Annotated in this window: 23 protein-coding genes and 3 pseudogenes; 12 read left to right on the plus strand and 14 right to left on the minus strand. The window is 44.6% G+C overall.

What is annotated here, in order from left to right:
- Positions 1 to 146: 146 nt before the first annotated feature.
- The 7 genes and pseudogenes from AB4274_RS13165 to AB4274_RS13195 all read right to left on the minus strand — a co-directional run bounded on the left by AB4274_RS13165 (position 147) and on the right by AB4274_RS13195 (position 13998).
- Entirely contained in the window at positions 147 to 1715 is a 1569-nt protein-coding gene (locus AB4274_RS13165; RefSeq protein WP_372112231.1) for a polysaccharide lyase family 7 protein, read from the minus strand.
- 424 nt (positions 1716 to 2139) lie between these two features.
- Positions 2140 to 3891: pseudogene (locus tag AB4274_RS13170) on the minus strand (polysaccharide lyase family 7 protein).
- A gap of 238 nt (positions 3892 to 4129) precedes the next feature.
- Positions 4130 to 6001 carry a methyl-accepting chemotaxis protein gene (locus AB4274_RS13175; RefSeq protein WP_372112272.1) on the minus strand — a complete coding sequence of 624 codons (1872 nt, stop codon included), beginning with the start codon at positions 5999 to 6001 and terminating at the stop codon, positions 4130 to 4132.
- Between the two features lie 1050 nt (positions 6002 to 7051).
- A complete protein-coding gene (locus AB4274_RS13180) occupies positions 7052 to 7933 on the minus strand; it encodes an NAD(P)-dependent oxidoreductase (RefSeq protein WP_004733521.1) in 882 nt (293 codons plus the stop codon).
- A gap of 541 nt (positions 7934 to 8474) precedes the next feature.
- Positions 8475 to 10553: a DUF4962 domain-containing protein gene (locus AB4274_RS13185; protein ID WP_017061476.1), complete on the minus strand. Its 2079-nt coding sequence runs from the start codon at positions 10551 to 10553 to the stop codon at positions 8475 to 8477.
- A 220-nt stretch (positions 10554 to 10773) separates the two neighbouring features.
- A complete protein-coding gene (locus tag AB4274_RS13190) occupies positions 10774 to 12552 on the minus strand; it encodes a sodium:solute symporter family transporter (RefSeq protein WP_017061477.1) in 1779 nt (592 codons plus the stop codon).
- A 726-nt stretch (positions 12553 to 13278) separates the two neighbouring features.
- A complete protein-coding gene (locus tag AB4274_RS13195; RefSeq protein ID WP_372112233.1) occupies positions 13279 to 13998 on the minus strand; it encodes a FadR/GntR family transcriptional regulator in 720 nt (239 codons plus the stop codon).
- A gap of 266 nt (positions 13999 to 14264) precedes the next feature.
- Between AB4274_RS13195 and phnD the strand changes: the two are divergent.
- The 3 genes and pseudogenes from phnD to phnE (AB4274_RS13210) form a co-directional block, all read left to right on the plus strand.
- Positions 14265 to 14894: pseudogene (gene phnD / locus AB4274_RS13200) on the plus strand (phosphate/phosphite/phosphonate ABC transporter substrate-binding protein); the annotation flags it as partial.
- Positions 14891 to 15547 (plus strand): annotated as a pseudogene (phnE, locus tag AB4274_RS13205) (phosphonate ABC transporter, permease protein PhnE); the annotation flags it as partial. The pseudogenes phnD and phnE (AB4274_RS13205), both read left to right, overlap by 4 nt.
- Before the next feature lie 10 nt (positions 15548 to 15557).
- Positions 15558 to 16388, plus strand: coding sequence for a phosphonate ABC transporter, permease protein PhnE (phnE, locus tag AB4274_RS13210; RefSeq protein ID WP_372112235.1), 831 nt, complete (start codon positions 15558 to 15560; stop codon positions 16386 to 16388).
- Positions 16389 to 16830: 442 nt separating this feature from the next.
- Here phnE (AB4274_RS13210) and AB4274_RS13215 read toward each other — a convergent pair whose 3' ends face one another.
- Together AB4274_RS13215 and AB4274_RS13220 are read right to left on the minus strand one after the other, a co-directional pair.
- Positions 16831 to 18984, minus strand: coding sequence for a heparinase II/III family protein (locus AB4274_RS13215; RefSeq protein WP_372112236.1), 2154 nt, complete (start codon positions 18982 to 18984; stop codon positions 16831 to 16833).
- Positions 18985 to 18986: 2 nt separating this feature from the next.
- Positions 18987 to 21194, minus strand: a complete 2208-nt coding sequence (locus AB4274_RS13220) for a heparinase II/III family protein (RefSeq protein WP_372112238.1) — start codon at positions 21192 to 21194, stop codon at positions 18987 to 18989.
- Between the two features lie 333 nt (positions 21195 to 21527).
- On the opposite strand from AB4274_RS13220, the gene AB4274_RS13225 reads away from it, so the two are divergent.
- The 5 genes from AB4274_RS13225 to AB4274_RS13245 all read left to right on the plus strand — a co-directional run bounded on the left by AB4274_RS13225 (position 21528) and on the right by AB4274_RS13245 (position 27160).
- Entirely contained in the window at positions 21528 to 21863 is a 336-nt protein-coding gene (locus AB4274_RS13225) for a cupin domain-containing protein (RefSeq protein WP_009846518.1), read from the plus strand.
- Positions 21864 to 21897: 34 nt separating this feature from the next.
- Positions 21898 to 22830 (plus strand): sugar kinase, encoded by a 933-nt coding sequence (locus AB4274_RS13230; protein ID WP_017061485.1) that lies wholly within the window; start codon positions 21898 to 21900, stop codon positions 22828 to 22830.
- 73 nt (positions 22831 to 22903) lie between these two features.
- A complete protein-coding gene (locus AB4274_RS13235; RefSeq protein ID WP_017069898.1) occupies positions 22904 to 23530 on the plus strand; it encodes a bifunctional 4-hydroxy-2-oxoglutarate aldolase/2-dehydro-3-deoxy-phosphogluconate aldolase in 627 nt (208 codons plus the stop codon).
- Between the two features lie 851 nt (positions 23531 to 24381).
- Complete coding sequence (locus tag AB4274_RS13240) at positions 24382 to 26148, plus strand: sodium:solute symporter family protein (RefSeq protein ID WP_017061487.1); 1767 nt, start codon at positions 24382 to 24384, stop codon at positions 26146 to 26148.
- Positions 26149 to 26395: 247 nt separating this feature from the next.
- Positions 26396 to 27160, plus strand: coding sequence for a transporter substrate-binding domain-containing protein (locus AB4274_RS13245; RefSeq protein ID WP_017067326.1), 765 nt, complete (start codon positions 26396 to 26398; stop codon positions 27158 to 27160).
- Positions 27161 to 27235: 75 nt separating this feature from the next.
- Here AB4274_RS13245 and AB4274_RS13250 read toward each other — a convergent pair whose 3' ends face one another.
- From AB4274_RS13250 to speA, 3 genes are all read right to left on the minus strand, one after another.
- Complete coding sequence (locus AB4274_RS13250) at positions 27236 to 44809, minus strand: retention module-containing protein (protein WP_372112240.1); 17574 nt, start codon at positions 44807 to 44809, stop codon at positions 27236 to 27238.
- Between the two features lie 661 nt (positions 44810 to 45470).
- Positions 45471 to 46397, minus strand: a complete 927-nt coding sequence (gene speB, locus AB4274_RS13255) for an agmatinase (protein WP_372112242.1) — start codon at positions 46395 to 46397, stop codon at positions 45471 to 45473.
- Positions 46397 to 48304 carry an arginine decarboxylase gene (speA, locus tag AB4274_RS13260; RefSeq protein ID WP_372097727.1) on the minus strand — a complete coding sequence of 636 codons (1908 nt, stop codon included), beginning with the start codon at positions 48302 to 48304 and terminating at the stop codon, positions 46397 to 46399. Before speA ends, speB begins: the two co-directional genes overlap by 1 nt.
- A 561-nt stretch (positions 48305 to 48865) precedes the next feature.
- On the opposite strand from speA, the gene AB4274_RS13265 reads away from it, so the two are divergent.
- From AB4274_RS13265 to AB4274_RS13280, 4 genes are all read left to right on the plus strand, one after another.
- Positions 48866 to 50302 carry a coniferyl aldehyde dehydrogenase gene (locus AB4274_RS13265; protein ID WP_017070227.1) on the plus strand — a complete coding sequence of 479 codons (1437 nt, stop codon included), beginning with the start codon at positions 48866 to 48868 and terminating at the stop codon, positions 50300 to 50302.
- On the plus strand, positions 50299 to 50877 hold the full coding sequence (locus tag AB4274_RS13270) for a TetR/AcrR family transcriptional regulator (RefSeq protein WP_372112243.1): 579 nt from the start codon (positions 50299 to 50301) through the stop codon (positions 50875 to 50877). Before AB4274_RS13265 ends, AB4274_RS13270 begins: the two co-directional genes overlap by 4 nt.
- A 528-nt stretch (positions 50878 to 51405) precedes the next feature.
- Positions 51406 to 52980: an ABC-F family ATP-binding cassette domain-containing protein gene (locus AB4274_RS13275; protein WP_372112245.1), complete on the plus strand. Its 1575-nt coding sequence runs from the start codon at positions 51406 to 51408 to the stop codon at positions 52978 to 52980.
- A 115-nt stretch (positions 52981 to 53095) separates the two neighbouring features.
- On the plus strand, positions 53096 to 54334 hold the full coding sequence (locus AB4274_RS13280; RefSeq protein WP_017063605.1) for a leucine-rich repeat-containing protein kinase family protein: 1239 nt from the start codon (positions 53096 to 53098) through the stop codon (positions 54332 to 54334).
- Positions 54335 to 54415: 81 nt separating this feature from the next.
- Here AB4274_RS13280 and AB4274_RS13285 read toward each other — a convergent pair whose 3' ends face one another.
- Both AB4274_RS13285 and yqfB read right to left on the minus strand, forming a co-directional pair.
- Entirely contained in the window at positions 54416 to 54865 is a 450-nt protein-coding gene (locus tag AB4274_RS13285; protein ID WP_017063604.1) for a hypothetical protein, read from the minus strand.
- Positions 54866 to 54933: 68 nt separating this feature from the next.
- Positions 54934 to 55248 carry a N(4)-acetylcytidine aminohydrolase gene (gene yqfB, locus AB4274_RS13290; protein ID WP_017063603.1) on the minus strand — a complete coding sequence of 105 codons (315 nt, stop codon included), beginning with the start codon at positions 55246 to 55248 and terminating at the stop codon, positions 54934 to 54936.
- Positions 55249 to 55352: the final 104 nt, after the last annotated feature.

The raw sequence follows: 55352 nt of genomic DNA on the forward strand, positions 1-55352 counted from the left end.
GCGATGAACCTTTTTTATTGACGAAGTATCCTAAACCCAAAACTTGTAGAGCGAAGCCTTAGGATTAAATAAAAGTAGTCCTATCGGTAATGAAAAAATGGCAGCTAATAATAGCTGCCATTTTAGTTGTAAATTCAACTTATTCATTATTCCTGATACTGATCGTGCGATACGTCTAGCTGGTAGAAAGTCGCTTGTGAGTAATCGTCTAGGTCGCCGCTGATGTTTTGGTTGTAAACACCGGCTTTGAAGTACATGTACTTGCCGCCAACGTCATAGCCGCTGTTGCTCATATCAACCACTTGTACAACATCGTCTTTGCCTTCACGCATTAGCGTTACCGTCATCGTGTTGCCTTTAACGTCAATACGGTAGCTGAACACTTCACCAAGTGCGATACCATCTTCACCTACTTCAGCCGTCATGTCTCCCACTAGAGGATAGAAGTCCTCTTTGGTCGCGTCTTGGCTTTCGTGTGCAAAGTAAACTGCGCCCGTTGGTTGGTTTGGCAGTTTACGGTAGTACAAACGAATCGGCTCATCGTTTTGATCGTGAATCTGACCAATGATAAAGCGACCTACTTCATTCGCATTACCCGTTGTTGTCGCATGATCGATTTTCAATGTTGCTTCTAGAACGCCATCGATACCAGCCGCAGCTTCTAAATCAGCTTCAGGTGCGCTTGAGAATACCCAGTTGTTCTTATTAACACCTTTCGTACTGATAGACTGGTCACCACGACGCATCATCTCACGAAGCTCGGTACGCGCGTACTTAGTGTTTTTAGATGTACGTACACCTTTCACGTAAGACTTGAACACTAGACCACCGTCGTCCGCGGTATAGAAGATTTCTGGGTGTTGATACCCGTTTGCAAGGTTCCACTCGGATACATCATCTGGCTTACCGTTTTTGTCATGGTCGAATGGTTGAGACAGGTACCAGTGAGTCATGTCGAAGTTTTCGCTCGGTGCATTACCGGCAACGGGTGTCGCTGGTAGGCCTGTCGGAACAGGTAGCGCGCTGCGAGTGTCACATTTAACTGAAGTCTCACAAGGGTAAACTGCTGCTACGCCGAAGTTACCTGAGCGTAGATCTTTGCGTGCTGCTTTACGCGCTTTTTCCGCTGCTTTCATTTCAGCAATAAGCACCGCTTCTGCAGCCACCACGTCTGAAGTGATGATGTGACTCGCTGGACAAGCGTTGATGCTACAGTTAACCGCTGCTAACCCAGTCACACTGTTCCAACCGTTTTTGGTGTTGCCGTGACCAACATATCTTACGTAACGTGCTTTCACCGCAGGCTCAAATTGGAAACGCTCAAGGCCGATAGCTTTACCAGAACTGAGTTGGTTCTCAAGTACCGTCGTCCAGGTTTCACCATCGACACTCACTTGAATATCAAATTTAGATTGGCGCTCATTACCTTTACTGAAGGATGCTTGAACAGCGTCAAACTCTTGTACTGAACCATAATCTAGCATTGCCCACTCACCGTCACCCGCTGACGACCAACGTGTTGTTAGGTCTTGGTCAATGAGGCGATCTGGGCCATTTCCATCGTGACTGCTAGCGGTAGCAGCAACCGGAGTAAGAAGCGCTTCACCCGTTTCTTTGTTGTTAGGGAAGTCTGCGTTGGTTGTGCTTGTAGTCGCGCAACCAACGGCAAGCATAATAGAAGAAGCGAGTAAGGTTTTTAGAGTGATTTGTTTCATATTTAATCCATTATTATAATACAAAGACAGCGTTCGTAAGTGAAAGCATCAATCAGCAAACACGAGCTATAAGGCGATTCCCCTCTCAGTATTTGCGATAACATGAAAATATTACGTAGTCTTATAATACAAATAAAACATTTCGTTGAATAAATGAGACTGAGGACACTTTCCGATCTTTCATACTTTAACTGGATCACACTTCCTATTGATAAAAGACAATATATAGAAATTTAGAATACAAAATAGGCTCGTCATCTACGGCTCTCCTCCACAGAATGTGCGCGCTATAAACTCAATAAGACGAGTTCCCAGCAATCAGAAAACGCCGATTTATCTCTCCCTAAAAACCAAAAAGACCACATTACCAATAGCTAATGTGATCTTTTAATTTAATGTAGGGGCGGCTTAAATCTCGACTCAATCAATAGTGTGCCGCTCTAAGAGAACTAAAGCTGACATCGAACACCTCACCAGCATAGCCGCTATCAGGTTTAAATTGAGGGTAAATGCCCGCTTTGAAATAGAAAGCAATATCTGTCGATGTCCAATCTGACGTCAACGAGGCCGTGTCCCCATTTTTATCTGTGTAATCTTGTCCCCAAGGGATTAAATGAGAAACGGTGTTGGTTCCATCTAAATCATGAGTCGCCAAGTAGATACCTTCTGGATTGGCTCGAATCGTATATCGCCACTCTTCACTTGCCGAATAAGTCCCTAACTCGACACTGAACGGGTCACAATGATCACAGTCTTGGTTGTTGCGCTCAAAATCAGAGTTCAGTATCACTCTTACTGGCTTACTCTCGCCTTCCCATAACAGTTTCACCAATGCTTGATTGATCTTCCAACCATGGATTTGTCCAAGTACCACTTTTGGATCTTGATTGTTGATGTTCGGGTAATCTTCAATTCGCAAGCTTGCGGTTAACTCGTGACTGGTAGCGTTCGTTCTAGTGTCGTCCAAATACCAACTTGTATCTTCATCGCTGGTGCTACAATCCGGTTGAACACTGCTTTGATACAACTCCCTGAGCTCAGAGCGAATATAGCTAGAGTTTTGGGTAGAGGTGCCGTATCCCATATCCGCTCTAAAGTGCATTCTTCCTTCATCAGTATTGAAGTAAGAAAGATCAATATCACTGTCGTACACATCGCTGTCATTTGAAAGAAGATCTTTACTCGATTCACAACGTTCTGGTTCTAACTCAGCAGCACTGTCACCACCGCTTCCATACCAATCATTCTTACTCGGTGGAATAGTCAGCTTCCAATCATTAATGTCCCAATCGTTTGATCCATCGATTTGAGTCGTGGTGTATCTCAACGCCTGATAGTAAGCAATCGCTTCACCATTCTCAAATTGGTTATAGATACCCGCTTTGAAGTAGCTCAATAAATGCTGCCAGTAAGCGATGTCTTGATTCACTTTTACTTCATCATTCACTTTGAGCGACAGTGTGTTCTCATAAACAGAAAGATCAAATTTGGTAAAACTGTCCAATTCCGCCTCACCTAAATCGTAGCGATTGTATGACGTGGCATAACAATCCGAAGAGTCAGCCGCACTGCTACAATCAATCGCATTGCTCTTCATGACCGCCCAATAATGACCGGTAAGGCCGTCCCTCTCCTGCTCCCATACCACACGCAATAATGGATGAGGAATGTAACCGGTGCCACTCTCATCAGTCCCCTTATTGTGTATCTGCAGCAACGTCACTTCATCATGGTCGGCAGGTGAACTCGCCATTGCATGCTCGATATCAGGTAAGCTTATTTCCGCATACAAGCTTCGTCTTACACCCGTTTCATTGATATCGAAGTTTTCTCCCTCACGAACCTCAGAACGCATCTTATAGTTCGCCATTTTAAAAATTAGGTTTTCCGTCTCTTCATCTGCGTAAAAGTAATTACTGATGTAACCATCGAAATCGCCATCTTTCACTTCAGAGGTTTTGTTGCCCTCTGTGCCGTTAGGATCCGATACCTGAAGGTCAGAACTGGAGAGGATGTTTTGATACTTAGCAATATCATAAGGCGCAACAACGCCATAAGACGTTCCTGGACTGGTGTTATCAGAAGGGTCATCGCTATCACTTGAGCTATTTGAACTGCTTCAACCGCAGCCATAGGTGAGTGAAGCGAGAGCGACGATGAGGGTTGGCTTATTCACATTTATCTCACTTATCCATAAGAGTAGAGTGATAAGATATATTTGTACTATTTTATGTCAATTATCTATTTATCATAATGTGAGATGCGACAAATGAGGTGATATGAGGTGGCGCTACCGAGGATTTAGAGACAAAAACAACGCAGAAAGGCCACTCTAAACTCGACAGGTTTGGAGTGGCTCTCAGGCTAAAAGCCACAATTAAAACATTGATTTTTAGTGTTTATTAATAGAAACGTTAGACTTTAAAGCTACTCATTAGCTCGCTAACGCTGCCATTCAGTGTTTTGATTTCAGCCGACTCTGTCAGTTGATCTTGGCTTAGCTTATTGAGTTCCTCAACGAAGCTTTCAATCTTATGCATGTTCTTAGCGATACTATGAATCAAGGCATTTTGCTCGACAGAAGAAGCAGAGATATCGTTGTTGAAACGACTCACGGTTTTCATCTGTTCCGTCAGCTTCGCTAGCATGTTTACCGCTTGCACAACTTGAGCACGAGTCATCTCACAATTGCTCTTCGTTAACTCGATCGATTTAACCAAGCCATCCGATTTAGATTGCAACCCAGATAACGCCTCTTCGATTTCAGAGGTGCTGATTTGAGTTCGGTTTGCTAGCGCACGGACTTCGTCAGCCACGACAGCAAAACCTCGACCATGCTCGCCTGCTCTCGCCGCCTCAATGGATGCATTCAGCGCAAGCAAGTTGGTTTGCTCAGCAATACCACCAATCACAGACACTATCGACTGGATGCTCTGTGTTTCATTGGCCATAGAACGAATATCATCCGACGTCGTACAAACTTGCTTCTCAAGATCACTGATGTACGTTTCGGTCACAGTGTTAATTTGCTTAGTCTCGTCACTGGACACGGCCGCATCTTGCGCTGCTTCTGCCGCAAACTGTGAGTTCTTCTCGACTTCACTTGAAGCCTCGGACAATCCATTAATCGCAGAGACCACCTGAACCGTTTCATCGGTATGAACTTTCAGTACATCGCTGGTTTCCTTGCAGCCTTCTCGAATACTTAATACCTTGGTATCAAGATCTGAGTTCTTGAATTTCACGTCTTTAACCATCTCTTGCAAGCCAATGATGAACAAGTTGATGTCTTTGGCGATGTGTCCTAGGTCGTCATTACTTTTCTCTGCGAGCCTTTGGGTCAGGTCGCCATTACCTTGAGAAAGGTCGTGAACAATCTTACGCAATGACACGATTGGGCGGTAGAAACGATTCAGGAGTAAAGTCATCAATATGACCGACCCCAACACACAGGCAATAATCAGCATTCGAGCATCCGACATCACACCATTCAGCTGATCGAGCGCAAGTTCAGGATCAATACTAGAAATCATGTACCACTCTTTCTGGCTGCCAATATCGACCTTCTTAGCCATCAAGATTCGCTGATTACCATCAATCATACCTTCAATGAATTGGTCAGGTAGTTCAATAGCTTCATTGAGTTTCATTAAGGCGTCAGCAGAAGATATATTGCTCTGTGGAAGCACGTTTTCTATTGTGGATGCAATTACCATCCCTCTCTCATCCACGATGATACCTTTGGCTTCGTAGATGCTATCTAGCTGTTTGAGCTGAGTTTCCAAATCATCAAATCGAATGTCTGCCATGATGACGCGATCTTGATAGGTGTAAGTCACACCAATCATAGGTACTTGAGTACTCTTGGTGAAAAACAGATCACTAAAAGATAAACCTGATTTCAATTTCGCTTGCTGATACCAAGGACGAGTCGTTGGGTTGTATTTTTCTTTGATTCCAACACCGTTTGGGAAAGACTCTGAAGGACGAGAAGTGTAAGAACGACCATCATCAAAACCCACTACAATCTTGTCAATACCACCGAGCTTAGCGGCAAAATGCATCAGCGCTTCGTTTGGTACTTGGTATGGGGATTTCATGAACTCTTGTGCAACGGAATTGACCGTATCGATGGTGCGCTGGACGGTGCTTTCAATCTGATTAATTTCTATCGTTAACGAGTGATCAATCTCGTTATAAATCGTTTGGTTTACTTGATCAGTCGCCAAGTTAAGCGTGAACCAGTTCGTAAATGCCAAGGCACTGGAACTGACGATCGCCACCATTAAAATCAATTTTCCTTTAAACCCTAGAGACAATTTTGAATTCATAAAACTCATAATCCATATCAACCTATGTCTATTATTTTTATCCGAATGAAATGGTCATTTTTTAGATATTCGAAGATACGGGAAGCAAAACTTGTTCATGCCGTTCCATCGTCACAACCATCAATTTAATTAATATTGTATGTTTAATTGACTGCACTTTCTGTGAGCAATCTTGACATATCAAAACTGGTTAAAATCACCCTGTGACATAGGTATCATTTATGAGTTTGAACTTTTAACATGATTAGAAAGGAATAATTAACCAATTAAAAATGATCAACTTTCAGATGATTACCTCACAACTTCGCCGATAATGCCTCCACTCAAATTATTCATATCACTTTCGGTCACCTGACTAGGAAAGTGAGCCTTAGGTCACATTTTCACTAACCAACCATTCACTCAAGGCATTCAATCTTAAAATTTATTTGTAATACAATAAGCCTTAAGTTATGGTGTATTTGAATCATAACTTAAGTTCTTTCTGGATGCTTTTGTTCAGTTCAAAGTGATAATTGAAGCAGCCGCTTTAAGGTCATTGAACTCGTTTAACGTAGAAACTGTCGGGGGATCTCGTTATTCGTTTTTTCACTTTCTATTGATCATTTGTTTTTCCAGACGGCTCGTCCGAACATGCCCATACAGTCACCAGCTGTGTGGGTTTTTTTTACTTTCTTTTCAGACCCGATATACGAGCGGTGTTAAGCCATCGCCAACAATCAGTTAAGTGCACTGGTTTAAGCTTGCGAGGAAAAGTGAGTGAGTTGGTGCTAGAAGGCTTTGAATTTACAAATAGATATAGATATAGATATAGATATAGAAACAAAAATAGGAATTGAGGCAGTAACAAAGTTGAACAGAGTTTTGAGTAGGTGTAGCTGAGGAAGTAGAAGTAGAAGAGTTTAACGAGGGAACAAAGGGTTGGGTATGGCAGATAAAAACGAACCTCGCTGAGGTATCGCCGCCTAAAAAGACAGGCAATACCCTAGCGAGGTCGTACGTCGATTACTTCTCTAGTTTAGCGAAGTAGTCGAAGATTACTGGTACGTCGTTGTTACCCATTCCTGCGTCAACAGCAGCTTGTAGGCTAGTTGCAGTACCTTGAGCAATTAGAGACTCAGTACCTAGCTCTTCACAAAGAGCAAGGAAGTAACCAAGATCTTTGTTAGCGTTAGCAACAGAGAAACCTAGCTTCTCTTCGCCGTCTACTGCGTAGAACTTACAGAATTGCATGAATGGTGAGTTAGATGGACCTGCAGACATGATGTCAAACAGTTGTTGGCCATCAACACCAGCGCGTTGAGCAACAGCGAAAGCTTGAGACATAGTCGCAACAGTCGTCATACCCATGAAGTTGTTTACAAGCTTAGTAACGTGACCAGAACCTAGAGCACCTAGGTGGAATACGTTTTCGCCTTGCTCTTCAAGAACAGGTTTAACTTTGTTGAAAGTTTCCATGTCGCCAGCAGCCATGATGTTCAGAAGACCATCTTTAGCGTGTGCAGGAGTACGGCCTAGAGGTGCGTCGATCATGCCCGCGCCTTTTTCAGCTAGAGCTGCGCCGATTTTCTTAGTAGAAGCAGGGATAGAAGTACCGAAGTCTACTAATACTGCGCCTTCTTTGATGCCAGCTAGAACGCCGTCTTCGCCGTAAACGATTTTTTCAACAACAGCTGAAGTTGTAAGACAAAACTGAACGATGTCACTTGCAGCAGCTAGTTCTTTAGCAGAAGTGAATGCAGTCGCATTGCCGCGATCTGTAACGCGAGCAACAGCTTCAGCGCTTAGATCCATTACGTTTACGTGGTAGCCGCGCTTTTGTAGGTTTTCAACCATGTTGCCGCCCATAAGACCTAGGCCAATGAAACCGATTACAGGTTTAGTCATGTTCAAACTCCAAATATAGTATTGTATGATTATATGGTCATTATAATAACGACGTCTTTTCCGTTACGCAATAGTTTTAGGGTAATCCTTCAATGCTTAGACGCAAGTTGTGACGGGGATTCACTTTACGAGAAAATATGGTCACGCTTTGTACTTACAAGAGCGATATCCCAATCAAAAAATAACCTATTGATGAAATAATGCACTCTAAATGTCATACGATTAATGAGAATAAGCCACTCCAATAACGATTATTAACCTGCCGTCCCTTTTTTCAGACAAGATTAAGGCTGCCCACTGTCAGTAGTTGACAAATTATTGGAAGACAGTCACTGCCCTAGCCTTAGTAAGGTTTACTGAACACGGGTTTTAAACCAAGTTTTGTCGCCACTTACTAAGCCTGGCACTCTTGCTACTTAGCCTCTAACTAACCAACGCAACCTCTTCCCACCTCGTAGGCTACTGCCTGTTCTGTGCAAACAAAAAAACTCCGAGCTTTCACTCGGAGTTTTTAGTATCTAGCTTCTGTTGCTTCAGCGAATTACAGTTCGATTGAAACCGTTTCACCATCAACATTTAGCATTAGCGTGTTGCCTTCAAGCTTGTGAGACACTTCAACTTGCTCGCCTTCGTTCTTATTAGGAACAAGAAGCGTAAGGATGTTGTGCTCTTTTGATGGCTTGAATTCCACTTCAACGTGACGGTGGATTTCAAGATCTTTGAACTCGTATGGGTCAACTTCGCCAAAACCTTCAACGTTCTTAACTGACGTGATGTTATCAGCAGACTCGTTGATGAAGTTTACGTCTAGGTGCGCAACTTCGCCACGGATAGTGAAAGACTTATCTGCCACGTCGTTTGCGAAAGTTGTGTGCATTAGCCAAGTCATGTCTTTCTCTTCAGAAAGCGTTGCCTTGTCTTGCATTACGAATACTTTACCTTGAACAAACCAGACCTTACGCTTGTAAGATTCAATTTCAGGAACGAAGTACTTGTAAGATGCCGTTGCATCACCCTCAACCATCTTCACATCAGATTCAGTGTCGAAATCAGAGATGTTGCCGCCCGCTTCGATACAGAAGCGATCTTGGTGGTTTTCGTAGCCCGTGTTCTTGTTCTCGCCGTACTGACCTTTACCGCCAAATAGTGGAAGGTTCTTAGAGAACGTTTGACGACGCCATTTAGTGTGCATATCAACACCGAAACCACCGTAGTAGCCAGTGATTGACGCTAGCGTTTCACCGAATGCATGCAACGTGAATGCGTTTTGGTCACCGTGAGAGTGGCTGATTGAGCCAAACGGAGAACATTTGAATACCATGTGAATATGGTTATCACGCTCAGTCATCTTGTTGTGGAATGCAGCCCAACCCGTGATTGGGAATACTTTCAACAGTGGGTCATTCGATGGTGCTTTCTCTTCAGGTGCATCCCAAAGGAAGTTAAAGCGAAGATCATCGTAACCGAAGTCCCACCAACCGAAGTTGTAGAATTTGGTGTGTGCTTCAGTATCACGGCCTTTCAGTTGGTTGTAGTACCAAACATACTCAGGCTTCTGGTTAACACCTGCGTAATGCTTGATGTTGTAAGCCAGTTTTAGACCTGGGAAATCACCGATTGAAGACTGGTCACAGAAGCTCGCGCGCTTAGAGTGAACAGGCATGCAGTAAAGCGGGAAATCACCTGTGTTTTCGTAGAATGTTTTGTTGAACATGTCTACGCCACAGTATGCTTTCAATAGGTCGAATGCTTCGCCTAGGAATGCAGTTTGCGTGTTCCAGTAGTCAGGACCTTCAGCCCAACCGCCGTCTACACCGCCCCATGGTGGGTAGTGTACTGCGTAGTATTCTAGTGCGTATGCAATGTACTCGCCTGCTTTCGGGTGATCGTGGTAAAGCGCGATACACGTTGGGATGATAGCAGAAGAGATAGAACGAACACCGTGGCTGTTCAGTGGGTTGTTCAATAGATCAACCGTCACTTTCAGGTGGTGCATGATTTCGTCTAGACGCTCAATCAAAGCATCTTGAACTTGCTGACGTTCTTCATCTGTGAAGTAGCCGTGTAGCCAGTCGTAACCCCAAGCCATAGCCGCGATAACACGGAAAGCCGCTTCATCGTTATAGCCACGAGAAGTCACGCCTTCTGGATCGTACGTAGACAGTTTTAGAGTCCAAGCTTTTGCTTTAGCAATTAGCGCTTCGTCTTCTTTCACAACACCAGCAATTGCTAGGTTACGTGTCGCGTTTAGTGCCATTTGGCAATCAACGTACATTTGACGCCAGTAAGGACGCCATAGAGAAGCTTTGCCTACCGTGTCAGCTGGGTACGCTTGAGGCTCTTCGAAAGGAGCAGTCTCAAGGAACTTAACTGTCGAGTTATTGTAGAAATCATCAAACATGCAGTGAGCTTCATCAGCTTTCACTTTCGCTTTGAATTCTTCTAACTGATCTGCTTGAACAAGAAGACGTGGACGTGCTTCGCTCAAGTTGTCTAGGAATGATAGGTCGAAGTCACGTTTCTGTACTTCGATAGGGAGTAGGTCTACAAGATTACCTGCTGAAGTATCATTCTCCAGCTTCATCTTCCTGATTGCATCAAGAGATTTTTGGTCGCTCATTCTAACTCACTTATTTTTCAAGTTGATTGAAAGGAATTAGCAACAATATACGTCTTATTGTAGGACAATTAAATCTATTTCGGTTCGATTGAACCATTTTGTACAGTTTTCGTGATTTAGGTCAGATATCTTCCACCTGACCGTTTTTCCGTTTCGCAGAGCAAAAAAAATGCGACGCCCTTTCGAGTCGTCGCATTCTATTATAATCGTTTTCTATGTATTAGCTTTCAGTTACTGCTTTCGCTTGCTTGCCGCCGTCATCGACCGCTTTAACCAATAGCACACCAACACCACCAACAATCACACCACAAAGTATGAAGACTAGACGTCCCCACATTGGGTTAGTGAGTAGAGCCATTAGCATGATACCGACACCCGCTACCGCAATCAGTTTACCAAGCATTTCACGCTGTTTGTTATCCAGTACTTTCTGTTCTGCTGACTCCGCAACTAATGGAGTAGACAGGTTACCGAAGAACTTATCAACGTCTGCTTGACGCTTCTCAGTTAATGGCTTGTAGAACAGAGTTGATAGGATGAAGAAACCACCTGTCAGCGTAATGTGAGCAATCAGACCGATAGCAACCTTAACATCAGACCATTCACGGCTTGTTAGCTCTTCTAGACCGAAGATTGAAGACACCATTTCAGCGTTAACAACGAAACCCACGTAGTAAGAAACAAAACCACCAACCACTAGCGTACCCCAACCAGCCCAGTCCGGAGTCTTCTTAATAAAGAAGCCAAGGAATGCAGGAATTGTCATTGGGAAGCCGATCAGTGCGCCTACATACATCATGGTATCGAACAGGCTCAAACCTTTAAGCGAGTTGATGAACTGTGCAATAAGGATGATAGCAATACCAAACACGGCAGAAGTAATCTTAGAAACCGTTACTAGTTCTTTTTCGCTAGCCGTACCTTTACGAACGATTGGTTCATAGAAGTTCTTAACAAAGATACCCGAGTTACGGTTTAGACCAGAATCCATTGAAGACATTGTCGCTGCAAACATCGCCGCAACTAGAAGACCAACCATACCTGCTGGCATGTACTCTTGTACGAAGTATAGGTAGGCAAAGTCACCCGCTTTCTTACCTGCTTCTGGGTAAGCTGCTGCTAGGTCGACACCTTGACCTGCAATGTACCAAGAAGGCATGAACCAGATAAATACACCACAAAGCATTAGCACACACGCTAGTAGCGCCGCTTTCTTCGCGTTCTTTGAGTCTTTAGCCGCTAGGTAACGGTAAGAGTTAAGCATGTTGTTAGTAATAGAGAACTGCTTCACGAAGATGAAGAATGCCCAAATGCTGAAGATGCTTAAGTAGTTAATGTTGTTACCAGAAAGGAAAGAACCGCCTTCCGCTACAGGGAAGTTATTCACGATTTCACCAACACCGCCACCTTGAACAACAGCAACAACAGCACATGTCACGGTTACTGCCATGATGATAACCATCTGCATAAAGTCAGATGCAATTACCGCCCATGAACCACCCGTTACAGACATTGCCAATACAACCAAACCGGTAATCCAGATAGTTGCTGTCATGTCGAAACCGAAGATACCAGAAGCGATGATTGCTAGTGCGTTTAACCATACACCGGCAGAAACAACACTGTTTGGCATTGAAGACCAAGTGAACACTTGTTCGTTAGTCGCACCGAAACGCATACGAATTGCTTCGATTACCGTTACTACACGTAGTTGACGGAACTTTGGAGCAAAATATGCGAAGTTCATGAAGTAACCAAATGCGTTGGCTACGAAGATGACCGCTACTGCAAAACCATCGTTATACGCTTTACCTGCCGCACCGGTGAATGTCCATGCACTAAACTGGGTCATAAAGGCGGTTGCACCAACCATCCACCACAACATGTTACCGCCCCCGCGGAAGTAGTCACTGGTGGTACTTGTAAATGTTCTAAACATCCAACCTATCGCAATCAAGAATAGGAAATAAATGCCGACAATAATCGTGTTGAGTTCCATCGTGTATCCTTTGTCCGTTGTATTTTGTTACGAGGACTATAGGAAATCTCAAACTTTATTTGTAGTACAATAATCCAAATAAGTGATGGCGATCTTATTTTGATTGATTAAGTTAATTATATATATGACATAGGATGGAATATGGCCAATCCATCAAGGCAATTACTGGTGTTTGAGGTAAAAACTCAAAAAACAAGGCCAAAGAACATCACACCCATTAAAATCAAAGACTTATGAGAAAGTGAGACTTTGCACACTTATTAACAAATACAACCAAACACATATAAATATAAAATCCTCAAAAATAATAAAAGCCAAATCAGAGCTAAATCACCCTCATTTATCACACAATAAACCAGCGTTTTTTATCTATTGAGAGTGGATAATTTCATTAGAATTCTACTTAAATTAATCAATATAGAAGAGGCATATCCAGTTCAAACGATGGTAGATTCAAAATATACAAAAATGAAAAATCATGGATGACGCATAATTATTTGGGGGTCGAGAGTGTCTAAAAACGAATATCGAGCGTAATATTATTTTTATTATGATGGTAAAGAGAACGACCGCTAGGCGTATACAAGAAGGAACTGGCTTAAGAAGGAGTTAAGCGAGGATGAACCAAAACAGTGCCACACATGGTGCAACACGCTTTCTAAAAACAAAAAAGGCATGCACTTGGCATACCTTTTTGACTGGTTCAAATGAAGTTGAAAACCGTGTTTAGCTTGCAGTGGCTAAACGGTGGTTAATATCTTGCAAGTGAGCCGCTGACATTGTACGAGCTTTTTCACTGTCGCCAGCCATAATCGCTTCATAGATTCTACGGTGTTCATTGATACATGTGCTGCCCTCTTCAGAAGAGTGCACGATGAAGTTAACGAACATGGTCGTCAGAATATTGCCGAATGGCAGGTAGAAATCGTTACCTGTCGCATTAAAGATCAAGCTATGGAAACGAGTATCGATGTCTGTCCAACGTTCTTGGTCAAACACTTCTGCGTCATCCACTTCAACCATCTTCTGGAAGATCTCTGAAAGCTCGATACGTTGCTCAGCAGTCGCAAATTTTGCAGCTAATGCACACGCTTCAGGTTCAATCGCACGGCGAAGGCCTAAAAACTGAGAACAGAATTGGTCTATGTCGGTTAGACCATCCATCCATTCAATCAGTTGAGGATCAAGAAAGTTCCAGTATGCGCGATCTACTACACGAGTACCGATTTTCGGGCGGGACTCTAATAAACCTTTAGAGGTCAATAACTTAACTGCTTCACGAAGTGCCGTACGGCTGATACCAAACTGTTCACACAGCGCCATTTCACCAGGAATAATAGAACCTTGTGGCAGTTCACCAGACAAGATTCCACGAGCGATTTCACGCGCTACTTGCACGTGCAGGCTGCGCTTCGAGCCCGAGATTGAATTAAAAGTGCTAACCATAAGTTCACTTATTTTATATGTTATGTTTATGTATTACTTAAGGATCACTATAACAGGATTTCAACCTAGCGCCAATTGAGTAAAATAGCAACGAGTCGCTCTCTATTAATTTACTCAATGAATCAAATACTTATAACTCATCTAATTCCATACAGCTAGAAACATTATGTTACACCATTCATAAATCCGTCATCAAAACGCATCGGTTCTGTCATCCTCGATTTCTATACTCCCTTCCCAAGAAATCACTCAATTGGACTGAAATAATGAAACCGACAAAAACAAATCTCACGCTTAAGAGCGCTATTACTGCTGCGCTGATTTTTTCTGGTTCTGCATTAGCAATGGATACACGATACGAAGATCGCTCTGGCAACTTGGTTGCTGATGTTCCTCAAGATGAATCACAATGGGTTGACCCAAACACGCTAATTTTTGCTTATACGCCAGTTGAAGATCCTGCAGTATACGCTGATGTGTGGAGCGAGTTTTTGAGCCACCTTGAAAAAACAACGGAAAAGACGGTTCGTTTCTTCCCTGTTCAAAATAACGCTGCTCAAATTGAAGCAATGCGTTCAGGTCGCCTACATATCGCAGGTTTCAACACAGGTTCTACACCACTGGCGGTTAACTGTGCAGGCTTTGCCCCATTCACAATGATGGCAGCGGAAGATGGTTCTTTCGGTTACGAAATGGAAATCATCACGCACCCAGGTTCAGGCATCGAAAAGGTTGAAGACCTAAAAGGCAAAAACCTAGCATTCACATCGCAAACGTCAAACTCTGGTTTCAAAGCCCCTTCTGCGATTCTGGATGCTGAATACCAGCTTCAACCTGAACGTGATTTCAAACCGGCTTTCTCTGGCGCGCACGACAACTCTATTTTGGGTGTGGCAGCGAACGCGGCTGGCAGTTCATTTTGGCTTTCATGAACCCAGATTTTGGTGGCCGTTGGAACAACATCTCACAAGGTTTGATTGAGAGTTTAACCATGACCCTCACATCGACCGTGGCGGGTGTCCTTCTTTCAATTCCATTCGGGTTAGGCGCAGCGAAAAACCTTGCCCCTACGCCTGTTTACTTGTTCTGTCGTGCGTTTATTTCGGTTGCGCGTAGCTTACAAGAAATCATCGTAGCGATTCTGTGTGTTGCTCTATTTGGCTTTGGTACGTTTGCGGGGTTTGTCACGCTCACCTTCGCGACCATCGGCTTTCTCGCAAAATTGTTTGCCGATGAAATTGAAGCCATTGACCCAGCACCACTGACCGCAATGCGTGCAACGGGCGCAAGTTGGTTACAACAAGTGAATTACGCGATTCAAGCGCAGGTAATGCCGCGCTTCATCGGACTTTCGATGTACCGACTCGACATCAACTTTCGTGAGTCAGCCGTGATTGGCATTGTTGGCGCAGGTGGTATCGGCGCAACGTTAAACACAGCAATGGACCGTTACGAATACAGCGCAGCAGCCGCTATTCTATTGATTATTATAGTGATTGTGATGTTGTGTGAATACCTATCAACCATCATCCGTAAGCATGTGCAGTAAGGAACGACCAATGAGCACGTTAAATGAAACACCGACAAGCGCCATCAATCGTACCCAATGGCAGCGTTACGACAGTAAACAGAGCCTCATGCTTTGGCTAGGCTGGCTTTGCTTTGTTGCTTTGACAGTATTCGCATGGCAAGTCATGAACAAGGATACGATTTGGTACTTTGTGACTGACTCACCCAACCAATTTACTGATATCTCTTCACGTATGTGGCCACCAAGATGGAGCTACTTAGAGTCTCTTTGGAGTCCGTTGTGGGACACCATTAACATCGCGACACTTGGCACACTGTTAGGGATCGTACTCGCGTTTCCAGTAGCGTTCTTAGCTGCACGTAATACAACGCCAAGCATGACGTTTATCAGACCTATCGCGCTGTTCATCATCGCGGCAAGCCGTTCAATTAACTCGTTAATTTGGGCATTGTTATTGGTAGCAATCATCGGCCCAGGCTTGTTGGCCGGTATCATTGCGATAGCGCTACGTTCAATTGGCTTCGTGGCGAAGTTAATGTATGAAGCGATTGAAGAAGTGAATGCAACACAGATGTCTGCAATCCAATCGACCGGAGCTTCTCCGCTGCAGGTATTGAACTACGGCATTCTTCCGCAAGTGATGCCAAGTTTCATCGGCACGAGCTTGTTCCGTTGGGATATCAATATTCGTGAGTCTACGGTTTTAGGCTTGGTCGGCGCTGGCGGTATCGGCTTGAAATTGCAAGAATCGATGGCGATGCTGGCATGGCCTCAAGTGACTGTGATTTTCTGTGCGATTCTAGTGACGGTCATCTTCTCCGAATGGGTGGCAACCAAAGCAAGAAAAGCCCTTATCTAAATACTAAAAACAACGTCAAATAGACGGTTAGCTAAGATCAAAGCCTACTCACTGAGTAGGCTTTTCGTTTGTTGAAACGTTCTATTCTGTTTCCTACACGCATAAAAAAACCGAGCAACTCGCAATGAGTTACTCGGTTTGACTTATTCCCGATGTATTCAGTCGTTGTTGGTATCAACGAACGATTTTGCAATCACGACTGAATTCAATGTGACGCTTCGTTCCCGCAAAGCACCACATCAACACAAGCCATCGTTAAATAACTTGCATGTGATACCAATCGTAGTAAATAACTGATCACCCTAGCTTGTTAAAAAGCTCGATAACTTCGTTAGAATTTTTGATTGTAGAATAACTACTTATCGAAAAATTCTGCCTTGTTCTCAAGCTTTTTTCCTGCGCTATTTCTGCTCACTTACTTACTGTGATTAGTATTAATCATTTACAGTTGAGCAAATGATCCTTCCCACGAGTATGTCTCACCAGCAAACTCAACAGTGTGAGTTGCTTGCTGCGTGTCTTCAGCTTGGTTTGAGATACCGTAGTGGTAAGTGTTACCAGAAGTAGTCTGAATGCGAACAACAGTCCCGACACTGTTATGGCCCACAACAGATACTGATTTAACTAGACCACGAGCGCCTACAGAGGCTTCGATAGACTCGTTAAAGTAACCATGCGTTTCTAGTACAGAAGCAAACACGTGGTTTTGACCAGACTGACGTAAGATGAACGCAGGCTCACTCTTAAGGTTGAAGTCTGGATCGTTAGCACCAGTGCGAGCAAAAATCACTTCGCTGCCCGCATTCGCGCTAGTTACTAGGCTGTAGTAGCTGCTGTCATGTAGCCAGCTTACTAAAGAACCTTCTTCGTTTACTTTGCCTGAAGCAACGTTCCATAAATGTTGGTAACCGTTGTCTTCACCTAATGGCTTAAGCGTTGTTTCCATGTTGTAATCGAAGTCAGTGCGAATGATTTGACCCGAGTGGTGAACTGGTAAGTCGTACTGGTGCTCAGCGTCAGCTTCGATGCGGTACACATCAATTACTAGCGGTTTTTCGAACTCAGGTAGTTCAGCAAGAATCACGCTGCGTTGCATGTCTACGCCAGTGTAGTACTCAGAAATTGTGCCGCTCATACCTTGTAGCGACTGGTCGTCTGCTACGAAGAAGTGCTTCTGACCAAACTTAGACTCAGCCAATGCTGTGTTGAAATTGTTCTGCGTTTTCTGATCAACCGTTACTGTGTTGTGAGCAACCGTCTGCTTACAGTAAGACTTGTTCTCCGGGATGTAACGACCGCCAAACTTAGGCTCAACGTTTACCCAACGACCGAAGCCGTAATCGTGCAGCACTTCGTGGCCACGGTTGAATACGCTTAGGTGCAAGCCATCGTAGTGACCATGGTCTAGCGCAGAATGGTACTGGTGATCGCTGCCGTGTTGACCAAACCAGATCAACGCCATGGTATCGTCGTCTTGCTCATCACGGTGACGAAGAATGCTAACGCCGCCTTTCTCACCTTCAGGGCCGTCGGTAACGAACAGGCTACCCCAGTTGAATGGTTTGATTTCATCAGCTGCTTTAACAGCATCAGACAATGTTTTACCTGAAGCATGAACCCAAACGTTTTGTTGGTGGTTAGCCATACCAAGCAGAGTTTCAGTCTGCTCGTAACGGTGGTAACACACAGACGTTGCCATGATAACGCCTTCATCGTTGATAGAGATTGTCTTCGATGAATCGTTCAGCGCTGGCAATGTACCGTCTGGGAATGCGGTTTTGAATACAGAGTACGACGTTGTCTTGATCACTGAATCGTTGAATTCATAGATACCAACTTCAGGCTGACGACGTTCAATCGCTTCTGCGAACAGGTAGATTGGACGTAGAGAGAAACGGTGGTAGTAAGGACCTTCCATGTAGTAGCCGTCTGGCGAAAACAGTTGGTCAAGTTGCGCTAAGAAACCGCCGCTTACTTTGTCTAGTTTCAGGCCGTAAAGCGCTTTGTCTACAGACTCTTGATCGTTGATTGCGTAACCACAGATACCTACCGCTGCTACAGCCCATAAGCCGTGGTTGTGTACGATATCGAAGTCGTGTGCGTAAGTCACAACGAACATTTCGATCATTTGCTTAAGAAGATCGTCTTCGATAAGGCGCTTCTGCTCTTCAGAGATCGTGTGGTAAATACAGCTGTACGCACAAGAAGCGTAAAGCATCCACATGTTCTCGTTCAACGTTTGGTGGAACAACTTACCCGGAGGGTTAGAGTCACGGCTTACGTTGCTTTCAAGCGTTGGGTATACCGTCGCGTACGCAGTTAACATATCAACGATGTAGTCACGGTATTTTGTTTCCTCAGTGATAAGGAACAAACGGCCGGCTAGATCCATGTGGATGTAGTTTTGCTTGTGACGGTTATGTTCGTAACCGCCGCCTTCACCGTGACCTGGAACTTCAATGCCAACTTCAACCATGTAAGCGTCAGTTTGTTTAATGTCACGAGTCAGTGCGTTACCTAAAAGGCTATCCTTGCCAAGTTCTTTACGAAGCTCTGCTGCTTCATCAAAGTTAAGTAAAAGTGGTTGATAGCTCATTATTATTTCCCCTGCTTTGCAGTGCTAAGTTCTTCTGAATTTGTTTCTTGTAAAGTTGTCTCTACTGAGTAGAAGCCTGTCCAGCTGTATACTTTGCCGTTCAGTTCTACCTTGTGTTCAGTGTTGTCAGTCGCACCAAGTTGGTTGCTGATCATGACGGTCACATTTGATTTTTCTGTGCTGATTTCGACGACTGAACCTACATTTGTATGCGCGACAACCTTGATGTCTTTCACAACGCCGCGAGCATTGACTGATTGCTCGAACTCTTCGTTGAAGTAACCGTGCGTTTCAAGAACAGAAGCGAACAGTGTTGTTTCGCCCTTGCTACGTAGAATGAAAGCAGGCTCTGAGCGTAGGTTGAAGCTTGGGTCATTCGCGCCAGTGCGAGTAAAGATAACTTCAGCATTGTCGTTAGACGTTGCACCTAACCATGTGTAGTAGGTGTTGTTTTGTAGCCAGCTCACAAGTGCCGTGCCATTCACATCACCGCTTGCTACGTTCCATAGGTGTTGGTAACCGAAGTCACTACCCAGCGTGTTCAACTCTTTATTCGCTTGGTATTCAAAGTTAGTACGAACAATCTGACCGGCATATTGGTGCGAGTAATCGTATTGGTGTTCGCCTTCGCCACCTTTCTCAGAATCTAAGCGGTAAAGACCCAATAGTAGCGGAGATTCTAATTCTTCAAGGTTTAGCATGAACACGCTGCGTTGCATGTCAAAACCTTCGTAATGATCGTTAGCAAATGCGCTCATGCCATTGATTTGCTCGTCTTCTACTTTGAAGAAGTGCGGCAAGCCGTGTACTGCATCTGCACGTTCAACGTCAAAGTTGTTCTGACATTTTTCATCAATCGTTACTGCGTTATGTGCAATTGTTTGACGAGCGTAAGATTTGTTTTCGTCTAGGTAACGGCCGCCGAATTTAGGCTCAACGTTCACCCAACGACAGAAACCGTATTCACGCAGTACTTCTTGACCACGGTTGAAGAAAGAAATACCCAGCGTATCAAAGTTACCGTGACCCATGCCGTGTTGGCCGTAGTTCATAACAAGTTGAGAAACGTCGCCTTTCTTATCCTGCATACGGATAAAGCCTTGCGCGCCGTTGTGACCTTGAGGGCCTTCGTTCAATTCAACACTTGGCCAGAAAGGCATGCCGATTTCTTTCTCAGCAGACGCTGCTTCGTAGGCTTTAGATAGCTCAAGACCACATGGATGCATCCAAACTGCGTCTTGAATCTTCGCCATACCAAGAATGTTTTGGTCTACGCCGTTTTCAGAAGAGTAATGCTTGCTGTAAACACTTACTGCAACCTGAACACCCATGTCTGTAATACCCATAGTACGAGAAGCATCATTCAGAGCCGGGAACTCACCGTTCGGGTAAGCCGTCGCCAGCATCGCTTGTACTGTGTTACCAATCACGCCGCCTTTGTAGTTGTAGATATCCACTTCAGGCATATGACGGTGAATCACTTCAGCGAACACACACGTTGGACGAATCGCATAACGGTGGTAGTAAGGACCTTCCATGTAGTAGCCAGACGGTGCAAACAGCTGAGAAACTTGCGCTAGGAAGCCGCCAGTGTCGTTACGGTCAATGCCGTACACCGACATTTCAAGGTACTCACGCTTGCCAAGAGCAAGACCACAAATACCGACAGCGGCTACAGCCCAAATACCGTGGTTGTGAATTCGGTCGAAGTCGTGTGCGTATTTAACTGTGAACATTTCTAGCATTGGTTCGAAAATACGAGACTCAATATTGTCGCGTTGTTCTTGTGTCAGGGTTGAAGCAACACAAGAGTAAGCTAAGCTTGAGAACATTAACCAGCAGTGTTCGTTCAGGATTTGGTGGAACAAACGACCTGTAGGGTTAGTGTTTTTCTGTACGTGGTAATCAAACGTTAGGTATTTGTCTGCGTACTCTTCTAGTAATTCTGTAACAAAGTCAGCGTACTTTTGCTCTTTAGTGATCAAGAACATGCGACCAGCTAGATTCATGTACGTGTAATTTTGCTTATGGCGGTTATGTTCGTAACCCCCAGCTTCACCATGACCTGGGACATCAATAGGTAAACGCATGAATGCTTCTAGATCTTTCGCGTTCGCTGCAATGGTTTTGCCCATTAAGCTAGAACGGCCCACTTCAAGATGAAGCTGCTCGATTTCTGCTTCAGTCAACAATACTGGTTTAGTCGTCATATTCTTTGTCACCCTCAATAAAGAGTTTATCTGCTTAAACTTTGATTAAATTTTCAAACTCCATATAAAGTAATACAATATGAGCTTTAATTATACCTATTCGTCGCCAAATGATGAGTAGAGTCACACTATTAGTCATAAGTCATTGATGTAGCTGACTAATGGTAAATATCAGCCATTTATTAAGTTGTTGATTTATTTACGCTATATAAAGTATCGCTTGATCAATATCACACAAATTTAGATATATTGTATTACAATTGAGCTCATTCCCTTATGATGGATGCAAGTTAAGTAACACTTAAAAGATTTAAACAGATTAGGAGATACACAATGAACTCTTTCTTTATCCTAGATGAAAACCCATGGGAAGAACTTGGTGGCGGCATTAAGCGTAAAATCGTTGCTTACACTGACGATCTAATGGCAGTACACCTATGTTTTGATAAGGGCGCGATTGGCCACCCTCATACTCACGAAATCCATGACCAAATCGGTTACGTAGTTCGTGGCAGCTTCGAAGCTGAGATTGAAGGCGAAAAGAAAGTCCTTAAAGAAGGCGATGCTTACTTCGCTCGTAAACACATGATGCACGGTGCAGTTGCACTAGAGCAAGACAGCATCCTTCTTGATATCTTCAACCCTGCGCGTGAAGATTTCCTAAAATAATAAACAGCGCAACCTCAGTTGCTAAGGTAAGCATATGAAATCATTAAACATCGCGGTCATTGGCGAGTGCATGGTTGAGCTACAAAAGAAACAAGACGGGCTTAAGCAAAGTTTCGGTGGCGACACACTAAATACTGCACTTTACTTGTCTCGCTTAACAAAAGAGCAAGATATCAACACGAGCTACGTAACAGCACTAGGCACTGACCCATTCAGTACCGACATGTTAGAAAAGTGGCAAGCGGAAGGTATCGACACTAGCTTAATTGCTCAGCTTGATCACAAACAACCAGGGCTTTACTACATCGAGACCGATGAAACTGGTGAACGCAGTTTCCACTACTGGCGTAATGATGCTGCAGCAAAATTCATGTTTGACCAGGAAGACACACCTGCTCTACTTGATAAGTTATTCTCTTTTGATGCGGTTTACCTAAGTGGTATTACGCTTGCTATCTTGACAGAGAATGGACGCACGCAGCTATTCAACTTCTTAGACAAATTTAAAGCGCAAGGCGGCCAAGTATTCTTCGACAATAACTTCCGTCCAAAACTTTGGGAAAGCCAACAAGAAGCGATTTCTTGGTACTTGAAGATGCTTAAGTACACAGACACGGCTCTACTGACGTTCGATGACGAGCAAGAGCTGTACGGCGACGAAAGCATTGAACAGTGTATTGCACGTACGTCTGAATCTGGTGTGAAAGAGATCATCATTAAACGTGGTGCTAAAGACTGCCTAGTAGTTGAGAGCCAAAGCGCACAGTACGTTGCTCCAAATCCAGTAGACAACATTGTTGATACAACAGCGGCTGGCGATTCGTTCAGCGCGGGCTTCCTAGCTAAGCGCTTAAGCGGTGGCAATGCACGTGATGCAGCGTTAGCAGGTCACATTGTGGCAGGGACTGTGATTCAGCATCCAGGTGCTATCATTCCTCTAGAAGCGACGCCTGATCTGTCTCTATAATTACGCACTTTAACTATTAATCAAGGGTTTGCTTAGTTGAAAGCAAGCCCACATTTAACGTGAGAAAGAATTCATGACGACATTAAATGAACAACTAGCAAACCTAAAAGTAATTCCTGTAATCGCTATCAACCGTGCTGAAGACGCTATCCCTCTAGGTAAAGCACTTGTTGAAAACGGCATGCCATGTGCAGAAATCACGCTACGTACAGAATGTGCAATCGAAGCGATTCGCATCATGCGTAAAGAATTCCCAGACATGCTAATTGGTTCAGGTACTGTACTGACTAACGAGCAAGTTGACGCATCTATCGAAGCTGGCGTTGATTTCATCGTAAGCCCAGGTTTCAACCCGCGCACTGTTCAATACTGTATCGATAAAGGCGTTGCAATCGTACCGGGTGTTAACAACCCAAGCCTAGTTGAACAAGCAATGGAAATGGGCCTTCGCACGTTGAAGTTCTTCCCTGCTGAACCTTCTGGCGGTACTGGTATGCTTAAAGCACTAACAGCGGTTTACCCTGTTAAATTTATGCCTACTGGTGGCGTAAGCTTGAAGAATGTTGATGAATACCTATCGATCCCTTCTGTACTTGCGTGTGGCGGTACTTGGATGGTTCCAACTAACCTTATCGACGAAGGTAAGTGGGACGAACTAGGCAAGCTTGTTCGTGATGCAGTTGATCACGTTAACGCTTAATCTATTTTAGATTGAGTGATGAAGCCTCACCTCGGTGGGGCTTTTTGTTATCTGGCGTTTATTGCGCTGACTAACCGTAAACACGCTAAATCAACGTTGTGTTTCCCCCACACCCTATCGCCTTTCTCCCTATGGCCTCGTACAGCTCCACGATTAAGACGGGCAAGAACGAGTAATGTAAGGCTTTCAATCTACGTCAGTATGCATCTAACGAAGCGTTACTGGTGTCCCTACTGCCTATCTACCCCCTTTTACCCAGCCCTTTATCCAGCAATGTTCCTTTTCGATACGTCGTCAAACATCTCTCATCGCATGCACTGATAGCCACAATAGACAAAGTGCGCCGCAAAATGTGTCCCGTCATCGAGTTTAACGCCCACTCAGTGACAAAAATTCCAAATACGCACCTCTATGATGAATAAATAGCATAGAAAGGCTTCGTGGCCGCAGATAAACAGAAAATAGCGAAGTGAAAACAATGAGCTACACTTGAAATCTCAATACAAAAATTTTCAGTATAGGGTTCCAAATTAACGTGAATGTCGTCGCACAACACACCAATTTGTAGCACATTTGTTACGGTTATAATTAAAATCTTATAGATACTGCAAAGTAAGCGCTTTTGTTTATATTGTAATACATATAAACATTTAACCCTCAATTTATTTTAGATCTCAAACAAAATACACTCACATTTAAATTCAATTAAAACAAATACTTATATAACCACGTGTTAGAGGCCGAAAAATCAATGCGACCTAGATCATACTAAAGACATATTGTAGTACAAATAAACCTTGGGACGCGTTAATCTAAGCCCAGTTAATTATGATATTTAAAAGGCTGAAAAGATGACTATTGATACTTTTGTTGTTCTCGCCTACTTCTTCTTTTTAATCGCGATTGGTTGGATGTTCCGTAAGTTCACCACCTCTACAAGTGATTACTTCAGAGGGGGCGGCAAAATGTTGTGGTGGATGGTTGGTGCAACTGCCTTCATGACACAATTTTCAGCATGGACGTTTACAGGTGCCGCAGGACGCGCATTCAATGACGGTTTCGTTATTGTAATCCTATTCTTAGCCAATGCTTTTGGCTACTTCATGAACTATATGTACTTCGCTCCAAAGTTCCGCCAACTTCGTGTGGTAACGGCGATCGAAGCTATTCGTCAGCGCTTTGGTAAAACGTCTGAACAGTTCTTCACATGGGCAGGTATGCCGGACAGCCTTATCTCTGCAGGTATCTGGCTAAACGGTCTAGCTATCTTTGTAGCAGCGGTATTCAACATCCCAATGGAAGCTACCATTGTGGTAACGGGTATGGTTCTAGTATTGATGGCAGTAACCGGCGGCTCTTGGGCGGTTGTTGCTTCTGACTTCATGCAAATGCTTGTAATCATGGCCGTGACAATCACTTGTGCGGTAGCAGCTTACTTCCACGGTGGCGGCTTAACTAACATTGTTGCTAACTTCGACGGCGACTTCATGTTAGGTAACAACCTAAACTACATGAGCATCTTCATCCTTTGGGTTGTATTCATCTTCGTGAAGCAGTTCGGTGTAATGAACAACAGCATCAACGCATACCGTTACCTATGTGCAAAAGACAGTGAAAACGCACGTAAAGCGGCAGGCCTAGCATGTATCCTTATGGTTGTTGGTCCACTAATTTGGTTCCTACCACCTTGGTACGTTAGTGCATTCATGCCTGAGTTCGCTGAGCAATACACATCAATGGGCGACAAAGCCGGTGATGCTGCTTACCTAGCATTCGTACAAAACGTAATGCCAGCAGGTATGGTTGGTCTTCTTATGTCAGCAATGTTCGCTGCAACGATGTCTTCTATGGATTCAGGTTTGAACCGTAACGCTGGTATCTTTGTAATGAACTTCTACAGCCCGATTCTTCGTAAAAATGCGACTCAGAAAGAGCTGGTTATTGTAAGTAAGATAACGACTATCATGATGGGTATTTTCATCATTGCGATTGGTCTATTCATTAACTCTCTGCGTCACTTAAGCTTGTTCGATATCGTAATGAACGTAGGTGCGTTGATTGGCTTCCCAATGCTTATCCCTGTCCTACTAGGTATGTGGATTCGTAAGACACCTGACTGGGCTGGTTGGTCTACTCTAGTGGTTGGTGGTTTCGTTTCTTACATCTTCGGTATCTCTCTGCAAGCAGAAGACATCGAGAACCTATTTGGTCTAGAAACAGCGCTTACAGGCCGTGAATGGAGCGACTTGAAAGTAGGTCTTAGCTTAGCTGCTCACGTAGTGTTCACAGGTGGTTACTTCATCATGACTTCTCGCTTCTACAAAGGCCTATCGCCAGAGCGTGAGAAAGAAGTTGACCAACTATTCACTAACTGGAACACGCCGCTTGTAGCGGAAGGTGAAGAGCAACAAAACCTAGATACTAAACAGCGTTCAATGCTTGGTAAGCTTATCAGCACAGCAGGTTTCGGTATCCTAGCAATGGCTCTGATTCCAAACGAACCAACAGGACGCTTGTTGTTCCTACTATGTGGTTCAATGGTACTAACCGTTGGTATCCTATTGGTTAACGCATCTAAAGCTCCGGCTAAGATGAACAACGAGTCAGTTGCTAAATAGCTAAATAAGCAGCTAACAAGTTAAACCAAAATGAAGCCCATGTTATTCGATAACATGGGCTTTTTGTTTGTCTTCGGTTTATCAAAACGGAATATGAAACGCACCTCGATCAATGCTCACAAACCATAGAAATACCTATCTCCTGCCCTCGTTTCATCTTCTTTTCCAACCTTTCCAATGGTTTGATCTCTTTCTCTGATTGTTTCTGTTACTTTGAATGACAACACAAACACAACAGACAATTACAATGAAAAAAACATCACTATTACTTGCTTCCATTGCTCTGGCACTTTCTGGTGTCGCACACGCTGACCAGCTAGAAGACATTCAAAAATCAGGTACTCTGCGTGTGGGCACCACAGGTGACTACAAGCCTTTCTCTTACTTCGATGGTAAAAGCTACTCTGGCTACGATATCGATGTTGCACAGCACATCGCGGAACAATTAGGCGTTGAATTGAAGATTGTTCGTACCACATGGAAAGATCTACTGGCCGATCTAGACGACGATAAGTACGACATCGCAATGGGCGGTATTACACGTAAAATGCAGCGTCAGTTAAACGCGGAACAAACTCAAGGCTACATGACCTTTGGTAAGTGTTTCTTGGTTGCAAAAGGCACCGCAGAACAGTACGACAGCATTGAGAAAGTGAACCTCTCTTCTGTTCGTGTGGGCGTGAACATTGGCGGTACTAACGAGATCTTTGCCGACGCGAACTTGCAGAATGCAAGCTTCACACGCTACGAGAACAATCTCGACGTACCGAAAGCAGTAGCAGAAGGCAAAGTTGATGTGATGGTAACAGAAACGCCTGAAGGTCTATTCTATCAAGTAACTGATGAACGTCTTGAAGCGGCACGCTGCGAAACTCCATTCACCAACAGTCAGTTCGGCTATCTGATTCCTAAAGGTGAACAACGTTTGTTGAACACGGTGAACTTCATTATGGATGAGATGAAATTGAAAGGTGTTGAAGAAGAGTTCCTGATCCACAACTCCCTTAAGTAACTCTTTTCAATTTATACCGTAACAAAAAAGAGGCCAGCAATGCTGGCCTCTTTCGTTATGGTTCAATGGTTCGCTTTAACCGTGAGTTATCACATTCTGCTGTACCAATGCATCCAGAATGTCCGAAGGCATGGTGCTACTTAAGGTTAGCTGTGGCGCAAGGTCTTCAACCACAATCACCTGTTCCGTAGTACCTAAGCCATCCGGGTTGATCGTAAGCTCAATATCATCCCCGTCCACTTTCGCGTCTATTTGTTGTAGCAACGCGGTCATGTCTGGAGATGTATTTTTAAGCTCCGGCAACACTTCTCTCAAGTCAATGCTGTCCCCTTCCGACAAATCAAAGTCGGTAATCGTATCTTCAACACCATCTTCGATGTTAAGCCATACGAACGAGTCCATACCATCACCACCAGTCAGAATGTCTGAGCCTCCGCCGCCAATCAGGGTGTCGTTACCGTCACCGCCAACAAGCGTATCGTCACCTGCGCCACCTTCAAGTCGATCATTCCCTGAACCACCCGTTAAGTCAGTCGCATTAGCACCAGCCAGTAACTGAACATCATCGGTTTCCGAAGCCAAGTTAATATCAACTGCGTTAGACACAATGTTCAAGTTAAGGTCAATCGATGCAGAGGTTGCTGTATCGTTGTTGTCAGTCTCTTCAGAAACCGCCTCGACTTTCAGTGTGTAGTTACCTGGAGTTTGAGAAAGCCCAACCGCTTGCAAGCTTTCAATTGCATCTGCCGTTGCTACCCAAACACCACCGCCAAGATCCGTCACAGAACCCGCAGCACTGGTGATTTGAGCGCCAGCAGGTACATCACTGATATGCAGCGTTAGCTCTTCTGTAATGTCCGTTAAGGCTGCGATAATCCCAACTAAAGGAATGCCACTCGCACTCACAGACTGACTCGCAGTAATGTTTCTCACGTAGTTAGTCGCACTATCGATAGACAGGGTTGGTGCATTCGCCACTGGCGTCACCGCGATGTTGTAAACCACAGGTGCTGTCTCTATCGCAATACCTGAAGGGTTGCCGCTGTCTTTGGCAACAACTTCTAATCCAATGCTATTGGTTGGAGACAGGCTCGCATCAAGGAAAACACCATTTGGACTGGTTGGCGTATCAATCAACGCATTCAGGTCACTCAATGTCCCCACTAAGATGACTGAACCCGTGTTGTTGCCGTTAACAACAACCGTCGTCACTGCTGGAAGTGATACATTCAATGTACCGTAATCCACCGTCAGCGTGACGGTCATCAGATCATCAGAAAATGTATCTACATAATCAGGGTCACTGACATTGATACCACTCAACAGTTGACCAGCATCCTCGTCAATAACCGTAGTGACACTGTCACCATTAACGACCGGTGTATCGTTCACTCCATCGACAATCGCGGTGATCTCCGCTGTATCCGTTAGGAAGTCATTAGCGCCGTTGGTTGTACCATCATCCTCTACGGTATAGGTAAACTTAACGTTGCCGTTGTATTCATCAGCTGCCGTAAATACCCAGTATGGGCCAGTGATCGTAGCATCATCAGCACCACCTACGTTCTCGAAGCGTTGTAGTTGACCTTGGCCTTCATCGAGCGCCAGATTAGTCACGGTAATCGTGTCGTTTTCCGGATCGCTCGTCGCAGCAATTAAATCGCCCTCTTTGATGATCAACTGACCTTCTTCAAGGATGTTGCCTAAGTCGATGTCCGTTGGTACAGGTGCATCATTCACTTCCGTTACGATGAGGCTAATTTCAGCGCTATCGGTCAAGAAATCATCCACACCATTGGTTGTGCCATCATCGATAATGGAATAGTTGAATTTCACATCACCGTTGAAATCATTATCTGCAACGAACAGCCAGAATGGTCCGGTAATCGCCGCGTTATCGGCGCCACCTGCGTTTTCAAAGCGCGTTAATTGGCCTTGTCCTTGAGTCAGGGTTACACCCGTAACCGTCAGGTTATGGTTTTCAATGTCAGAACTTACTGAAATCAAGTCTCCTTCCACAATCACTATTTGACCATCTTCAGCAATCGAACCTAAATCAACATCAGTTGCCACAGGAGCGTCATTCACTTCCGTTACTTTAATGGTGAAAGTAGTTTGGTTGGTCTGTGCTGTATTCGGATCACCCGCATCAATCAAGCCATTATTACCGCCGTCATCGAGTGTTGCATTAATCGTGACTAAACCACTCTGGTTGAGATAGTTCTGGTCTGGGTCTGGTTTGAAAGTCACGGCTCCATTAGTCAATGCGGTATTGATGTCGGCTTCTTTACCGGTAATCACCAATGAGCCACCAGGTTGCAATACAAACGTCACGTCAGGTGAGCTCGTAAACTCAAACACACCTTGCGCTCCCGGAAGTGTTTGATCGACTTGCAACGTAAGAACATACGGAGCGTCTGGATTATCAAAGTTAGCATCAACGTCGTAGATACTAAAGTTGTCGATAGCAACACTAATGTCTTCCGATGTTTCAATATTCGTTACGTTCACAAAGATCGGTTGATCGTTAATAGGATCAATCACCAGATCAACATCGAAGCTGGTTGGCGTCCCCAAATATTCGGTGTTATCAGCGTCAGTATCCACAGAGCGAACGGTAATCTGCAGCGGGCCATTAATGCCTAATACATTACCCGTATCGCTATTGTGTTCACCTGAATTGAATACGATCTTATCGAGCGACTGTGCAGGAACATCAAGTGTCCAAAGCTGCGTAACTGGATCATAACTAGCCAAGGTTGTGCCGTCTGGATAATAGATAGAGGCATCTTGAGGAACGCCCGCAACTTCTACTCGAAGTGTCTCTGGTGCATTCTCGGTATAAGTGCCGTTGCCCGTTGCAGATAGCTCTTTATCCAAAATCGTCGCATTGATTTCGATATCAATGTTTTGACCTTCGTTACCTGTCACAGAATCTGTTGGATTAGTATCAACATCATCACCCACAGGTACCACATGCAGCTTAAAGCTTGGCAGATTTGATGCTGCAGTAGGCACACCCAACAAAGATTCTTGAGTAAATACGGCAACACCAAATTCAGCCGTACCACTGAAGTCCTTAGGCGGTAAAATCGAAATCTCACTCAAGTCGAACGATAACCCTGATGCTTGAGGTAGTTGAACACTCCACTCACCACCACCATTATTCTTCACCGTGTATGCCGAACCAGCATCTGCACGCATCTGGAAGCCATCAGGTACATCTGTAAACTTAATCGACACAAACTGTTCTGAGCCATCAAGGTCAGTCAGTGCAATCGATACAGGCCCTGTGCCCGACAAAGAAATCAGCTGGTCCTCAGTACCCGTAATCTCGATAACATCAGGATCGCTACCCGGGCCAGTGACAGACACGTCATCCACCACAGGAACGACTTCAAAACTGACATTGGTAGAGAAAGTATCGGTATCAGTCGCGCTGCCAGTTGGCGAAGCTGCATCATTGTATGTAGCAGTATCGGTAATCGTCCCGCTGACATTCACTTGCACCTGATTTACGTCATTATCTGTTGGGTAATTTAACGCCGGTCGGAATAGTACATTATCCAACGCGCCTGCATTAATCTCAGCTTCATTAAAGGTCACCGATGTGCCAAGCGATACCCCTGCGCTGGTATAGAAAGCCCCAACACTCGTGTCATTTAACGTCAGTGTGATAGAGGTGAATTTTTCGTCACCACCTTCAACTCCGCTTACTTGGTCATCAATGGTCGAGCTGAAATCAAGTTGGATATAGGTATCTTCGTAGCCGACTGGATCTTGCCCTGCTTGACCGTCGGTATCGACAGGGTTAAACGAATCGTCAAGCGAACCAACGACAGTAACGTCAATATCTGGGTTACCTTCAACATCAGGAGCAACTTTAATGACTACTTCTGTCACTAGAGTTTTCTCATCCCCCGACAATACGTCTTTAGTTACTATCGTCAACGGCAACCTAAAGTCGCCGGAGTAGTCGGCTGGTAAGTTAAGCAGTAGTCCAGAGAGGTCGGTCGAGACCCCTTGATCGACGGTAGTCTGGAATACATATTTGCCATTAACAAAGTCTAGGTCGCTGCTTCCCGATAAACTAATTGGGAAGGTGACTTCGTTCACCGCTCCTGGATTAATGGTCACACTGTCATCAATAATGATGGTCACTTGATCAGTTGAGTCATCTTCGCCCGAGAAAGTAATTAAACCATTCAATGCCGTACCTAGATCTAACTGGGTGTCCTCAATCGCATCAACAACACTGTCTGGTGTTATATCAATATCGGCTGCAACCTTAGTACTCCCAGCCACCACTTGAGGGAATGACAGAGTGACTTCTCCGTCCCTACGAGCGGCCGTAGATGACTCAACCTCAGCACCATCACCTCGGTCTATTACCGTGCTAAAGATATCCATCTTGATGTCATTGAACCCTCCTGCCCCGCTGTTTCCTGAAGGAAGAACAAGGCCGTTCGGTGCACTGATGCTAAATATGTCTTCATTCGTTACAACCCAGCGCCCATTGCCTTCATAAGCAGCGCCAATAACGAGCAGTTGATTGAGTACAGCATCTGATAGCTCCGAACCGTCCACGTTTGTTAATTCAATAACTAACTGGTCAACTTCTTCGATAGCGGACGAAGCATCTGTTTCTTGATATCGAATGACGAACTCATCCGTAACCGATGTATTATCGCTGTTGGTTGTGAACTTAAGCACGCCAGTGTTTGCATCAGCAACTACGGTTGCTAGTGCTCCAGTACCCAGCACATCATCGACGATAAGCTTGTTGCTAGCGTCTTTCGGCTCAACGACTGGACGTACGATAACATCAATCGAGCCCGTGATTGTCGCGATAGCGATGCCCTGACCAGGATCAGTCGCATCAACATACTCATGATCTCGCTCTTCGATCATGACAACCGTATTAAGCGTAAAGTCGGTGCTCGAGTCTTGTTCAGGTGTGATCTGAATAAAATTATTGTTCAGTGCAATTTGAGTAAACTCTTCTGCCGTCTGTCCACTCTTCGGCGTAATGGTTAAAGTGCCTGCTGAAGCATCGTAAACCCAAGTTACATCGCCATTAACCACAACACTTTCAACATCTGTCGGAATGGCACTGATCACAATAGAAGTGAAATGCTCATCATCATCAATATAATCAGTACCCTCTGGGTGCCAATCAATACTGATCGCCGTATCTTCATCGCCATTAGTGACTGTGCTGTACGTCGCTGAGGTATCGATTCTAGGTTCGACTAACACTCGCACTTCTTGGTCAAACGTAAGCGTATGACCGTCATTCTCAGTCACGATCACTTTACCCTGAATGTGAATGTTCTCTGTTGAAGAATCGACAGGTCTGATGCGGATTCCTGAGGTTTTACCTGCGTCAGTGATGTTAGCTTCGTAGATAGGTTTAGACAGATCAGGGCTACCACCCGGACCGGTTTCGTAACCGACAAAGTTAAGGTCAATAATGGTACCGTCACCGTCTTCCAGAATAACGCCATCAGGAATACCCGAGAGGATAACGGTTATGGATTCTGAACCATCGTCAGGTAATGGGGTTTGATCTACTGCTGCAGGATCAGGTCTTCTCTCTCCCGACAACACGGTGAAATCAAGCTCGGCGTAGCTGTCTCCATTCTGGCTCTCTTGGATCGTGGTTTGAACACCAGGTGTTGTGCCATCGGTGATTGCTGTCCAAGCCGTACCGTTTGTACCGCCATAAGGAATATCTGCAACCCCTTTAACCTCAACGTTAACCGTTTTAGTTCCTAGGATTTCTTCATCAACTTGTGCACCAGTAGAGAGGTTCGCAGTGTCTTTAACCACACCGGTTACATCAAAAGTAAAATCGACATTGCTGTGTTTAGTCGGAACAATCTCTACGTTGGCGAGATCGGAATACGCCACTTCCTGATAATCAATACCGTTAATAGTGATTGTAGGAACTGGGGTCGTAGTTCCAAGGAAATAAAGCACCGCCCCTTCGGTAATATTACTGATACGAACAAATAGCTCTTCTGAACCATCAGTGTCCACTGAACCGTTCATTGTGATGACTTCGTCTAGCGTGAAGGCATCTTTGTTGTCCAGAGGACCTAGGTAGTCTGGGTCATCAATATTGTCTTCGTTAATACGAATCCGGTTAACACTGAACGACCCAGGGTCCGCATCGGCAGTCACATCAATGATAATGTTTTGCTCAACAGAGCGAGCGGTCGTTTTGTCTAACCCGCCGTTCGCTGAATCATCGTATGGGTTAAGCGTCTCTTCCGTAATTGCCGTCGCTTTGAACTCAATTTGTCCAGAGAAGTTGTCGATTGGGTTAACGACTGTGCTATTAATATCAGCAGACGCGATGATATAAACACCATTAACAGGCGTTAACACATTGCCATTTTGATCAAGTAACTCAAACTTCCCATCACCCTGAATCGCTTCAAGTTCATAGGTAATCGTCTCAGTATTGCTGTTATCTTGCGATTCAGCATTCAGCTGCAACGTAACATTGTCTTCATCTTCATTCACTTGATACTGATAAGTACTGTTGGCGTCATCCCACGTTGCAATATCCGCTACCGCTTCAATCTCGATTCTGAAGTTTGAGTTAACGGTGTGATCCGTATTGCCATTTTTCTCAATTTCTAGCTCATAACGAACGCGCCCACCAGTTTCATCCGAACTAGCGTGTTGGTCCGGAACAAAGAACAAGTTGTCTATCGTCGCAATAGTTTGTCTTGGCTCATTCGGATTTGGAGCAAAGCTTTGTTCGAGTTGAGGAGGACCAAATATAATGCTCCCATTTGACTCAGGCACTAATTCAATGTAGTCAGCACCATCAAAGTAATAAAAAGTACCTTGATGACTATCACCTCCGTTCGGGCTTTTAATCGTCAACTGGCCAATAGATTCAGCGTTATCTTGGTCATACAGACTAACTTGCAGCGCAACTTGAGCTGGCGCATTAGGCAAACCATTTTGGTTATCTTGAATATTCTCAAGAGCCGGCTCATCGCCTGTTGCATAAGGTATGGTTGAGTCTCTACCCGCATCCTCGAAGGTCGTCACTTTCAGAGCGATTCTTGTAGAGTCCCTATCAGTAATCGTTATATCTAACGGTGTTTCAGAGGTATCTAAATCGCCATCCGTCGCAATCACATTAATCGAAAAATCGATGGTGTCTAGGCCGTCATGATCGAGATAGCCGTTAGCTCTAAATTCAACCTCGCCATTTGAGTTGATACGCAAACGCCCTAGCTCACGGGTGTCCACGCCACCACTACCATCGTCGGTTTGTTCGTACACTCGTACTTGTTGACTACCGCTATTTAAATCGAAACTGCTGCTGTACGGCCCGCTGTTTCCTGTACGGAAAACAATATCTGCACCATTACTGGTAATGCCCTCAATTCGACTCAGTACCGCGCCATCCGCGCCGACATCCGTCGCATTAGCAAACATGTCAACTTTGGAATTACCATAGCCCTGGCCTTCAATTCGTGTGATCGATTGAGTTGTCACCAATGGAACATCATCAGTCACCGTGATTTTCAAATCGATCGCGTTTGATTGGTCTTGATCAAAATCTTCTGCAACAACAGAAAAGTTAAGGTCAATTGCGTTTTCATTCGCGCCATCAGGGTGCTTAAGTGGTTTAAACAATTCAAACTGATAGCTGTTATCCGAGGTATCGAAAATAATCTCAAACACAGCTTCATTACTCGTTGCAGTTTGAGCAACGTAAGTAAATGTTGTGCCGCTTTGTGAAACAGCAAGCCACTCTAAACTTTCTCCGTTGGAGGTTAAGCCAGTCAGAACCAAATCTTCATCAACCAGTTCATACTTCACAACACCATCCGCGCCTTCATCGACAGTGAACAGGCCATTAATAATGGTGTCTTCAGATTGATCGGAACCAATACCAGTAAGATCGTCTTCATCGACAACCGTTTCACCCGTCGGCGCACTCATTACTGGCGCATCGTCTAGCACCTCGATTGGCAATACATATTGGTTAGAATCATCGCCGTCACCATCAACCGCAACGACATCAAATGGAATCGTCAAGGTATTGGAATTCGGGCTTGTTGGATGGTTTAGAGGACCTAGCAACGTAAACGTATAAGAGCCGTCATTCGCTAGCGCGAGCGTGAAGATAGGAGTTCCACTTGTCGTCGTACCTTGATAGGTCGTTGTGTTGGCGGCACCTGTGACTTCTGTAATAGAAATCGCTTCAGTTCCAGAGGTCAATGTCGCTTCAAGCGCAGAGATATTACGCAGTTCGTAAACCTCTACTTGGTCTGCACCTTCTGTGGTAACAAATGCACCTGTTGCTTGAGAAATCGCAGAGCCGAGATCATCTTCATCAACCACAAATGTGCTGGTCGCTGTCGTATCGGTAATGACAGGCACATCATCGGTGATAGTAACGGTCAAAGGTTTCATCACAGAGTCGGTATTGTCTTGGTCGACCGCGATCACTGGCAGAGTGAATACTTGATCGTTGTTGCCTTGCACAGGCAGATGATCGAGCTCTTCCAACAAAGTGAAGGTGTATTCGCCTAGCACTACACTATTAAAAGTGATGGTAAAGATATCCGTTTGAACACCCCCACTCTCAACGAAACCAATATAGGTTCCGCTGTTGGCTGGATCTTCTTTAAGCTGAACCACTAGGCCATCCGATTTCAAATCACCAGACGTGTTGAACTGAGTGGTATCAATACGGAAATAGCTCACATCATCACTTCCCGCTGTGAAAGCAATGGTTTCAGTTTGGCTCACAGGTAAGCTCGGAGATGAACCATCCACGAGATTCGCTTCTTCCAATGCAACCGTTGGTACAGTATCAATTACCGGTGGAGCACCATCTGAAATCGTCAATGTCACGGTCGAAGTAACAATATCACCGTCTTTATCTTCTGATGTCACGGTAATCGTCTTAACGATATCACCACCAGAATGATTCAGGTTTCGATTAGGCTCAAAGCGCACATCACCTTCAAGCGTGATAAACAACGAACCTTCCGTAAATACAAACTCTTGCTCACCAGTGTTGGTTTGCACCAGAGACTCTTCAGGCTGACTACCATAAGTAAATTTGGTTATGGTGGCGCCATCAGCACTTTGCGCAGGCATCACATCAAATGTCGTTGTGGTAGGTGTGCCCGTGCTTGGTTCAGTGATGCTAAGCGCACCAGACTTCATTAACTGGACATCATCGGTGATGGTTACTGAAAGCGGTTTAGACGCTGAAATATCGCCATCGGTGTCTTGCGCGTAAACAGAAAGATCAAAACTCAGATCGTTGCTTCCTAAGCCATCAACGTGATCCAAACGCTCAAGCAGCGTAAAGGTATACTGGCTAGGATTAGTATCATCAAAATCTAGGGTGAATATGATTTTCTCACCACCCGAACCATCCGTCGTAAACGCAATGTAGTCGCCAGAACCCGCAGGCTCCTCACGTAAACTCAATTCAAGGCCATCAGACTTCAACACGCCGTTGGTATTGAACAGCCCAGCTTCAACGACTATTTTTCCAATGTCATCACTGCTCGCTAGCGAGGTGATAGTCTGAGTCACACTGACAGGCGTTCCGCTAGGTGTCGAACCATCCGCAAGTAAGCTTTCCGACAAGCTGACACTTGGCACAACGTTGATTGTTGGTCCATCGCCATCAACAATCGTAAGCGTGACTGTTGATGAAAAGGTATCTTTATCAAAGTCAGAAGACGTAAACACAATCGACTTAACAATGTCGCCCGCAGAATGATCTAGATTTCGGTTTGGTTCGAACCTTACATCACCGCTTAGCGTGACAAACAATGAGCCTTCAGTGAAGGTAAACTCTTGCTCGCCATTGTTAGTTTGATCCAAGGTGATCGCTGAACCGCCACCAAAAGTAAACTGAGTAATGGTCGCCCCATCAGCACTTGGTGTAGGCATTACATCAACAGTAGCAGTGGTTGGTGTGCCAGTATTTGGCTCTGTGATGCTTAACGTGCCATCTTGCATCTGTTGAATGTCATCTTGTATCGTTACCATGACATCGCGTTTAACCGAATCATCACCATCGGTATCAACGGCGTAAACAGGCAGGTTGAAGTTGAGGCTGTTATTAAGATCACCATCAAGGTGATCTAACGCCTCAATCAAAGTGAAGGTGAACTGCCCTTTATTAACGCTATCAAAATCAATGGTGAATACATTAGTTACGTTACCGGCCCCGTCATCAGTAAACCCGATGTAGTCGCCAGGTGAAGCAGGATCTTCTTTTAACTGAACAACAAGACCATTTGATTTGAGTAGGTCGCCAGGATTGAACTCGTTGGTTGCAATTCTAAAGTGGCTTAAATCATCACTACCCACGGTATAAGTGATCGTTTGTGTCGAGCTAACCGCTGAACCACTCGGCATAGAGCCATCAGCAAGACCAACTTCCGATAGGTTAATATCTGGCACTACATCGATAACCGGATCAATTCCGTCTTTGATCGTCAACGTGACATCCGCGGTATCGGTATCGTTATCAAAATCACTGGTCGTCACGACTATCGTTCTCACGATATCGCCAGATGAATGGTCTAGATTTCTACTTGGTTCAAAGCGCACCTCACCTTCAATCGTGATGTACAGTAAGCCATCGGTTACGGTAAAAACTTGTTCTGTAGACACAGTTGGGTCTAACGTAACAGCCGTGCCACCATCGTAGATAAACTGAGTCACTTTCGCGCCATCAGCACTCTGTGTCGGCATAACGTCGATTGTTGGCGTGGTTGGCGTACCTGCTGCTATATCAGCAAGTGAAGGCTCAGTGATACTTAACGCCCCATCTTGAACGCCTTGTACATCATCGGTGATCACCACGGTCATTGGCGACATTGCAGAATCATCACCATCGGTATCAACCGCTAAAACAGGGACATCGAAACTTAGAGTATTGTTTTGTAATCCATCTGTATGGTCTAACGCTTCAAGCAGTGTGAACGTATATTGCCCTAGATTGGTTGTCGAGAAACTGATCGTGAAGACGTTGGTTTCGACGTTAGAACCGTCCTTGACGAAGCCAATGTAATTACCAGAATTCGCTGGCTGCTCTTTAATCTCAACCTCTAATCCATTCGACTTCAAAGCCCCCGAAGTATTGAACTGAGCAGGGTCAATTCTGAAATAACTAACATCGTCACTACCCTCTGAGTAGGTAATAACTTGAGTCATCGCCACTGGATTGCCGGTTGGCGAAGAACCATCAGCGAGATCCACTTCTGAGAGCGTAATTCCAGGGACCAAATCGATCGTTGGAAGATCACCATCGGTAATCTTCAATGTCACGGTAGATGAGACGATATCACCATCAAGGTCAGTAGATGTAACAACAATCGTCTTAGTAATATCACCACTCGTGTGATCTTGATTTCGCACAGGCTCGAATCGTATCTCACCTTCTGTGGTAATAAATACAGAACCTTCAGTGAACACAAACTCTTGCTCGCCATTCACATTGAGATCAAGGCTTTCTGCACTGTTTCCATCAAACACAAATGAAGTGATTTTTGCTCCATCTGCGCTCTGATTTGGCATCACGTCCAGAGTATTCGATGTTTCGACGACTCCAGCAGGCTCACGACTGGTTATTGTGCCGCCTTGCATCAACTGCACATCATCACCAATAGTCACGCCAAGCTGAGAGACTAACGAATCGTCGCCGTCACTATCCACCGCATACACAGGCAGATCAAAACTCAGGTCGTTGTTGCCACGTGCATCTTGATGATCCAAGGCTTCGATTAAGGTAAAGGTGTATTCACCTAAGGTTGTCCCAGAAAAACTCAACGTAAATACTGTGGTTACCGCATTCGACGAGCTGGTTGTAAATCCGATGTAGTTGCCCGACCCTTGCGGATCTTCACGTAATTCAACAGCTAAACCATTCGATGTGAGTGCATCATTGGTATTGAACTCTGTTGGTTCAAGGCGGAAGCGGACCACATCATCACTTTGATTAGTGAAGGTGATGGTTTCGGTTTGACTTACCGCACTGCCACTTGGGGCTGAACCATCCGTCAGGTTCGTTTCAGATAAGCTAACCGTTGGAATAACATCAATGGTTGGTATATCACCATCGGTGATCGTTAACGTAACGGTTGACGTGACTGAGTCTTTGTCGAAATCGCTTGAGGTCACCACTATCGACTTAACAATATCGCCGGCCGTATGGTCAAGATCTCGATTAGGCTCAAAGCGAACTTCACCTTCGAGGGTAATGTACAGTTTGCCTTCTGCGAAGATAAACTGCTGTTCGCCTGCAATATTTTGATCGAGGGTGTTTACGACGCCATCATAAGTGAACTGAGTGATGGTCGCGCCGTCAGCACTTTGGTTTGGCATGACATCAAAAGTAGCCGTGGTCGGTGTACCAGCCGCTAAATCAGCGACGGTCGGCTCGGTAATATTGAGCGCACCACCTTGCATGATTTGAACATCATCATCAATCGTTACATTAAGCTGCGATACCAGTGAATCATCACCATCACTGTCTACCGCATAAACAGGCAGATCAAAGCTCAGATCATTGTTCGCTAGGCCAGCAACATGGTCTAGCGCTTCAAGTAGAGTGAAAGTGTATTCACCTAACGTGGCTGAAGAGAAGCTAATGGTAAACACGGGGACTTCAGCGCTCGAACCGTTGGTAATAAAGCCTATGTAAGTGCCCGGATTAGCAGAATCTTCTTTTATCTCGACCGCAAACCCATTCGATTTCAGTACACCACCGACATTAAACTCAGTTGGTTCAATGCGGAAACTCGTCACATCATCACTTTGGTTAGTGAAAGTAATCGTCTCGGTTTGACTTACTGCGCTACCGCTCGGGCTAGAGCCATCGCTAAGGTTAGTTTCAGATAGAGTAACGCTTGGCACGGCATCGATGGTTGGGATATCACCATCGGTAATCGTCAGCGTAACCGTTGCTGTCACGGGATCGTTATCGAAGTCACTTGAAGTCACCACAATCGACTTCACGATGTCTTCGCTCGTTGTGTGGTCTAAATTACGATTTGGCTCAAAACGCACTTCACCTTGAAGAGTAATGAATAACTCTCCTTCCGTGAAGCTGAACTTTTGCTCGCCATTGTCAGTTTGATCAAGTGTTCGAAGTTGACCATCGTAGGTGAACTGAATGATTGTCGCGCCGTCAGCACTTTGCGTTGGCATCACATCGATGGTATTGGTCGTTACAGTACCACCAGCCAAATCAGCAACATTCGGTTCAACGATATCTAATGTGCCGTTTTGCATGATTTGGACATCATCACCGAGAGTCACATTGAGTTGAGACACCAGTGAATCATCACCATCTTTATCAACAGCGTAAACCGGCAGGTCAAAGCTTAGGTTGTTATTTCCTAGCCCATCAACGTGATCTAACGCTTCCAACAGTGTGAAGGTGTATTGACCGATATTGGTATCCGAAAAACTAATCGTGAACACGTTCGTTTCAACATTAGGCGCCGTCGTCACAAAGCCGATGTAGCCACCCGGCGTACTTGGGTCGACTTTCAACTCAACCGTCAGTCCATTCGATTTTAGAAGGCCGCCAATATTGAACTCAGTAGGTTCAATACGGAAACTCGTCACATCATCACTTTGGTTGGTGAAGGTAATCGTCTCAGTTTGACTGACCGCACTGCCGCTTGGAGTAGAGCCATCACTCAGGTTGGATTCAGATAGCGTAACACTTGGTACATTATCAATCGTTGGAATATCGCCATCGGTAATGGTCAGCGTAACCGTTGAGGAAACAAGATCGTTATCAGAATCACTTGAGGTCACCACTATCGATTTAACAATGTCTCCACCTGTGTGGTCGAGATTGCGATTAGGCTCGAAACGCACGTCGCCCTGTAGGGTGATATACAGCGAACCCTCAGGAACATCAAATTTCTGTTCACCCGTATCGCTTTGGTCAAGTGTTAGTACCGCTCCACCATCGTAGGTCAACTGAGTAATGGTCGTTCCATCAGCGCCTTCTTCATCAAGAACATTAACCGTTGTCGTGGTCGGCGTACCTGCCGCTAAATCCGAGACCGTTGGCTCTTCAATATCGAGTGAGCTATTGACCATCACTTGAACGTCATCGGTGATCGTCACCGCCAACGGAGACATCAGAGAGTCGTCACCGTCGCTATCGACGGCGTAAACAGGCAAGTTGAATGTGAGGTCGTTATTGCCTTGAATCGGCGTGTGGTCAATCGCTTCGATAAGCGTAAAGGTGTATTCACCCAAATTAGTACTGCTGAAATCAAGAGTGAAAACGGTAGTTTCAGTATTCGAAATATCAGTCGTGAAACCGATATAATTACCCGAACCTGCAGGTTCTTCTCTAATCTCGATCACCAGACCATCGGACGTGAGAGAATCGCCAACGTTAAATTCACTAGGCTCTAAACGGAATTTCTCAACATCGTCACTTTGGTTGGTGAAAGTGATGGTTTCTGTTTGGCTAACCGCACTGCCGCTTGGTGATGAGCCATCAGCGAGATCCGATTCTTCAAGAGCAACACTCGGAACAGCATCGATAGTAGGGTTATCACCATCAGTAATGGTCAAAGTAACGGTTGATGTCACCGGGTCGTTATCAAAGTCATTCGACGTCACGACTATCGACTTAACAATGTCTTCACTCGCAGAGTGGTCTAGGTTACGGTTTGGCTCGAAACGCATTTCACCTTCAAGGGTGATGAACAAGCGACCTTCTGCGAAGTTAAACTGCTGCTCGCCTGAAATACTTTGATCCAGTGTATTTACGACACCGTCATAATTGAACTGAGTGATGGTCGCGCCATCTGCACTTTGATCGGGCATCACGTCAATGGTGTTGGTTGTTACAGTGCCGTCAGCAAGATTTGGCTCGATGATATCTAACGTACCGTCTTGCATGATTTGAACGTCATCACCAATAGTCACATTAAGCTGAGACACCAATGAGTCATCGCCATCGCTGTCTACCGCATAAACAGGAAGCTCAAAGCTTAAATCGTTTTTATCTAGGCCATCCACATGGTCTAGCGCTTCAAGTAAGGTAAAGGTGTATTCACCTAACGTAGTAGCAGAGAAACTAATGGTGAATACTGGGATTTCAGAGCCAGAAGCGTTGGTAATAAAACCGATGTAAGTGCCCTGAATAGCAGAGTCTTCTTTTATCTCAACCGCAAACCCATTCGATTTCAGTGTCCCATCGACATTGAATTCAGTTGGTTCAATACGAAATTTAGCTACATCATCACTACCAGCAGTAAAGGTAATCGTCTCGGTAGCGCTGACCGCACTTCCACTTGGAGAGGATCCATCAGCAAGGTTGGCTTCTGAGAGAGTAACTGGCGGGATCAAATCAATGATTGGATCTTGACCGTCAGTGATACTTAGCTCAAGTGTTGAAGTGTCAGTGTCTCCATCACCATCTTCAGCTAAAAACGAGAACTGTTTTACAATGGTTTCACTGTTTGTATGGTCAATATCGCGCGCAACTTCAAAACTAAAATCGCCATTTAGTGAGATGGTTACAACACCCTCAGTAAAACTGAATGTTTGAACAGCATCTGGCAGCAAGCTCTGATCTAGTGAGTAATCAACACCATCATAGTTAAAATATTGAATTGTCGAGCCATCAGCGCCTTCGAAGTTGAATAGGTTATACGAAACAACGGTATCGCCGGCTAAAGTTGGTTCCGTGACTGACTCAACTTTATCAACTAGCTCAACAACATCATCTGTGACATTAACGAGAATCTCAGCGGCTTCTGGTGTACTAGAGCCTCCAGACAGTGCAGAACGGTCGCCATCGGCATCAACAGCATAAATTGGCAATGCAAAAGTTAGCAGCGTATCTTCAGCGCCTTGATGTGAAAGGTCTTCATACAGATTAAATTCGTAGCTCCCCAATGAAGGGCTATCAATTTTAACGTCAAAGACCGTAATTCTCGAACCATTGACCTCAACATAACCTTCGTAAGTTCTTACACCGTTGGTTTCATCAATCAACTCAAGTAGCACAGCCTCGCCATTTGAAACCAAGCTGCCACCAGTATTAAATTCTGCAGGTTCAAGTTCATAATGGTCAATGATGTCACTTTCAAAAATGTCCGCGGTGATACTGCCAGTGCCAGACACTGGCGCCGTGCCCTCTTGTGAGCCGCCAACAATACCCGCTTCATCAACATCAATACTGTCAACATTAGTGATAACAGGGCTATCGCCATCAGTAATGGCAATGTTGATCGTATTGGTTACAACATCTTGGTCAAAATCGGTAATCGTGATTGGCAAAGCGAACGTCAGTGAATCGGTACCCACTTGTTCTATCGGATTAGACTGCTCGAATTTATAGGTGCCATCGGTATCTAGAGAGATAGTGAGAACAACCTCACCTCGACCTTGGATGGACAGAGTAATCGTTGTTCCATCGTCAGACAGTCTCGCAAGCGTGTTTTGATTGTCACTGAGCAACCCATCAAACTGGTCGAGTGCACTTGCATCAAATACGACTGATTGAAGATTATCACTACCAATATTGGAGAACGTTCCTTCGATTACCGCGCTGCTAGTTTCAACGTTAGTGATATTGACACTTTCAGCTGAGGGATCTATCCCATCAACCACGGCGACTTGCGCATTGATTGGTGTTGCTAATGGGTTTCCGGCGGAGTCTTCACCTTGAATATCAAAAGTGATGTTAATTTGATCGCCTGTATAAGAAACCTGACCACCGCCAACAGACGGTACATGATCAATCGGTTGAGAAATCGTTGTGGTTAGAGAAAGCTCAATGTTATTGCCAACACTGACGGCATCAATGTCGATACGTAATACTTCGTCGGTACCTTGAACACCAATGATAGAATTAGTCGCCGCGTCATACGTGAAGGTGACGGGCTGGCCACTTGAAGTAATGTCGCTGTTTAATTCACTAAGCAGTGAAGCGAGGGATAGCGTTTCTGGTACGAAAGAGTCAGGAGCGAGAGCTAAACTACCAGCAATAATCGTTTCTGTGGTTGTTATAGATTGGGGATAAGTATTGCCAGATATGGAGCCTTCAGTCAGTGTTTCACTGATTGATTGACCACCTGATGAACGAGTGATAGATCTGAATTCTTCTCTGTCTTCATCAACAGTTTGTTCTGCTAGACCAGCGGTCTCAAAGAAAGTCGATGGATGAGTTTCAGTGTAGTTATAGTCAATCGTCACAAAGCCGGCATTTGCAGAGCCTAGTCCGCCACCAGCCGCTGTTGCCTCTAAGATTTGAGTCGGATCGGCACCACCTAAAATGGCTTCTTGGATAGCAGCAAATTCATCATCAAAATCTCCCGCATCGGCTTGCTGTAAATCAAAATTAACTTCTCCAGCGATCGGAGCATCAGCCCACGCTAAATCTTGATCAACACAGCCAACGCAATTGCTTGCCACCTCAGTGACACCGTTTGGGGTACCTAATACAAGCTCTGCTTGGTTGGCAGTGATAACAATCTCGTTTTCACGAATAATATCTCCAGCTGAAATTTTCCGTGCGCTTCCGTCAGACTTAACTGCAATGACTTCTCCACTCACTACCTCTACAACTGCAGCTTGGCGCGAAACTTCAATACCCATATATCCCCCGAGGTCACAAAATGCTGTATTGCCCAACATCGTGAAAATGATAGTAATAACGGTTTCAGGCTTAAATTATATTCAGAACTTATTCTCTGCATTAACAATCAATTACATAGACTGATGTATGTGATGAGTCAGTTCTGTTTCGCCTGTTTTTTTTATAGTTTACTTAACCTTAAGCCTAGTCTTCATTATCCGAAATGTCATGTCTGTGGGAAGTGACTTCTTTTCACAAATCTAGGCATTCACTTTAGTTTGTTCATGGACTAAGCAAAAGTTTATAGGGTGTTGATTAATATGCAATAAAACGCACATCTTAATTACACCTCAAATTTTTATAAATATATACAGTAATAAAGTTGATAAATCATTAGGATTTATGGGCGATTGATAGGGTCGATATATACCTAAACCCCAAAGAAGAACTAAATCCCATATTTGAGACAAGGTGCAGCATAAAGCTGATGAGAAACTGTTCAAACACCGTATATGGCGTCAATTACATATACAACAATTAGAGTATTGAATGGGTATGCAGGGACAATGAGTAGAAGTTGCAAATGGATATTTCGAGGTATCCAAAAAAAGCCCACTAAGTTGAACCTTAGTGGGCTTTAAAATCAGTATATAGCGTTACGCTGTTAACAATGACACACTATTATTTAGCAAGGCGATTTGCAGTCCAGACGTAAAGTAGCTCGAGAGCAATCGTCGCACCAGCCAATGCTGTAATCTCGCTTTGGTCATACGCTGGAGAAACCTCTACAACGTCCATACCAACCATGTTGATACCTTGCAAGCCACGGATAATTTTCAGAACTTTATCTGAATTCAAACCGCCGCAAACCGGAGTACCTGTACCCGGAGCAAAAGCAGGATCCAGACAGTCGATATCAAACGTTAGGTAAACTGGCTTATCACTGACAATGCCTTTCACTTGAGCAATGATCTCGTCCACGCTCATGTCGTTCGCTTGCATCGCGTTAATAACGTTAAAGCCGTGTCCTTCCTGCTTGTACTCGGTACGAATACCAATTTGCACAGAATGCTCAGGCGAGATTAAACCTTCATTAGGCGCATGGTAGAACATGGTACCGTGATCGTAACGACTGCCCTGACTGTACGTGTCAGTATGTGCATCGAAGTGAATCAGAGCCATTTCACCGTACTTCTTGCCGTATGCTCTTAGCAAAGGCAATGTAATGAAGTGGTCACCACCTAAACCTAACAGTGTTTTACCACTGTTTAGAATCGCATCAGCGGCTGCTTCTAAACGCTGAGTTAAGTCTTCAGCATCACCGCAATCAAACACAAGATCGCCAGCATCAATCACCGAGGTATGTTCAAATACATTGAAGCCCCAAGGAAACTTTTTACCTTCCCACGCCAAGTTTACCGACGCACGACGAATCGCATCCGGTCCCATACGTGCACCCGGTCGACCAGACGTCGCCATATCTAACGGCGCGCCTAATACAACCACATCAGCATCGTTGTCGATTGGGTTCTGTGCCAAAGGACGACGCATAAACGTCATCGCATTGGAATACAGCGAGTAATCTGGTTTCGTAAATAGATCGTTCATTAAAAATCCTCAAGATAGGTGTAACCCATCAAGCCTTGCTCTAACTCTTCAAGTACGCTTTGCTGTTCTTGAGCTGGTACTTTCGCCGTTACCAATTCTTTGTAGTTCTGACGAATTAGGTCCATATCGATATGAACATAACGCATCATGTCTTCTACTGTGTCGCCTTCGTTGATGTAGTCGATATTCGCTTGACCACTTTCATCAACATTCACCACAACACTGTGCGTATCACCAAATAGGTTATGCATATCACCCAAGATCTCTTGGTATGCGCCTACTAGGAAAAAGCCCATCAGGTAAGGTTCGTCTGGGTTCCATGCTGGAACTGGCAACGTTGTTTCAATGCCCTGGCCGTCAACATACTGATCGATCGTACCGTCAGAATCACATGTGATATCCAGTACTACCGCGCGTCGCTCGTCCGCATTGTCCAAACCACTTAGAGGCAATACAGGGAACACCTGATCGATACCCCAAGCATCTGGCAACGATTGGAACAAAGAGAAGTTCACGAAAAACTTATCAGCCAAACGCTCACTCAACTCATCCAAGATTGGACGGTGGTAGCGGTTCTTAGTACTCATACGAGAGCTAAGTTCATAGTTAATACGCAAAGACATCTGTTCTGCCCAAGCACGGTGCTGAAGGTTCAGCATGCCTGTCGCAAATTGGTTGTGTGCTTCTGCGATATCACTTTGCGTGTCGTTGTAGATCTCAATCAGCGCGCGGTCATCATTACCTGCATCTAACTCCAAGAAGTTCTTCCACATGTTGTTTAGCAACAGTGGTGCGTCTGCTTCTGGCGCAGCCATATCTTCCGGTGAGTAGCTTTCAGTACCAATCACGTTGGTGATCAACACAGCATGGTGCGCAGTCAGTGAGCGACCAGACTCCGAAATAATCACAGGTTGTGGCTGATTGTAGAGTTTACAAATATCCCCTACTGTCATCACGATGTTACGAGCGTACTCAAGCAAGCCGTAATTCATTGAGTTTGAAGATTGGCTACGCGTGCCGTCGTAATCGACTGCCAAGCCACCACCAACATCTAAGAACTTCAGTTGAGCGCCAATATCACGCAGTTCACAGTAGAAACGAGCCGCTTCACTCACGCCATTTCGCACGTCACGAATGTTTGCCATTTGTGAACCTAGGTGGAAGTGCACGAGTTCAAGTACATCCAGCTGGTCTTCGGCTTTCAAGCGTTCGATAACAGTAAGCACTTGTGATGCAGACAAACCGAATTTCGACTTCTCACCACCACTTGCTTGCCATTTACCTGCACCTTGAGAAGCAAGACGAATACGTAAACCCAAACGAGGTTTTACGCCAAGTGCTTTCGCTTCAGAAAGAACAAGATCAAGCTCAGACAACTTCTCTAGAACGATAAAGACTTTGTGGCCTAGCTTTTCGCCAATCAGTGCAAGGCGGATGTATTCTCTGTCTTTGTAACCGTTACACACGATCACAGAGCTCGCTTTTTGAGCCAACGCCAGTACCGCTAATAGTTCAGGTTTGCTGCCCGCCTCTAGTCCTAGCTGCTTTTGCTCTAATTGAGCTTGGCTCGCTAAGATCTCATCAACCACTTCTTTTTGTTGGTTAACTTTAATCGGATAAACAAGTAGGTAACGATTGTCGTACTGATATTCGTCGATCGCTTGGTTAAATGCGTTACAGATATTGTGCACACGTTGATGCACTATTTGAGGAAAACGCACAAGAGCAGGTAAACCAATATTTCTTTGCTCTAACTGTTTTACGATCTTACTTAGTGGGACTTGATGATCCGTCTCGCTCGGTGAAACATACACCTCACCGTTATCATCAATTCCATAAAAACCTTGGCTCCAGTGCTTTACATTATACTCAGCACGGATGCGTTCCAAATTAACCGAATTTTCCAATTCTAGAGACCTCACACTATAGGGCCATCGACAGAAGATACCTCTTTGGAATAGCGAGGTATAACCCAACAAAAAGCGTTCAAAAACGATTTGTTGGCTGCATTAACCGATATTATTAAGAGCGAGTCCAACCATTGATATTTGTGGTGACGATTACGTTTTTTTATCGACAGATCGACTTAAAATGACAGGTAAGGAATTACAAGGTTTTAGGGTAAAAAACAGGCTGAAGCGCATTAAATATAAAGCAATTTCTCACATTAAATTAGGGAGAAAAAATGTGCAGAAACCAAAAGATTTTTAGTAAATTGAGTGAGGTTAAGTCAGAGTTGTGACAAATATAAGCACTTCACAATCTGAACTCTCGCTATCACCAACACAGCTTGTGTCCCGCGATTCGATGCCGATAAACACTTCATTCTTCCTACTAGAACTCGCTCACTTCAATGTTGTAACCGCTCAATTTTTGAACTTTTCTCGCGCATATCTTGTATTCGGTTCAATCTTCTTGTAATTTTAACTGACCAACCAATCGGTCAGCCTTCGAATTTAGGGGATACTATGAGCCATAATCTAGACCTTGAACCAAACACGTCGAGCACCAACGACATGGATCAAATATTCAACCGACAACAAGATCACTACCGTAACAACGTTAATCCAACACTTGATCAGAGACGAAATGATCTCTCAGTCTTGAAAAAACTATTAATGCGCTACCAAGAGCAGTTAATTGAAGCGGTATCAGAAGATTATGGCCATCGAGCAGAGCACGACAGCTTAATTGCTGACATCACCCCTTCCCTACACCAGATCAATTACAGTGATAAAAACCTGAAGAAGTGGTTGAAGCCTTCACGTCGAAAAGCCGGCTTGATGCTAACACCAGCCAAGATTACTGTGCATTATCAGCCAGTAGGTGTGGTTGGTATCATCGTGCCTTGGAACTTCCCAGTCATGCTCTCTTTAGGCCCTCTGATCACAGCGTTAGCAGCGGGCAACACGGCGATGCTCAAGATGTCGGAGTTTACTCCAGCGACCAACCGAGTTTTAAAAGCGATGTTGGCCGAAGGCTTTAGTGAAGATCAGGTTGCGATTATCGAAGGCGAAGCTGACGTTTCCGCTAAATTTAGCCAACTGCCGTTTGACCATATCCTTTTCACAGGCTCAACCGCTGTGGGTAAACACGTTATGAGAGCAGCGGCTAACAACTTAACACCAGTTACCTTGGAATTAGGCGGCAAATCTCCAACCATCATTGCCCCTGACTTTGATGTAGCTGACGCTGTTGAACGTATCTTGTTTGCCAAGAGTCTAAACGCTGGCCAGATATGTGTAGCGCCTGATTACATCTTATTGCCGCGAGAAAAATCAGACGAGTTCATCACAGCCTATAAGCGTTATTTCAAGAAGCTTTATAAAGCCGGTATTGAGAGCAAAGACTTAACCTCAGTGATCAACATGCGCCAATACAATCGCTTGAAAGGTGTCATTGAAGACGCACAAGCCAAAGGCGCGGTTATTCACACGGTAACCGAACAAGCACAAGACGATGTAAACCACAGAATGACGCCGCACCTTCTCACCGAAGTGAACGATGAGATGCTCGCGATGCAAGAAGAGCTGTTTGGTCCTGTTTTGCCTATCGTGCCTTATGATTCCATCGAAGAAGCAATCAATTACATCACAGAGAGAGAACGCCCACTGGCTCTGTACCTAATGAGCCATAATAAAGAAACCCAAGACAAGCTTTTATCAGACACGCACTCTGGCGGCGTGTGTATTAATGATTCTTTGGTGCATGTGGCTGCAGAAGACGCACCATTCGGTGGCATCGGCCCTTCAGGCATGGGACACTATCACGGCATTGAGGGCTTCAAGACCCTTAGCCATGCCAAAACCGTTCTAAGTAGAGGAAAAATCAACTTCACCAAGTTAATGCATCCTCCTTACAACAACCCAATCAAGAAACTGATGTTCAAAGTACTCAATAGATGATCACCAAAAGACAAAAAATCCTAGATGCTGCACTCCTGCTCTTCTCTCAACAAGGGCTAGAGGGCACATCTACCGGACAAATAGCGAAAACAGCCGGCGTGGCAAAAGCGACGTTGTTCCACCACTTCGAGAATAAATCTCTATTGATTGATGAACTGTTTCGCGAGCTGAAGCTAGAGCTATTCTCGACCCTTCAACCGCACACTGATGTGGCTGTAGAAGATCGCTACCAAACCTTTAAGTTCATGTGGATCACAGGAATTGAGTGGGCATTAGAGAATCCGGTTGCGATGAAGTTCTTCACCAATGTTCATTTCGACCCAACGACTCAAACTCGAGAAGTGATTGTTTCACAGATGTTCGCATCGCTAGACGAGATCATTTTGAAAGGGCAACAAGATGGTGAATTGATGGTGTTGGACATTAACCTTGTTAGACACTTCATTCATAGCCACTTTCTGATTTGTGCAAACTGGCTGATTGAACAAAGCGAGTCTCCACCAGAGCAAATATCGAAGTACATCAACGATAGCTTTGATATGTGTTGGCGCGCCGTTGGTGGGCAAACCAAGTAGCTTTAGCTTTAAGCCCAAGGCTCTAAGCTCTAAGCTCTAAGCTCTAAACCCAAAGATATAAGTTCTAGACTCAACTGATTTCCAATAATGATCACTAAAGCGCCACAAAGGCGCTTTAATTATTTGAACACAATTTAATCACCTCAACATATTGACTCAGAGTACTTTCTTTCAGTACCATCCCACCATCATTTCAAAAGAGAATAACGCCATAATGAAGTACTAACATCCTGACATCCGATTTATTTTTATAAAAATCATTTGGACACTCGGGGTTAGTGGGCGTTACTTCATCATCTATTTTCGCGACAAATCAAGCTCTTAAAGATCCGTTTTTTGACAAACAAACATCTTTAAGATTAGTACCTCAAAGACAGAAATCAGATCAACACCCTATTTCCTATCTTTGATTGGCATACTACCTAAGTAACGTCTTTGGCGATCTATACATAGAATTCTGTGTAGGGTTCTATATAGAAAAAGCGCCTCACCCCTTTTATTCGTATATACGTAAAGGGAGGTATTTTTATGCCTACTATTTTAACCAACAATCTCTCATTCCAACTCGATACTGGTGAGTGGTTATTCAAAAACATCACCTTTAATTTAAGCACTCGCCTCACAGGCCTAGTCGGAAGAAATGGGGCAGGAAAGTCATTGTTACTTTCGTTGCTCGTTGGACAAAAACAGCCCACAACGGGCAGTGTTTCGCGCCAAGGTTCAATCGGCTTTTACTCTCAGTTACCATCAACGCTACTGGATACCAACATCACCATCGCTGACTTCTTAGGACTCACCGAAAAGTTAGAAGCGTTAAGCGCCATAGAACAAGGTAGCTGTGAACTGCAGCACTTCAATATCGTTGGCGATGATTGGGATTTAGAGGCGCGTACCCAGCAGTTGCTAGGTACATTAAAGATCACTCGTGATTTGAACACACTTTGTTGCTCTTTGAGTGGTGGGCAACTCGCCCTGTTACAGCTTCATCAGCTATTCGTATCAAATAACGACATACTGATCCTCGATGAGCCTTCGAACCATTTGGATAACGACGGACGCAATTGGCTACTAGAACAATGCCAGTTGTTTGAAGGTAAGGTACTTGTCGTCAGCCATGATCGAAGCTTATTGAGACAAATGGAAGGTATCTACCATCTCAACAGTTTGGGGTTACGTTTCTATAAAGGAAACTACGATGACTACTTCAAACAAATGTCGAATCAGGCCGATGCACTAGATAAACAGATTGCACATCACCAATCCGAAAAGAAACGACTGGAGCGCCAAGCTCAAGCTAATAAGGAAAAAGCACAGCAACGTGAGTCTCAAGGTAATCGACTCAGAAAGTCCGGTAGCCAACCCAAGATATTATTGGATGCGATGAAAGATAAAGCAGGACGAACGCAAGGAGCATCAGCCACTAGTCAAAAGAACTTAAAGGACCAAAACCAATATAAGCTTCAATCTCTTAAAGAACAAAAGGAACAACTAAAACCACAGGCCTTGTATCTACAGCAGAGTAATAGCAAGAAAAAGAACTCGCTATTAACCGTTGAAGATTGCCATCTGAGTTTTGGTTCTGACGCTCGTATCAACTTTTCTATGTCGCAAGGTGAACGGTGTTATCTCACTGGTGCAAACAGCTGCGGAAAGTCGACGCTGTTAAAGGCCATTCATGGGCAACACTCGAACTATACAGGTTCCATTAAACGCTTAGGGTCCACAGTATACTTGGATCAACACTTTGGACTATTAGACACCAACGACACAATGTTCGATAGCCTGGTGACACATAGCGGCAGCATGACAGAAAGTGACGCACGAACCTTGTTAGCTGGTATTGGATTCAGACGAGACTCCGTCTACCGCAAAATAGCTCACCTAAGCGGTGGAGAGAAAATGAAACTGGCGATGTTGATCGTCAGCCATAAACAGGATTCGCCATTACTGCTGCTAGATGAACCAGACAATCACCTAGACATCGACTCGAAGCAAATATTGGCTTCGGCTCTGCGTGAATACCAGGGTGCATTCATCTTGGTCAGTCATGATAGCGACTTTGTTGAGGAAGTCGGCGTTAGCCAAAACCATATCCAGCTTTAACCTTCGTAAATTCGTTCACTTAGTTTAGTTAAGCGAGTATTCTTCCGGATACTCGCCTTTCTTGATTGAGACAAGTAAACTACGCGCCTCGAACATCTATTCATAAGGCTAAGGTTTGCATACTCTAGAACAATTAAAATCAGGGCAACTTAAAGGTATTAAGCGCTTAAAACTGTCGGAAAGTCTCACCGAGTTTCCTCTAGAAATCATAGAGCTTGCAGATTCTCTTGAGATCCTAGACCTTTCAGGTAATCAGCTGTCAGACCTACCAGCCGAGTTATCAAAGCTAACTAACCTGCGTATTATCTTCGCGTCGAATAACCTGTTTACGCACCTGCCTGATGTTCTTGGGTCACTTCCTAAGCTTGAAATGATCGGTTTCAAGACCAACCAAATCAAAACCGTAAGTGAAGTATCTCTACCACCTCAATTACGCTGGTTGATCCTGACCGACAATGAGATTGAGGCCCTGCCTAGCTCACTAGGTGAAAGACCGCGACTACAGAAACTGGCATTGGCGGGTAACAAGATTCGCGTGTTACCAGAAAGCATGGAAAACCTATCCAACCTTGAGCTAGTTCGCCTGTCTGCAAACCAGTTGACTGAATTCCCAGAGTTCCTTATCAAGCTACCAAAACTGGCTTGGTTAGCGTTTGCGGGTAACCCGTTTTGCAAACACCCTAGCAGCTTAGATAGCGTGCCTGCGGTTAGCTCTCAAAGCTATTCACTGAATCAAGTACTTGGCCAAGGCGCATCTGGCGTGATCTCGCATGCAAGCTGGCTAAACAGCGACTTCGATTTTCCACAGGAAGTGGCGGTTAAAGTGTTTAAAGGCGAAGTCACCAGTGACGGCTACCCACATGATGAACTGGAAGCGTGCTTGCAGGCTGGACACCATAACAACTTGGTAAAATCTATCGCCCAAGTAGAGGAACAAGATTACCTAGCTTTGGTGATGGAACTCATTCCAAACAGCTACTACAACCTAGGGCTACCACCAACACTCGAGACTTGCACGCGTGATACTTTCCCAGAAGGTTTCGAACTTTCAATTGCTCAAATCAATAGCATTACAGAGCAGATGATTGATGTGTTTGAACACCTTCATGCCAATAAAGTCTCTCATGGTGATCTATACGCTCACAACACTTTAGTGAACGAACAAGGTCAGATGATCTTTGGTGACTTTGGCGCTGCGACTATCTACGGCTACCTAACTGAAGAACATCAACAAGGTATTCGCCGAATTGAAGCACGTGCATTGAAGTACTTTATTGAAGACCTACTGACGATTTGTGCAAAGCAAGATCAAGACAGCGAGCTTTATACTCGATTGGCGAACTTCGAAGCTTAATAGAAGTATTCAGTCAGATTGAAGACAACAAAGCCAACATCACTGTTGGCTTTTTTATATGCTAATTAAACGAACCAGCGTTTAGCTTTCAACTTGAACAAGCTTCAAGTACGAATGCAGCTCTCCGCTCTTATACTCAACCGCAGAGTGAATATTAAGGTCAGCACGAGCCACAACAGCAAACTGGTAGCAGTTCTCACCCTTCAGAATCTCGACGTGTAACAAACCGTCTTTTAGTTGCCACTGCCCTGTTGTTTCAAATCGGTCGAACAAACGATATTCAATCAAAGAACCGTCAGCATTGAAGTGCACTTCAGTGATGTAACCGCCGGGGCAGCTCTTCACCCAAACTCGATTCTCGATATCACTGACCGTAAAGTTACGCCTTGTGTCACGCCACGCTAGAAAGCCTTCGCTATCATAAAGAGCAATGTCGAGATCAGTTCTAGAGATTAACGGCTGCTCATTTTGCTCACGACAATAAAGTTGAAGCAAAATTTGCTGAACTGTTTCGCTCTGTAATTCACTCATTGTGGCTTCCCTTTATCATTGCTCTGCGTTAGACGCAGTATTGATCAACAAATTCTATTTAAAGCGGGCTACACAAGCTCGTAAGAAACCACATACAGTTGAGAGATACCCGGGTAGATATCTTGAATCACGTCTTTCAGTACTTGCAGCGTCATGTTCTCTTGCTGAGCATGGAACTCACCTAAGTCATCAAACAAAATTGGCTCAACGCTGATGATCTTAAGATTACAGAACACACGGTCTTGCTCTAGCGTCGATACTTCCACAACACTGCCTGGCTGGTAGTCTCGCTCAGATTCATCACGAATAGTAATCGTCTTCTTGCCAGATAGGATGTCAGTTTCAAAACGTTCGAAGAACGTCATAGTGGTCGGTGCGGTCATTTATTTCGGTCGCTTTACATTTAAAGGTTAGGTAAATGTTTATATACCAGAATGCGTGTTCAAGCGAATAAAAATTAGGTGCGGGATGCGAGATGCGAGATGCG

The organism is Vibrio sp. 10N.261.55.A10, assembly GCF_041470825.1.
Lineage (GTDB): Bacteria > Pseudomonadota > Gammaproteobacteria > Enterobacterales > Vibrionaceae > Vibrio > Vibrio crassostreae_C.

Excerpts from the sequence above, each read along its gene's own strand:
- AB4274_RS13165 (WP_372112231.1), bottom strand. The coding sequence starts at position 1,715 with ATGAAACAAATCACTCTAAAAACCTTACTCGCTTCTTCTATTATGCTT.
- AB4274_RS13175 (WP_372112272.1), bottom strand. The coding sequence starts at position 6,001 with ATGGTGGCGATCGTCAGTTCCAGTGCCTTGGCATTTACGAACTGGTTC.
- AB4274_RS13180 (WP_004733521.1), bottom strand. The coding sequence starts at position 7,933 with ATGACTAAACCTGTAATCGGTTTCATTGGCCTAGGTCTTATGGGCGGC.
- AB4274_RS13185 (WP_017061476.1), bottom strand. The coding sequence starts at position 10,553 with ATGAGCGACCAAAAATCTCTTGATGCAATCAGGAAGATGAAGCTGGAG.
- AB4274_RS13190 (WP_017061477.1), bottom strand. The coding sequence starts at position 12,552 with ATGGAACTCAACACGATTATTGTCGGCATTTATTTCCTATTCTTGATT.
- AB4274_RS13195 (WP_372112233.1), bottom strand. The coding sequence starts at position 13,998 with ATGGTTAGCACTTTTAATTCAATCTCGGGCTCGAAGCGCAGCCTGCAC.
- phnE (WP_372112235.1), top strand. The coding sequence starts at position 15,558 with ATGAGCACGTTAAATGAAACACCGACAAGCGCCATCAATCGTACCCAA.
- AB4274_RS13215 (WP_372112236.1), bottom strand. The coding sequence starts at position 18,984 with ATGAGCTATCAACCACTTTTACTTAACTTTGATGAAGCAGCAGAGCTT.
- AB4274_RS13220 (WP_372112238.1), bottom strand. The coding sequence starts at position 21,194 with ATGACGACTAAACCAGTATTGTTGACTGAAGCAGAAATCGAGCAGCTT.
- AB4274_RS13225 (WP_009846518.1), top strand. The coding sequence starts at position 21,528 with ATGAACTCTTTCTTTATCCTAGATGAAAACCCATGGGAAGAACTTGGT.
- AB4274_RS13230 (WP_017061485.1), top strand. The coding sequence starts at position 21,898 with ATGAAATCATTAAACATCGCGGTCATTGGCGAGTGCATGGTTGAGCTA.
- AB4274_RS13235 (WP_017069898.1), top strand. The coding sequence starts at position 22,904 with ATGACGACATTAAATGAACAACTAGCAAACCTAAAAGTAATTCCTGTA.
- AB4274_RS13240 (WP_017061487.1), top strand. The coding sequence starts at position 24,382 with ATGACTATTGATACTTTTGTTGTTCTCGCCTACTTCTTCTTTTTAATC.
- AB4274_RS13245 (WP_017067326.1), top strand. The coding sequence starts at position 26,396 with ATGAAAAAAACATCACTATTACTTGCTTCCATTGCTCTGGCACTTTCT.
- AB4274_RS13250 (WP_372112240.1), bottom strand. The coding sequence starts at position 44,809 with ATGGGTATTGAAGTTTCGCGCCAAGCTGCAGTTGTAGAGGTAGTGAGT.
- speB (WP_372112242.1), bottom strand. The coding sequence starts at position 46,397 with ATGAACGATCTATTTACGAAACCAGATTACTCGCTGTATTCCAATGCG.
- AB4274_RS13265 (WP_017070227.1), top strand. The coding sequence starts at position 48,866 with ATGAGCCATAATCTAGACCTTGAACCAAACACGTCGAGCACCAACGAC.
- AB4274_RS13270 (WP_372112243.1), top strand. The coding sequence starts at position 50,299 with ATGATCACCAAAAGACAAAAAATCCTAGATGCTGCACTCCTGCTCTTC.
- AB4274_RS13275 (WP_372112245.1), top strand. The coding sequence starts at position 51,406 with ATGCCTACTATTTTAACCAACAATCTCTCATTCCAACTCGATACTGGT.
- AB4274_RS13285 (WP_017063604.1), bottom strand. The coding sequence starts at position 54,865 with ATGAGTGAATTACAGAGCGAAACAGTTCAGCAAATTTTGCTTCAACTT.
- yqfB (WP_017063603.1), bottom strand. The coding sequence starts at position 55,248 with ATGACCGCACCGACCACTATGACGTTCTTCGAACGTTTTGAAACTGAC.